Raw genomic sequence first — 57671 nt, 5'->3', positions numbered from 1 at the left:
GCTGCTATCACGCAATGGTTTAATCTACAATTTAGTGTGCCGTGGACGAGCTTGGCTATTGGCGGCGCGGCATTAATCGTATTGCTGTTTGCCATTGCTATTATTTATGTGAGATTGGTGATTGGGCGCGGGATTATGGCGCGGGTAAGGGCGATGATTTGAGCGTATTCAATTTTAGCTTTATAGAAGAAAACCCCTTAATTGGGTTTTTTTTAGTTCTATATTATCTTTCATTCTGAGCTAAGTGATGAATACACCTTGGTGCGTCTCTTGACATGTAGCTACTCCAAAACCTAGCGGTCGAAAATTACTCAGCCCGTCAGTATTAATTCTGCTATCAGAACTAAAAAGCTCCTTCCGGAGCGATTTTGTTGTAAGATATTGATTTTAAAAATCAATCCAAAATATAAGAAAAGGTTCTATTATGAGCAATGAAAAAATAATACTTGAAGGCTGCATTAAAGCTTTTAAAGAGAGTAATGAGATTGATTTGTCTGATAGTGAATTATTCGAGATTTTTTCATTAACTCAAATCCATAAAGATAGTAGCGTGACATACGAAAATGTATTATCTTCAATTGTCGATGGTAGCAATGATGGTGGTATCGACTCCATTATGATTTTTATTAACGATGAATACATAGATAATATAGATAGTTTAGATAACTTCAATTTTACTAACAAAACCAATGCTAAATTCATTATTTCACAATGTAAGAAAGCAAGCTCCTTCAAAGAAGGTATAATCGACAAGCTTATTACCACAGTTCCCGTTTTATTCAACCTAGAAAATGAGGAAGAGCTACTACTATCTCGTTTCAATTCAGATTTAGTTAATCAAGCATTGTTATTAACTGAAGTTTGGAAAAAAACTGCTACTAGTGGAGGAAAGATATCTTTAGATTATCTCTGTATATCAAATGCTCCTAGTAGAAATTTTAATACAGTTTTTTCTCAAAAGACAGAACAGTTAGTCGAAATATCTCAGAAAATATTTAGTACTTCAGATATAAATTTTTCTGTCTATAGCTCTAAAGAGCTACTCGAATTATACCAACAGCAGAAGTCCAATCGTAATACTATAGAATTTAAAGATAGACCATTATCAACAGAGTTCGATAATTATGGTATTGGGTATATTGGGACTGTTAAGTTAGGAAACTATAAGGAGTTTTTAACAGCAGAAAACGGAGGTATTCGTGATGATCTTTTTGAAAGTAATATTAGACACTTTCAGGGATCAGTAGATGTAAATAAGCGTATACGGGAATCAATAGAAAACCCTTCGAATGAGGATTTCTGGTGGTTAAATAATGGTATTACCATTATTGCAGAAGAGCCAAAAGAAGTAGGAAAGAAATTATCTATTGAAAACATACAGATAGTGAACGGCTTACAAACTTCTTACTCTATATATAACTATCATAACCTAGATATGAATGATAATAGATCAGTTCTAGTTAAAGTCATAATAAATACAAATAAAGAAACGACTGATCATATTATCGCTTCCACCAACAGTCAAAATCCTGTCTCTGCTACTTTATTACGTGCAACAGAACCCGTACAAAGACATTTGGAATTATTCTTCTTAAATGAAGGCTATTACTATGATAGACGGAAAAATTACTATAAAAATCAAGGAAAACCAGCTACAAAAATATTTAGTATTCAACTGACAGCTCAAGCGGTTCAATCTATTGCTTATAATGATCCACATACAGCAAGATCGCGTCCAACCTCTTTGTTAAAAACGGAAGCTAATTATAATAAAATATTTGATCCTAAAAAGGATTTTAAACCTATGTTCAACTGCTGTCTTATCTATAAGAAAGGGCATAGTTATTGGCTAAAGCATTCTGATAGTAAAGAGAAGAGTAAAACATCGAATTTTAAATTACACTTAGGCATGATAATTTCTAAAATTTATTTCAAGAAAATAAACGTTTCTTTTGAAGATATATCTGTTATTGATCTATCTCTGATTACTCAAAATATTTTTGAAGAAGCAATAAGTTTTCTAGCTAATAGTATTGATAATTACTTACTAGCCAACTCAGGGAAAAATCTAATCAACATTGCAAAAAGTAAAGAGTTTACTGATTATCTGCTAGATCAGCTAAATAAAAAATTCAGTTAAATACGTTAGAAATTGTACATCTCAATTCATTTAGATTTTAAAAGACTTTGTAGTAATAAGGCTTCTTAGCACTGATTAAATTGGTATCTTGGCTACAAAACCCTCAACTCCTGAAACTCAAACTTAAGATGCCTTCTATTCAATTAGAAGGCGTTTTTTGCTTCGTCAAATGTCTCAGAATATAAACCAATATCAGCCACGCAGTTTGCTTATTTATTGGGGGGATTACCTAGCCCTCATTTGCTATACTAGCCCAACTTTATCGGTTAAATACCAACTTATAACACCCTCCAAAACAGCATGGTAGCCTTATGAAATTCTCAAAGTTCGGTCAAAAATTTACCCAGCCCACTGGCATCTCACAATTGATGGACGATTTGGGCGATGCGCTAAAAAGCGATCAGCCAGTCAACATGCTGGGCGGTGGTAACCCTGCCAAAATTGATGCCGTCAATGAGTTGTTTTTGGAGACGTATAAAGCGCTTGGTAATGACAATGATACAGGTGAAGCAAATAGTAGCGCGATTATCAGCATGGCGAATTACTCTAATCCGCAAGGTGACTCGGCCTTTATTGATGCCTTGGTTGGCTTCTTTAACCGTCATTACGATTGGAATCTAACGTCAAAAAATATTGCTTTGACCAATGGCTCACAGAATGCTTTTTTCTATCTGTTTAATCTGTTTGGCGGCGCTTTCGCTGATGAGAATAGCGAGTCTATCGACAAATCCATTCTACTGCCATTGACCCCTGAGTATATCGGCTATAGCGATGTGCATGTCGAAGGTCAGCATTTCGCAGCAGTATTGCCGCATATCGATGAAGTGACTCATGATGGTGAGGAAGGCTTCTTTAAATATCGTGTCGATTTTGAAGCATTAGAGAACTTGCCAGCACTAAAAGAAGGTCGTATCGGCGCGATTTGCTGCTCACGCCCGACCAACCCGACTGGCAACGTGCTGACCGATGAAGAAATGGCGCATTTGGCCGAGATTGCCAAACGTTATGACATACCGCTTATCATCGATAATGCCTACGGCATGCCCTTCCCGAATATCATATACTCTGACGCGCATCTGACGTGGGATAACAATACGATTCTGTGCTTTAGCCTGTCTAAAATTGGCCTGCCCGGTATGCGTACGGGGATTATCGTGGCCGATGCCAAAGTGATCGAAGCAGTCAGTGCGATGAATGCCGTGGTGAATCTAGCACCGACACGCTTTGGTGCAGCGATTGCCACGCCACTAGTAGAAAATGACCGTATCAAGCAATTATCAGACAATGAGATTAAGCCGTTTTATCAAAAGCAGGCGACCCTCGCCGTGAAGCTGTTAAAAGAAGCGTTGGGCGATTACCCATTGATGATTCATAAGCCTGAAGGCGCGATATTCTTATGGCTATGGTTTAAAGATTTGCCGATTAGCACCCTTGAGCTATACGAGCGCCTCAAAGAAAAAGGCACGCTCATTGTGCCAAGCGAATACTTCTTCCCTGGTGTCGATGTTAGCGATTACCAGCATGCACACGAGTGTATTCGTATGAGTATCGCGGCTGACGAGCAGACGCTAACTGATGGTATTAGAGTGATTGGTGAAGTGGTACGTGAGCTTTATGATGAAGCCAAAAAACAAGATTAGATGCTAGAATCATAAATTCAAATAGCAAAATAGAAAAACGGACTCTAATAGTCCGTTTTTTTATGCTATGACCGTATGAGAACAGTTTAGCTAAGCTCTTTTAACAAAGCCTTAGCACTGACCTTACCAAATTCATTAGCGGCTAATGGCCCATCACCTGAAATCAGCTTTCTATCTTGATGCGTCTGTCCTGAGGCGAGCTTATTGCTAATCGTGACACCCAAATCTTCTAACTTTTCACCGAAGTACCAAGGCATAGTTCCCGGCAGGTAACCGAGCTTTGGCATTTGCTTATCCATTCCCGTAGGAAACGCCACCATCTTATAGCCTTTAAAGATAAAGTCGCTTTCAGACTTATCCGACCCATTAGGACTGTCGAGATTAGCGGCTAATAAAGCCGCAGGGCCATGGCAAATAGCTAAAGTAAATAAATCTCTATTATGACCCCAACGTAGCAATTCACCGAGGTTTTGGTCTTCGGGCAGACCTAACATTGCGCCATGACCACCCGGAATAAAGATTGCTGCATAATCTTCACTATCAGCCATATCGTTTTTAACAAAGTTAGCGATACTTTTTGGGTTATTCAGCGTTGATTCATATTCAGCATAGATTTTTTTGACGTCGTCATCATTGTCTGGCATTGCCCACTGTTCAACTTTCACAGACTCGCCTGTAAGGGTGAAAATGTCTACCTTAAAACCTGCTTGCTTAAAATGCAGTAAAGGTACCATCATTTCAACGGGATGATTGCCGGTATCGAATTTTTTACCATTTTCCATGGTCATGTATTGCTGCTCGGTGCAGACCATTAGAATTTTTTTATCACCAGTGTACGGCGCGTCATACTCCGTATGGTCATAGTTAGTTTTACTTGGTGCGGCAAGTTTCAGTGATGATTTAGAAGGAATAAAAATCCCCGCTTCGGTTTCTTGTGCCTCTAAACCTAAAGTATCTTTGGCCTTGCCTAATAAATCTTGGATATTCATAGTTTTTCCTAGTTATTATTAATTATGGAGGATGGATATAGTCGATTCAATTTAAAAGTAGTACAAGGCAAACGAGTGTAGATGTATATGTGATACTTCAAGCGAGGTTAACGCTGTAATACTTTTATAGTGGAATGACTATACCTAATCAGGCGATATTTAAAGACAATATGCTTAGGATATACGCCAATACCACCACCCTTTTATCTTAAGATAACAAACTGAGAAAGGGTTAAATAGATAAGACTTTTTATATTTCGTAAGCTTTGTAAAGAGAGCGTGTTTAATCTGTCAAATTACAACCGCTGCAATAGCTATAGTCAATCCGCTATAAATTGGATACGGTGTCAAGCTTGCTTAGTCTACGACTTGTAGTACTTTCACTCGCCTTCCTTGTATCCAAATTATGCTGAACCGACTATACCTACTTAAGCAGAAGCTATTTTAGAAGTCATTTGTGTGGATATTCTTATAGGAGTATTGTTCTTGACGAACAAACGCAAAAGCATGGTATCCAAGTGATTTGGTGAAGTGGTACGCGAGTTGTATGATGAAGCCAGAAAATAAGCAATCATAAACTCAAATAGCAAAACAATAAAACGGACTCTAATAGTCCGTTTTTTGATGTCGTTTAATCATAGGTTTAACTTTACTGACTGACTGAAAATTCTTTGTCCATACGGTAAAACCATATAGTACGTAAGACAGCAGACACGTATTGATCAAATCATGAATGCTGGCTTTAAGCTCTGCGCTGCCTATCGCTGAGAGGCCAAGCTCGGTAATCGTCTGGCGATTATCCAAATACTCGCCCAATAAGGCGATAGCTGTCACCATAATTAAAGCAATAAATGCCCTAACGCTGTACTTCTTAAAAATTGGACGCATCAGGATTAAACTTAATAGATAAACGCTGATACCTACATAAATATGTAAAGCATCTTTTTCCAATCCTGTGGCATTCACGACACTATTTTTGAAGATATAAAAATCCACGATTTTATTCCGTGTATAAGAGATAGAGAATAGCTGAGTATAAATAAAAACCGATTAAGTATAAATTTAAAATAAAAAAGAGTTTGCGACAATGCAAACTCTCTTGCGTGAGGGCAAAGCAATGCTTTACTCCTTCCTCGCTCAGGTTACGCCACTGCGAACCTACTTGACTGCTAAATCAAATATTTGACGCATATTTTGCTAAATATCCCACTCTACAAAGTTCTTTAACAGCTGCAAGCCAGCGGTATGGCTTTTTTCTGGGTGAAATTGGGTCGCAAATAGATTGTCTTGGATGACGCTGGCACAAAACGGCTGACCATAATCACAGACAGCAGCAACTTGTGAGCTATCGGCAGGCTCGCAGTAGTAGCTATGCACAAAGTAAAAGTGCGCATTGTCCTCGATACCCGTCCACAATGGATGCTCAAAGTCCATACCACTAATGGTGTTCCAGCCCATGTGCGGTACTTTAATTGTAGCACCTTGTTTGTCTTTCCACGTAGGGTTAAAGGCTTCTACCGTGCCGTTCAAGATACTAAGACAGTCTGTACCGCCATTTTCAGATGACTGCTCAAACAACGCCTGCATGCCCACACAGATGGCCATAACGGGCTTGTTAAACACTGCATGGCGTATGACGTCATCAATCCCAGCCTCGTGCATGCCAGCGATACAGTCACGCATAGCACCGACACCGGGGAAGACAATCTTATCTGCTGCCGCCACCACTTTGGGATCGTTGGTGATAGAGACTTCCGCCCCTACCACTGACAATGCTTTACTGGCGGAATGCAAATTACCCATACCATAATCCAATAATGCAATTTTGGTCAGCTTACTCATCTAAAACGCCTCTTTGGTCGATGGTAGCGTATTTAACGCACGCTCATCATATTCACAAGCCATACGTAGCGCACGAGCAAAGGCTTTGAAGGTTGATTCGATTTGGTGATGGCTGTTTTTGCCTTTTAGATTGTCTAAATGCACGGTCATCCAAGAATGGTTAACAAAGCCGTAGAAAAACTCACTAAACAAATCAACATCGAAACGACCCACGTGCGAGCGGGTAAATGGAATGTCCATATGCAAACCCGGACGACCTGATAGATCGACAACCGCACGCGTCAACGCTTCATCTAGCGGTGCATAAAAGTGCCCGTAACGACGGATGCCTTTTTTGTCGCCCAATGCTTTATTAAAAGCTTGCCCAAGCGTAATACCCGTGTCTTCCACGCTATGATGGTCATCGATAAAGGTATCACCGTTGCATTTGATATCTAAGTCAAATAAGCCGTGACGTTTGATTTGATCAATCATATGATCCAAAAACGGCACACCAGTGTCTACAGTACCTTGACCCGTACCATCAAGATTGACGGTACAAGTGATTTGCGTTTCGGCAGTGATGCGTTCAACGGTCGCGATACGTTCAGGGCGACCATGTAGATTTAGGTTTTTTGGTGCAGTTTGCTCAGGTGTGTCAGCGGTCGTCGTTGTATTGGCTGTCATGGCTACTCTCTATCAGTTTTTTATCAGTGAAAAGCGGTCAATAAATAGGGCAAAAAAGCGCCTATTACATTGTCGCTAGTACTTGAATCAGTACTAGCGAAAAATGTATTAGAAAATGATATATACAAAAGATATCAAGGCATTAGGGTTTATACGTACTAAATATTATATAGCCTCATCATAGCAAACCCTAACATTTACCGCCACGGTCAAGCGGTAAACCACGCACAAAATTACCTCATTCTGCTAAAATAGTGTGTTCAGTATTATCAATCATGACTCGCACTGACTGTGAGACATCATATTCTGTAGCTTACTCTCTATGGCATAGTGCTGTGTCATACTGCTACTTTATACTATAGAAACCCTTTGTTTATAGGAACTGCCATGCCTTTAGAAGCGATCGCCATTAATAGCTTGGATGCACCACTTATCAAAAAACCTGCTCGCGACAATGAGCTAGCAGAGCGCTTGCAGACATTGTACGATAGCGATGACGCGCAGCCTGATGGTCTCGAGGTATTAAATATCGTTGAGCAGGGCTTTAAGCGTGGGCAATACCTATATGTCGGTATGTTTAATGACAAGCCTATCGCTGCCGTTGCTTGCTTCGATGACGGGCAGACCAATGCCAAGCGCTTACAGTATCTTACTGTTCATACCCAAAATCGTGGTCGTGCTATCGATGCCAAGTTTATTAAACTGGTTTATGATGCCGAAGTGAAAAAAGGCGTGCGTGAGTTTGTCCCTGCTGATGCGGATATTCACCGTATCATGAGCGAGTATGAGCTTCTGCGTGTCAAAGATTAGTTTTAGCGTTAAAAAGCGATATTTTGATAAATAAGTCATTTTTTTAATCTTTTATCGCTTATGATGCAAAAACTACTTGACAGTAACGCCTATATTTAGTTTAATAGCGCCTCAACGAAGACGGCTCGATAGCTCAGTCGGTAGAGCAACGGATTGAAAATCCGTGTGTCGGCAGTTCGAACCTGCCTCGAGCCACCATTCGTTTAAGAATTCTAAAAAGCCCCAGACATCTAATGTTTGGGGCTTTTTTTATGCTTAATTTTTATCGTATTCTTTAGTATTGATTTTATTCATGCGTTTCTCTTATTCGTATAGCCGACCACGTAATAATAAATTACAACGCTCGCGTGAATCCAAGTCATAAATGGTCGCACGGTAATCAATACCGTGACGGCCTTCAAAAAACACCACCCGATCGCCCACTGCCAAAAAACAAGACGTACGCGCATCATAAATAAAACCATCAATGACGAATGCCAAATCACGATCTATCTCACGTACCGTATAGGTCTTACCTTGCGGAATCAAACGCTCAAACCATGCGCTATGGGCGGCATTGGTGCTTAGCACACTTATGAGCAGCAGCGCTGATATCATAAAGATACTTTTTAACGACATCGCAAAAGTCGCACCGGCTAAGCTGATTTTATTTAGGATATTTTTATTAACTGTCATGACCTTAACCTACTCAGACCTGCTCAATAATTGATTCTGTTCGCTACGCTTCTTATGCTAAACGCTTACTGTCACGGTTGCATAACATTTCTGTGCTGTTTTTTAGACGGCAGTGCTCAGTATACTCGATAGCAATGTTAATGATAAATAAGACAGATAAGTGCTAATAGGGATAAGTGATGAGAGAGTTTGATTATGATTTGGATTATAAAAACCTAGACTTGCGGGCGCAGCCTGAGCTGTATCGCGTCGGTCGCGGTGAGCAAGGCGTATTATTGGTAGAGCCTTATAAGTCTGAGATACTGCCGCACTGGCGCTTTGCCACGCCTGATATTGCGACTGAAAGTAGCGAGGCAATTTATCAAATGTTTTTAGATTATCTGGCAGCTGATGACTTTGTCGGTGCGGATATGGCGCGTAAATTCATTCAAATGGGCTATACGCGTGCGCGTCGCTATGCCAATCACAAAGGCGGCAAGAAGTACAAAGGGCCAGTGCCCGATGATAAAAAAGGCCAAAGCGGCGCACATGGTCGCGCAGAGTTACCACGGCAAGAGGAAGACCCAATCAAAGCAGAGTCAGCCCGTATTTTTAAACAAAAATGGGATGAGTGCCGCGAGAACAAAGATTATCTAAAAATGAAAAAAGAGCATCGTGAACGTTACAAAGATATCGAGTGAGTGCTAATGTTTATGATATTAAGAACAGTAGAACACTAAATTGACTGGTCTCAAAACACTACTGTGCTAAGGTATGGAACGATATACCAAACCTAATAAATATAACGACTTCCAATAGTGAGGAACAATGGATAAGCAACTTTTGATTTTTGATTTTGATGGCACACTGATCGATAGCGTGCCAGATTTGGCTGATGCGACCAATGCGATGCTGACCACGCTTGGCAAAGAGACCTACCCTATTGACAGTATACGTAATTGGGTCGGCAATGGCTCCAGAATGCTGGTCGAGCGCGCGTTGGTGGGTAAGGTAGAGGTGTTAGAAGGTGAGCTGACGGCCGAGGAAGCTGATCATGCCGAGCAGGTATTTTTTGATGCTTACAACAATATCAGCGGTAGCAAAACCGTCGCCTACCCAGATGTCGATAGCGGACTAAAGAAGCTGAAAGATGCAGGTTATATACTGGCATTAGTGACCAATAAACCCATTCGCTTTGTCCCTAAAATATTACAGGCATTTGGCTGGCAGGACTTGTTTGCCGAAGTGCTGGGCGGTGATAGCTTGCCTGTTAAGAAACCAGACCCTGCGCCGCTATTGCATGTCTGCAATGCGTTGAATATTGACCCAGAACAAGCCGTTATGATTGGTGATTCTAGAAACGATATATTGGCAGGACAAAATGCCAATATGGATACCCTTGGTCTGTCTTATGGCTACAACTACGGGCAAGACATTCGTGAACTGAACCCGACCGAGGCCTTTGATAACTTTGCGGATTTGGTTGATCATCTTTTACAAGGGTAAATGATAAATAATTGAACATCACGCCAGCTACTTACTTCGATAGCTCAATGCCTCTGACACATGAGCGCTTGTAATATCGATACTGTCGGCAAGGTCTGCGATGGTACGAGCAACGCGCAAGACTCGATGATAGCCGCGTGCCGATAAATTTAGACGTTGTTGAGCGAGCTGTAATAGCTGTTGCTCGCCCTCTCCTAGCTGAATATATTTATCAATCTCACTAGGGCTAAGCTCATTATTGACCTTTTTTTGCCGCTTGAGTTGATGCTTGTGCGCGGCAGCCACCCGAATCCGCACTTGTTCGGAGGTTTCACCAGCTTGGGCATTTTGCAAGTCGGCAATCGGTAACGCGGGCACGGTAATATGCAAATCAATGCGATCAAGCAGTGGGCCCGACAGCTTATCTTGATAGCGCTTAATCTGCTCGGGACGACAACGACATCTTGCCGAGCCGTCACCATCATAGCCACACGGACACGGGTTCATGGCTGCCACCAGTTGAAAGTTGGCTGGGAAGGTCATCTGTGAATTGGCGCGGCTAATGGTAATTTGCTTCGCCTCTAATGGTTGGCGCAGTACCTCTAACACGGTACGATCAAACTCTGGTAATTCATCAAGGAATAACACGCCTTTATTGGCAAGGGTAATCTCGCCCGGTTTGGGACGTGAGCCACCACCGACCAAAGCCACCGCTGATATGGTGTGATGAACTTGCCGAAATGGCCTTGTCCCATAATCATAATCACTGTCTGCCACCGAATAAGTACTGGCAACTTCTAACGCATCCTCAGCACTCAAATCTGGCAAGATAGTCGGTAGCCGCGAGGCCATCAATGTCTTGCCCGAACCGGGAGGCCCTGTGAACAATAGCGAATGACCACCAGCGGCGGCAATCTCTAGCGCACGCCTAGCATGATGTTGGCCTTTGACATCAGCCAAGTCCACTTTATAACCCGTATGTTTTTCTATCACAGCGGGCGGTACAATCTCTAAGCGCTCATAAGTAGCATTTGGATTGGTCAATGATTGCAAATGATCGCAAACGGCTTTTAGACTATCTGCCGCCAATATCTCTACACCCTCGACACGGCTAGCCTCGGCACCGTTATCGATCGGGACGATTAACTGCGGCGTTTGTGGCTCTTGATCCTGCTCTGTCAATTCTGGTTCATCATTATCTGCTGTCTGTAAGACTTTGGACGCTAACACTTCCGCCTTTATCGCTCGTGCTACTGCCAAGCTGCCAGTGACTTGCCGTAAATTCCCATTGAGCGCTAACTCACCGATAAACTCAAACCCTGATAGTACTTCTGGATCCAACTGATCGCTGGCTGCCAAGATGCCAATGGCAATAGGCAAATCCAGCCTTGCACCATCTTTTGGCAGGTCTGCTGGCGCTAAATTAATCGTCAGGCGACGATTGGGGAACTGAAAGCCAGAATTCAGAATGGCTGAGCGCACTCTATCTTTACTCTCGCGCACAGCAGCTTCTGGTAGACCGACGATGGTCAATGCTGGCAAGCCTTGCGATAAATGCACCTCAATAATGACCTTGGGTGCGTGCAAACCGACGACTGAACGGGTATAGACTTGAGCAAACGACATCAGCGTTTCCTAATAAAGGGAGCTTTTGATCATAAAGTATTATGTATCAGTGCGCAAATGTCGTGTATTTTATAATAAAAATGGTTTGGCTACTGTTAACCCTCACTTTCTTAACGTTTTAACGAACCATTATCTATGGGTTTTTTGAATGCCGAGTTATGATTTCAAAGAATAAAAAGCGCTCCTAATTTTTATGATTATGAGAAAAATAATTTTATTAAATTACTGGTAAAGTTATTTCTTTTAGGTATATGATTGGTGAGTATTTGTACACTGAAAGCAACAATAGCAATTTATTGACTATTTAGAGCACGACAGATAAAAGGATTATCAGTGCTTTAAATTGTAAAAATTAACCATGGATGGTAAATACAATGAATATATTGATTAAAAATCGGCGAGTGCCCACGCTCACCCTCACCCTACTCACAATAGCTGTTTCTTTAGCATTATTCGGCTGTTCTGATAGTGATAATAGCTTTAACGATGACGATACTGATACCCCTGCATCGACGTATGAAGCTGACATTCAACGTACCGAGTTTGGTATACCTCATATTACTGCAAAGGATTATAAAGGGCTGGGCTATGGTGTCGGCTATGCTTTTGCAGAAGATAACTTCTGCTCACTAGCCAAAGAAGTTGTGGTCGCTAGCGGTCAGAGCATGCTGTATCTAGGCGATGAAGGTAATGTTGATAGCGATGTATTTTATACTTGGTACAACTCTCCAGAGAGAAAAGCTGAATTCTTAGCGGCTCAAGATCCTGAAACTATCGATGCGGTCACAGGCTATGCAGCAGGCTTTAGCCGTTATCTGCGAGATAAAGGTGTGGCGAATATTGATCCTGCTTGTGCTAACGCTGAGTGGGTTCGAGAGATTACTATTGATGACCTACTGACAGTTTATGGTAAAGCCAATCTACGCGGTGGGCTCTCTAACTTTGTCAGCCGTATCGTAGCGGCAGCTCCTCCTACAACTACTGGCATTCAAGGTAGCTCTAGAATGAGTAGCGTCGAGCCTACAGTAGAGTCAGATGAAGAGTTTGACATGACGACTATCAATGTACTGAATGGCGGTAGTAACGCTTATGCCTTTGGTAGTGAGGTGACAGGGACAGATAGTGGTGTCCTATATGGCAACCCACATGAGCCATGGAACGGTGTCCAGCGTTTTTATGAGTTTCATACAACCATACCAGGCGAGCTTGACGTGATGGGCGCCGCCCAACAAGGTCAACCTTTTATCAATATTGGCTTTAATAAAGACGTGGCTTGGAGTCATACCGTATCAACTGCCAAACGCTTTACGCTTTACCAGCTTAATCTAGTAGATGGCAACCCTTTGAAATACAAATACACAAATAGCGCGGGTGTGGTTGAGGAACGTGATATCGAAAAAGTCGATGTGACGGTTCAATTGCCAGACAATCAAACGTTGGTTCAACCTATCTATTTGTCTCAATATGGGCCTATGCTCGCGGCTAACTTGCTCGATGGTCGTTTGCCAACGTGGGGTGCAAACAATCTGGCTTATACGATTCGTGATGCTGCCTCTGAAAATCCAAGAGCACTTAATCAGTGGCGTAGTATGAACATGGCCACTAGCGTTGAGGATCTCGTCGATAGAATGCAGACTATTTTAGGTCTAGGCTTTGTTAATACCATCGCCACCGATCGTAATGGCAAGGCGCTCTATGCTGATATCTCGACCGTGCCTAATGTCACTAGAGAAAAGCTGGAAAGTTGTGGTACTAATGCGGGGATTTTCCTGAATGCTCTGATTGCATCTGACTTGCCCGCACTAGATGGCAGTAAAGCTGCCTGTGAATGGGGCAATGATGCTGATTCACCACAAGCAGGTATTTTTGGCGGTTCAAACTTACCATTCTTAATTCGTGATGATTATGCGCTTAATTCTAATGACTCTTATTGGTTTAGTAATGCAGAACAGCCGTTGACAGGATTCTCACCATTATTGAGACGTGGGTTGTTACCGCTTTCTGAAGATGCCGCGCCATTATCTCCACGTACTCGTATGGCCTTTACTCAAATATTTGATCGATTAAGTAATAAAGATGGTTTAGGCGGAAATACCTTTAACCTTGATAATATGCAACAAGTCGTCTACGGAAATCGCAGTTATGGTGCTGAATTAGTGCTTGATGATGTTTTGGCAGATTGCCAAGCTAATCCGACATTACCTTTGACTGACGGTGGGACTATCGATGCCACTCAAGCTTGTACTGTCTTGAGTAACTGGGATCGTCGTAACAATCTTGATAGTAAAGGTGCTCATGTCTTTAGAAAATTCTGGACCAATTTTGGGTTTAGTAGTTATGCAGGATTTAGTGTTCCCTTCGATAAGGCTGACCCTGTTAACACGCCTCGTGAATTAATCATCAATGATAAAACACGTAAAGCTTTGGGCGACTCTATTAGCTATTACAATAGTAAAAATATTGCGCTTGACGCACCGTTAGGTAGCTTACAATTCGTTATTGATGCGGACAAAAACGGTGAAAAAATCCCTATGCATGGTGGCTTCGGTGGTGAGGGCATCTTCAACGTTGCAAGCTCAAGTCAAAACAGCGATGGCACTTATGGTCCAATTACCAATGGTCCAACTTATATGCAATCGGTAACGTTTGATAGCAAAGGTCCGGTCGTGGAAGCGCTGTTAGCTTTCTCGCAAGCTGGTGATACCACACGTCCTTTCCATCGTGATCAAACCCGTCGTTATGCAGACAAAGACTGGATACGTCTGCCTTTTAGTGCTGGTGAAGTATCTAAACAAGCAGTTGGTGCGAAAATTGAGTTAAGAGAATAAAATTCTTCGTTATTTTAATAAAAGCAAAAGCCCTCAGATAGTCTCTGGGGGTTTTTCTATTTTTAAAACAAAGTAAATCCATAGGCTAAGAGAACTTACCAATCACCCTATTAGAAGCAAGGATTTGCTATACTATCCTTTACAAACCAAGTCACTACTATCGCTAAAAGACGCTGATACGTTATCGATTATCACTAGTGGATAAGGTTGCTTTAATAGGCGCAAACAGCATCAAAAAGGAATGCCACATGACAGAACACTCTGAAACAAACACCCAGCAGCCTTATAATCGTGCAGGAGAGCAACCCACCACGGTACGCCCTGTCATGCAGCCGGACAACCCTTACGCCAGTACGCGCGGCAGTATTATGACCAAGCAGCTACCTACATTTGATGAATCGATTATCAATAAATACAATCGTTCAGGGCCACGCTATACCTCTTATCCAACAGCATTAGAGTTCTTACCAATCGCTGATGGCATTGAAACAACCATTCTCCAAAATCGCGAAGCCCGTGCGCCATTATCGCTCTATTTCCATATCCCATTCTGTCGTCATCTCTGCTATTACTGTGCCTGCAATAAAATCATCACCAAAAAAAATAGCGACTCAGGCGATTATTTGCAGTACTTAATCACTGAAATTAGCCACAAGCGCCGTTTATTATCTGCACCAGAGGGCAGCAGTAAACCACTCGTTAAGCAGCTCCATTTAGGTGGAGGCACGCCGACGTTTTTAAGTGATGAAGAGATGGGTCAACTGTGGGATTTTTTGCAGACCCAGTTTGAATTTTTACCCGAAGGTGAGGGCGACTACTCTATTGAGATTGATCCCCGTGAGCTGGGTGACGAGACATTAAAAACGCTACGCAATCTTGGTTTTAATCGCGTTAGCTTAGGTGTGCAAGACTTGGACGAAACAGTACAAATCGCTGTCAATCGTGTGCATTCAGCAAAAATGATCGAGAACGTACTCACTGAGGCACGCGAGCTTGGTTTCCGTTCTATCAATATTGACCTGATTTATGGTCTGCCGCATCAAACACCTGCAACCTTGGATAAAACCGTACGCCGCATCATTGAGATGTCACCAGATCGTCTGTCGGTATTTAACTACGCTCATTTGCCAGAACGCTTTAAAGCCCAGCGTCAAATAAAAGAAGCAGACCTGCCAGAACCAGCGGCTAAGCTTGCCATGCTCGGCAATACCATCAACACACTGACCGAAGCGGGCTATCAATACATTGGTATTGATCACTTTTCCAAGCCTGATGACGAGCTCGCGGTGGCGCAGCGCGAGGGCAAACTGCATCGTAATTTCCAAGGTTACACCATTATGGGTGACTGCGACTTGCTAGGCTTTGGTGTCTCCTCTATCAGTCAAATTGCCAATGCCAATACCCGTTATATTTTGCAGAATGATACTGATTTACAAGCGTATCAGGCCAAGATCGCTGCGTCGAAAAACAACCCTACTATCATGCCAGCGGTAAAAGTAATTAAAACGTCGATTAAAGATCGCTTGCGTGAATATGTGATTATGAAGCTACTCTGTCACGACTATATCGACTTTAAAGATGTGAATCAGAAATTCGGTGTCGACGCCATTACTTACTTCATTGATGAGATTCAGCAATTGGGCGAGATGCAAGATGACAAGCTCATCGATATGGATGCCGCTGGGATTCGAGTCTTACCAAAAGGTCGCCTACTCGGTCGCAACGTCGCCATGGTATTTGACGAGTACTTGGCAAAGAAGCATCAAAATCGCTTTTCTAAAGTTATCTAAACAGAGTGTTTTTGAGTTAATTATTAGCAATAAAAAAGACCTCAAGCGAGGTCTTTTTTATGATAAATGCGGCGGCGTACCATCCCTCACCTATATCTATTCAGTAGGCATGGCGATGTATAGCCTATTGGCATCTATGATGGTTTTTTCTTTATCGAGATATTTATGTTCAACGGTGCTTTTTGGTTTTTTATTATCCCACCCTACTATCTCAGTATCTGTCATCGCTGAATCTGTGATAGAAAAATCATCATCGTTTAGCAACCCAAGTGAGCCATCTTGGCGGAGCCACAGACCTTCAAGCTTGTCATGCGGATAATCTAGAGTAGCAAGTACATCGACGACTAAGGTTTTCTTAACGGGCATAATATTGATGTTTTCAAGTACCTGCCAGTTATCTTCATCAGCTGCAATAAGCTGCTCGAGCGTTTTTCCTTCGACGGTTAGACCAACATGCTCATCTTGTTTAATCGCCTTTAGCTGGTTAGCAGTACTAATGGTTTCTATGTCTGTTGCCTGTGAGAGGTTAATTTTATAAATATATTTTTTTTCCGACTCATCTTGTAGGGGTAATTTACGATCATGTTCAATGAGATAAAATTCATGATCGCTGAGCGCGACTAACCCTGACACCACATGCTCCGCTACATCAAGACGATATAAGTATTGAGCGATTTGGCCAGATTTTAGGTTAATGGTAATAACCCGTGTCACGCTAGAACCGCGCCCTGATTTATCAGGATTGTCCATTGACGATTCTATGATGCCTACCAGCGTGGTTTGATTTGGCGTAATCGTTAACGCTTCCATGCCACGATTGGTGCGGCGCTTGGTAAACTCCATCGGTAATAAAACTGGCTTGCCATCAATCATCACATTGTTACGCTCATCACTAGCAAATGGGTTAATGCGCTCAATCTCTAACCCATCCGCATCATAGTGGACGAGATGTGGACCATACTCATCACTAATCCAAAAACTTCCGTCTGTAAGTGCAGCGAGTCCTTCGGGGTCTAAACCATTGATATCAGTCTTGATAGGATTACTCACTGCATCAAAAGGCAGGTTAGGGTTTACGGTCATCGGCTGACCATCGATATCATAGGGCACTTCATTGGTCCCGCCCAATGCTTTTGGATTTGGTAGCCCAGAGATAGGATTGCCATTGCTGTCTCTTAGCACTATCTCTTTTATCTTGATAATTTTGCCAGCGTCATGTAACTCAAATAGCCCGATTGACGGTGTATAATTCGGCACTAAAAACTGCTTACCTTTACCCGCAATCCCATCAAAATCAGCATTGGGACCTCGATCAGTAAGTACATAAAACTGATTGGCATTAATTGGATGTGCCGCTGCGTCTGAGCGGTAGCCACCACCACGAATCTCTAATTTTTGCTCAGGATAGGCGGCATTAATATGTGTCGCATCAAGCACGGTATAAGGTAATGGGCTGCCTTGAGGGAAATTCTCTATTGAGATTATTTCAATATTTGGATTTTGCTTGGTCATTGTTTTTTCCTTGTATCAGTATTTTTATTATTTGAGAAAAGGTGTTTTATGTTTCATTTTTCGCGCTTGAAAAACCAGCAAAAATAGTATGATCAAATTTAAGTCAAAAAAATAGCCAGTGCTTCGCATACTCACTGGCTATTTTTATAAGTTGTAGCTATGTGATCAAAGTACATGTGATCAAAGCACCATTGCTTAAACCTTCAGTTTATCACCCACCATACCTTTCACTGTACTGAGGATATCAGCAGGTAATACCACCATTTTTGCGTTATCAGACTCAGCCAGCTCACGAATCGCCTTGATATACTGCTCACCCAGTAAGTAAACAATCGGCATCTCTTCAGTACCCATGGCATTGGTAATCAAACGAATAGACTCTTCTGACCCTTTGGCAAGCACCACCTGTGCCTCTGCATCGCGACGTGAGGCTTCCAAACGCCCATCTGCCTCTAAGATAGCGGCTTGCTTTTGACCATCAGCACGCGTCACTGTCGCACGGCGTTGACGTTCAGCAGCTGCCTGCTCTTCCATCGCTGTCTGCATGGTCGCTGACGGGTTGATATCTTGAATTTCTACTGTTTTTAGCGTGATACCCCAATCAGAAATATCTTCTGAGATGGCATGCTTGAGTTTGGCCTTGATCTCGTCGCGGCTAGATAATGCGCTATCCAGATCCATCTCACCGATGATTGAACGTAGCGATGTTTGTACCAGATTACGAATACCGTATTCATAATCTTCGATACCATATACCGCCTTATCAGGACGAACGATATTAATATAAGCGACGGCGTTCGCTATAATAACCACGTTATCTCTCGTGATGACTTCTTGAGAAGGAATATCGAGCACGATGTCTTTGGTCGTCACTTTATAAGACACATCGTCAACATAAGGAATAATGAGGTTTAGCCCTGGTTCTAGTGTTTGGCTATATTTACCAAGACGCTGCACGACCCACTTATACCCCTGCGGTACGATCCGAACACCTTTAAATACGGTAAACACCACCAGCGCGATTAAGACCACCATTACGATATTGAAACTTCCCATATTTCACCCCTATTATATTTGCACACTTTTATTTATCGCTGCCTGCGATTTCATACTACTGACGACCAATTCATTACCAACGATATCGGTCACGATCACCCGATCACCGACCGCCACTTGTTCCCCTTTCGTGCGGCACATCCATTCAGCCGCTCCCACGATAGGCACACTAAACCGTACCATGCCCGCTCTTTCAGGCTGCGGCGGTACGATAATCATACCAGTCTCACCGATAATGACGCTGCCGCCTAGCCCTGCCTTGGTACGATCCACTGACAGAGGCTTAATAAACTTAAACCATGCCAATAGAAACACCGCAGAAAGTACCAGCCAAATAACAATTTGGATGGCGAGCGAGATAGGTAATAGCCACGACAGTGCCGCGACGATAATAGCAGCAGCACCAAACCAAAGGCTGGCAAACGTCGGAACAAACATCTCGACAATCAGTAGCACAAAGCCTAATACCAGCCAATGCCACGGTTCAATCATCCAGAGCATCTCAATCATTGATATATTCCCTGTCTTTGTCATTCTAGCTTTCAATGTAGCACATTTTTAGGTTAATAATGTCTTAAAAATCATTAATATACTGCTGACTTTGCCGAGTGGAGGAAAAAGCCTAATGAGTATTTGTAAATGCCTCAACCAAAAAAAACGACCACATCCGTGATCGTTTTTTTATTAATCTCTTTGCAGTCAGGCTAACTTAGAATTTTACATGAGCACCTAAAGTAACGCCACTTACCTCGAGATCATCCACTTCAGGATAGATGTTATACATAGCTTCTACAGAAGCCATAGGAGTGAGGTTATAGCCCAATCCTAAGCTACCAGCGACACCTGTATCAGAAACGCTAAAGCTCTCACTGTTGCTAGCAATAACTTTATCTGTATAATCTACATCAATTTCATTTTTCGCAACACCTAGGCGGCCTTTGGCGTATAAACCAGTATTTGGAAAATTGTAATCATAAGTCGCATAGAGACCATATACATCAGCACTATATTCTGACTTTTCAAAGGTGTCATCAAACGCATCTGCATCGTTAGTCGTCAAATATTCAGCTTCCACACCAAATTCTGGAGTGAATTTATAGCCACCATAGACACCGTATGATACTGCATCATCTTCTACATCATCTGGACTGTACTGACCCACTTTTACACCAGCGTACGGCTGACCAGCGTAGTTAACTGCTGCTTGCGCACTAATACTCATTAGAGAACCAACTGATAATGCGATCAAAGCTTTTTGTAAAGTATTCATCTGTCTTCCTATTAAATAAAACTAAAATGTAGCCTGAGTGGACATAGCAGAGCACATAAGTTAGCTGAACTATTGTTGAATTTGAGATTCTAGCAGAAGATTATTTTTAATGCATTCTTTTTTAATGACTTTAACCGTAGCTTTTTTCGTACAAAAAAACGACCGCCGAAGCGATCGTTTCTTATTCTATAATTAACTAGCAATCATTTAGAATTTTAGCTGTGCACCAACCGTCATAAGATCAGCATCGCTACCTAGCTTGTCGTATTCAGCTTCCACGCTGAAGTTAGGATTCACTGAATAACCAAGGCCTACACCACCAGCAAGACTCGTATCACTTTCTGAATAAGTCTCAGTTCTGACTTCAGTGTTGCCGATATTGCGGGTGAAGTCACCTTCTATCTCAGTTTTAGCGACCCCTAGTTTACCTTTGGCGTATAAGCCAGTATTAGGGAACTGGTAACGGTAAGTACCGTATGCGCCGTAGCTCTTAGCATCGATATCACCGCCGCGATAATCTGCGTCGTCTGAGCCGACATATTCTGCTTCGACACCGAAGTTAGGATCAAAATTATAGCCACCGTATACACCATAAGCGGTTGGATCATCAGCGCCGTCTACGTCTAGGTCAAACTCACCGACTTTAGCACCGATATACGGCTGTCCAGTATAACCGTTGCCATAAGAAACAGCGGCTTGTGCACCCATGCTTACTAAAGAACCAGCGGCTAGTGCAAGTAATGTTTTTTGTAGAATTTTCATTGTATTCTCCTAATATCGTCTTTTTTTAATTGCTTTTATATGAATTATTGGGGTAAGAAACGACCAGTAGACTGACCATTTCTTGCTTTTATCATGAAACTATCTGAGATTTAGAACTTAAGATGTGCGCCAACGGTTAACAACTTAGCATCGACATCACTGTCCATCATTGAGTATTCAGCCTCAACACCGAAGTCAGGGTTTACTGAATATCCAAGACCGACACCACCAGCGATACCTGTGTCACTAGTAGAGTTTGACACTCTAACTGGACCAACAGTATAGTCACCTTCTACTTCAGTTTTGGCGACACCAAGTTTGCCTTTAGCGTATAGTCCCGTGTTTGGGAAAGCATAACGGTAAGTACCGTAAGCGCCATAAGTCTTGGCATCGAGATCACCGTTTCTGTAATCAGCATCATCTGAACCGACATATTCTGCTTCAACACCGAAGTTAGGATCGAAGTTATAGCCACCGTATACACCATAGGCCGTTGGATCATCAGCATTATCGACGTCTAGATCGAATTGACCGACTTTAACACCAACGTATGGCTGACCGGTATAACCGTTACCATAAGAGACGGCTGCCTGTGCACTGACCGTTAGTAAAGAACCAGCTGCTAGTGCAAATAGAGTTTTTTGTAGAGTTTTCATTATTAGCTCCTTTAACTTATATGGGCAAGCAAGTTATTCTTAATGGCTTTCTAAGCCTCATCGCCCTGCTTGCTAACGATGAATATATAGTAACAAAGTATTTCATACAGTCTGTCTGTGTTTGATGGCATCAGAGTTAAGATTTGCAAGCGTTTGTCAGCCTATGGGTTACAAAGGTCGAGATATGAAATTTTTTGTTACAAGTAGCCGATTTGTGCAATACTTCCTACTTATCAGGCAGTCAATGAATGCTAAAAAGTCAAAAATAAGATAAAGGAAGACATCAATATGACAAGTTCTATCGTTGTGCAACTGCAAGAATCATTGACGCATATGAAGTCTCAGCAGCAATACCGCAGTTTACCAAGCTTAGAACATCAAGGACGTTATGTGGTGAGCCAAGGTAAAACACTGCTGAATATCGCCAGTAATGACTATTTAGGTTTGGGTAGCGATACAGAGTTACAAAGCGAGTTTCTCAAGCAAATAGATTGGTTACCAGTGGCACAACGACCAAAAATGAGTGCCACTTCCTCGCGGTTACTCACCGGCAACGATACCCAGCTACAAGCACTAGAGTCTGAGTTGCAAGCGTGGTATCAAGCTGCCATAGGTGAACAAGGCCTATCTACCCCAAAATCTGTGCTGGTATTCAATAGTGGCTATCATGCCAATATTGGTATCCTGCCAGCTCTGACGGCGCTACCAGTCAAAACACTCATTTTGGCTGACAAACTGGTGCATGCCAGTATTATTGATGGGATGCGGCTAAGCCAAAGCAAACTTGTCACCTATCGTCGTTACCGTCACAACGATTATGAGCATTTGGCCAAGTTTATTGAACAAGCAGACGAGACGGTTGAACGCATCATTATTGTCACCGAGAGTATATTTAGTATGGATGGTGACCGTGCTGACTTACTTCAGTTAATACAACTCAAATCCAGAGATGCTCGTATTGAGCTGTATGTCGATGAAGCACATGCCATTGGAGTGCTTGGCGATACAGGTCTAGGATTGGCGGAAGAAACACACACGTTGGCGGATATTGATTATTTGGTCGGTACCTTTGGTAAAGCATTTGCTTCAATGGGTGCTTATATCATATGTGATGAGGTCGTCAAACAATGGCTGATCAACGCCATGCGTCCGCTGATTTTTAGTACTGCATTGCCACCGATCAATCACGCTTGGACTCGCTTTATTTTAGCAAAAATGCCAAACTTGACCCACCAACGCACACATCTGGCACAGATCTCTATCAAGCTTAGTCGAGCCATCGACCAACAACACCGCGCATCGCCAACTGCTCAAAATATAAGCTATGATTCACCTATTATCCCCTATATATTAGGCGACAATGCGTGTGCGCTTGCTAAAGCAAAACAGTTACAAGCCGCAGGATTTTACGCATTGCCCATCAGACCACCTACCGTTCCTGCGAACACCGCTCGTATTCGCTTGGTCATGAATGCCAAACTAACCAACGAAGACTGCGAGCAGTTGATAGAACAATTATAAGTCTGTCATCTAACCGAGATGTCAGTCCTACTATCGACTGATAATGGACTTACTTGGATGTAATACACCCTATGGAAATACTCGTTACACCTGATAGTTTTAGCGCTAGAAAACAAACCATCGCTCGCCATTTTGCCAGTGCCAGCGACTATGACCAGCATGCCAGTATTCAGCAGACAGTCTGTCAGTATTTACTAGAAAATATTGCTCATACCAAACAAAGCAGTGTATTAGAAGTCGGTGCGGGGACCGGTCAAATGACACGACTACTGGCTGAGCATATACAAAGCCAGCATTGGCTGATCAATGAATTGTGCGCTGAACAAGCAGCTACCTTGCAATCAATTTTACCAACGGCTGACATCGTGATTGGCGATGCTGAAACCATGGACTTGGAAGTAATACACAGCCTGATAGTCAGTGCCAATGCAGTGCAGTGGTTTGATAATCCGTTGAATTTTGTCACGCAATCAGCACACCGTCTACAGACTGGAGGTCAACTACTCTTCAGCACCTTTACGTCCAATAACTTTTTACAAATTAAAGCGCTAACGGGTCAAGGCCTTGATTACCCAGATATCACTGAGTGGCAGTCAGCATTAGTTGATGCTGATTTTGAGCATATCGAGCTTTCAATTGAGCGTTTCGACTTACCATTTATCAGCCCTTATGCTGTGTTGAAGCATATGAAATTGACAGGTGTCTCAACCAGTCAAACGCAAGTATCGTCAAGGAACACGCCACCTTTCAGATGGACGAAAACGCGTTTACAACAATTTGAGTCAGATTATTGGCAGCATTTTTCTGCACAAAACGAAGATGGTCAGTCTTGCGTCAATTTGACGTATGAAGTACTGACCGTGAGTGCGTTCAAACCCTAAATCAGCCATATAGTCAAAATATCCTAAAAACGCGACGGTATTGCGGATATATCGATATTACTTTTCACTGACTATGCCTAATATTACTAACAGAAATTATAGCCATAAAAAAACGCACCCCGAAGGATGCGTTTTTTAATTTAACTGCTTATCGATTTGTATCGATTCTACCATTTTCAAAAACTTGAGTAGCAAGGAAAACAAGCGTAAGTACTACATTGAGTAGACTAAGCGAGTTTGACGCAGCTAATCGCGTTTTTGGATTTGGTGCTACTTTTTATCTTCGTCTACTTCAGTAAACTCAGCATCAACCACGTCGTCATCAGCTTGGTTGCCACCAGCAGCATCCGCGCCTTCTTGGAATTGGCTTGGATCCATACCTTCAGCGCCAGCACCTGCATCAGCGTAGATTTTTTGGCTGATTGGTAAGAAAGCATTGTCTAATGCTTCAAGCTTGGCTTTGATGTCATCATGGTCATCTTCTTTAGCCGCTGTTTCAAGCTCAGTGATAGCCGTTTCTACTGTTGATTTTTCTTCGTCAGTCACTTTATCTGCGGCTTCTTTCAGCGCTTTTTGTACGGCATGGATGCGACCATCTGCTTCGTTGCGTACTTGCGCTAGGTTAGCGAATTTCTCATCTTCAGCAGCATTGGCTTCTGCATCACGAACCATTTGTTCAACTTCTTCGTCCGACAAGCCAGAATCCGCTTTGATCTGGATACTTTGTGCTTTACCAGTGCCTTTGTCCGTTGCTGAGATGTTCATGATACCGTCAGCGTTGATGTCAAAAGACACTTCAATTTGTGGTAGACCACGTGGTGCTGGTGGAATGTCCGTCAAATCAAAACGACCAAGCTGTTTGTTTTGGTTAGCGATTTTGCGCTCACCTTGATATACCTGAATGGTTACAGCTGGCTGGTTGTCTTCAGCGGTTGAGAATACCTGTGATTTCTTAGTAGGAATCATGGTGTTTTTCTCGATAACTGGCGTCATGACACCGCCCATCGTTTCGATACCAAGGGTCAATGGCGTCACATCAAGTAGCAATACGTCCGTTTTTTCACCAGATAATACGGCACCTTGAATGGCTGCACCAGCTGCTACTGCTTCGTCAGGGTTCACGTCTTTACGTGGCTCTTGACCGAAGAATTCTTGTACTTTTTGCTGTACCAGTGGCATACGAGTCTGACCACCAACCAAGATAACATCATCGATGTCGCCAATTTTTATGCCAGCATCTTCAAGGGCAATTTTACAAGGGCCCATGGTACGTTGTACTAGCGCTTCCGTTAAGCTCTCTAGTTTTGAGCGGCTGATAGTAACAACCAAATGCTTAGGACCACTGCTATCAGCAGTAATATAAGGCAGGTTCACTTCAGTGCTTTGAGCGCTTGATAGCTCGATTTTCGCTTTTTCTGCTGCTTCTTTTAGACGTTGCATCGCAAGAGAGTCACCTTTTAGGTTAACGTCTTGGTCTTTTTTGAACTCGTCTACTAAGAAGTCAATCAACGCTGAGTCAAAGTCTTCACCACCAAGGAAAGTATCGCCATTGGTTGCTAGTACTTCAAACTGCTGCTCGCCATCAACGTCAGCGATTTCGATGATTGATACGTCAAAAGTACCACCACCCAAGTCATATACAGCAACAGTGCTATCGCCTTGCTTTTTGTCCATGCCATAAGCAAGTGCAGCAGCGGTTGGCTCGTTGATGATACGTTTTACATCAAGACCGGCGATTTTACCCGCATCTTTAGTGGCTTGACGCTGTGAGTCATTGAAGTAAGCAGGTACAGTTACGACTGCTTCAGTCACGCTTTCACCAAGATAATCTTCTGCTGTTTTTTTCATTTTTTTCAAGATTTCAGCAGAAACCTGTGGTGGTGCTAGTTTTTTACCGTTGACTTCTACCCATGCATCGCCATTGTCTGCTTTAGCGATTTTGTAAGGCACCATGCCGATGTCTTTTTGCACGACTTTGTCATCAAAACGACGACCGATCAGACGCTTAATCGCAAACAAGGTGTTGTTTGGGTTCGTTACCGCTTGACGCTTGGCTGACTGACCAACCAAAATTTCGTCGTCTTTATAGGCAACGATCGATGGTGTGGTACGCGTACCTTCAGCATTTTCGATGACTTTAACTTTGTCACCTTCCATTACTGCAACACATGAGTTCGTTGTACCTAAATCAATACCAATTACTTTACCCATAATCAAATGCTCCTAATTTATTTTCAATATAAATACTTATATGTTCAGACCATAGTCGGTCACTTGTTGCTATATATCGGTTTGCTTATTAATTTTTTCAAGTCAAAAGCCACGCAAAAACTGCCTTTTGTGTGACTTTTTGTGAAAACCCTTACTAATAATGAGGTTTAGCACAGTTAAAAACTGATTGTCCACCACTTATATAATAAACCGATGACTTAAAGCGTTACTGCTGCTGACGATATCAGCTCAAATATTATTGACCGACACGAACCATCGCTGGGCGCAACAGACGACCATTCAAGCTATAGCCTTTTTGTAGTACCGTACCGACGGTATCTGCTTCGGCGTCTGGATCAATGCCTACCGCTTCATGAAAGTCAGCGTTGAATTTCTCACCTTGAGGTTCAACGACTTCTACGCCATTTTTGGTTAGTAGTGCTAATAGCGCTTTGTGTGTTAATTGAACGCCTTCAGCGACTGGGTCATTGGCATCAGCGTTTTCCATGGCACGCTCTAAATTATCAACGATGTCCAATAGCTCTTTGGCAAATTTCTGTAGGGCGAATTTTTTGCTTTTATCCGCTTCTTGTTCCATACGTTTTTGCGCGTTATAAGCTTCAGCATTGGCACGGGCGGTACCTTCTTTAGCTTGCTTCACTTCGCCTTCTAGCTCAGCGATACGGGCTTTAAAAGTATCAAGATTGATATCATTTTCGATAGTCATCTCTTCACCTGAGTTATTCTGTGGATCAAACTCTTTCAAGGTTTCTTCTAAAATGCTCTCATCGTGGTCAATATTGTCATGTGACACATTTTGCTCAAGAGATTCTTGGTTCGTATTCTGCTCGCTCATGGTAGCTCCTTAGGATTATTAATATAATGGTTGGTTTTAAGGCACAACAAACCGACCAAGGGCTGATCATTGTGCTTTTATTAATGGCCTAACTGTTTTTGTTCATTCTTTTTTAAATGCGCTTCAATAGCTGCTTGATAAAGGTGATGACCATAAATTTCAAGCCTAATATGAGGAATTTTTCGCTTTAGCCAGATAAATCATTGCAGAGCATAAGGATTATTGTCAATAACGCAATAAATGCTGCGATAAATAACGGGTAGACATGATTATATTTTTGGCATCGAGCCATGCTTAACTTTACCGAGTCAGGCTTTTAAGATAGATCTGAATGTAATATAAACTTTGCGATTAGCTGCTATATTAATCGTTCACTTATAAAGCCGACTAATTTTGTTTAAACATCGATTACAAGAGAGGGTTTATGCCTATTTTACCAGTGCCATCGCTCAATGCTTTATTGACAAAAACGCTTAAGACCGTAAAAAAGACAGCCGCTAAAAATGTGCACCAGCATCATGTTTTGCACCATACGCTAAAAGGGTTGGATAATCTGCCAACGCCACTACTCGAACGTGTTAATCACCAATTAAAAGCGTCTACAGCGGAGCAATATCCCCTTGCTGACGCCCATCTGCGCCTGATACTTGCTGTCAGTAATAAGCTCAAGCGCCCATTGGCACTGGATAAGCTACCCAAACTACGGCAGAAATTTGGTACAGATGCGGTGTCGTTGCAAGCGCCTAGCGTCTGGCAACAAAATGCGGATGCTTCAGGAAATTCAGAGAACACTGTCAGCTGGCAAGATAAGACCATTGCCAATGCTGATGGTGGTGACATGACCGTGCGCTGCTACCAGCAGTCGAAGCAGAATAACGAGGGAAAAAGTACGGATGAAGTCGTCATGTTGTTTTTTCATGGGGGCGGGTTTTGTATCGGTGATATCGATACGCACCATGAGTTTTGTCATACGGTCTGTGCCCAAACTGGCTGGGCAGTCGTGAGTGTCGACTATCGCATGGCTCCTGAGTATCCAGCGCCAACGGCTCTTAAAGATTGTCTAGCAGCGTATGCTTGGCTGACTGAACATTCTCAGTCACTTGGTGCATTGCCATCGCGCATCGTATTGTCTGGTGATAGTGCAGGTGGTTGCTTAGCAGCACTGGTGGCGCAGCAGGTTATCAAGCCTATCGATGCATTATGGCAAGATAATAATCAAGCTACTGAGACTGATAAAAAAGCCAATGACACCTTTAAAAAATTACTGGCTGACTTGCCGCGACCTTTAGCGCAATTGCCGCTATACCCTGTCACTGATTATGAGGCTGAATATCCAAGTTGGGAGCTTTATGGTGAAGGCTTGCTGCTCGATCACAACGATGCAAATGTCTTTAATACTGCCTACACTCAGCACAGTGGTCTAATGCAGTCCCATCCTCTTATCTCAGTCATGCATGGTGACAACACACACCTGTGTCCCAGCTATGTCGTCGTTGCGGAATTAGATATCTTGCGAGATGAAGGACTTGCTTATGTCGAGCTTTTGCAAAAAGAAGGCGTTAAGGTAGAAACCTATACAGTGCTAGGCGCACCGCACGGTTTTATTAACTTGATGAGTGTCCATCAAGGTCTTGGCAATCAGACAAGCTATATTATCAAGTCGTTTGCTTGTTTTGTGCAAAACCTACTGACCAGTGAGGGTGATGAGCCAAATCTCTGAGCGCGAGCCTAGTCGAAACGGAATGCCCCAAAAGCCGTAACCAGATGACACCACAAAGTGACTGTCATTGATGACCTCATAGCCATAGCCCAAGCGGTTGATGGCACTGACAATGAAGTTGGCGGGGAATATCTGACCGTTATGGGTATGCCCAGAGAGCTGCAAATCAATCGGCATTTGGCTGTGCTCGGCAATATCACTTGGTCTGTGGTCTAATAATATCAGTGGCTCAGCGCTATTAACCTGTGCCAATAGATCAGTCGTCGGGACGCGCTGACGCTTATGATTGTCGAAGCGTCCCATCAACCAAAGTGCTTGCCCTTGGTGCGTGAGGCGTATGACTTCGTCATTTAACAACTGCACGCCAGCACCACGCAACGCTTGGACAATCGGCTGCTCGTGCCCGTATAAATCATGATTGCCTAAAGTTGCATAGACCCCATACGGTAGGCTTTTGCATAACTCAGCCAAGTTTTCTGCCATTTTATATTTGGTAAATGCCTGTGTATTGTCATCCATGATATCGCCCGGCATCAGCAATATGTCTGCTTTATGCTGCACAATCAGACGATGCAGTCTATCTATTGCACCAATGCCAAACAATCTCCCGATATGCAAATCGCTAGCGACCGCAATACGTAGCGGCTTAGCCAAAGGCTTATCAATATCAATAGATAACTCACGTACCACAGGCGCATAAGCGCTATATAGGGCATAAACAAACAATCCGATAAATACTGCCAATGCTAATATGCGCAACCCAAAATCGACGGTAGCCGGTGTAGCGAGTACGTCACCAGTTAGCGATGTGATTAACCAATATCCACCATAAGATAGGCTGGTAACTAAAGCCGTCAATAGCATAAAGTGCATGGCCAACATCCAACCACTGATCCAGCGATAGCTATTGGCAAATGCTCTATTGACACTGAGTAGCAGCAAACCGTTGGTAATAATGAATATGATAACCCATACCGAAGTTTGCAAACCTGCTGTCTGCCAAGGCTGTAACCACCATTGCACGCTTAGAGCTGCGCCGACACTAAACAGCTGCAATAGCACAAAAATGGTAATGAAAAATGCGTAGCGCATAAAGAATCCCTGAGTATGATGGCGTCAATGCAGTATGTTTTTAGCTAACCAGACAAGCAAAGTAGCTATTAGCCAGCCTAACAGCAAATAAAAGCCTCTACCATTTAGATATGGTAGAGGCTTTATCATTAGGGTAACACTGTTTATTTAAATGGCTCATACACCAGACTGCAACGTAATTATCCAAATCTCAGAACGCGTACCCAGTCTAAAAGGTACTGGGCCGATGCCATAACCAGAGGTCACCAAAAACTGCGTATCGGCTATTTTTTTGCTGCCATAGTTTAGCGGTGTCAACCAATCCATCAATATTGTTAACGGGAATATCTGCCCGCCATGGGTATGCCCAGACAGATGCAAATCGACTGGCAGGGCGCTGACCTCGTCCATCGCGCTAGGACGATGTTCTAAAAATATCACCAGTTTGTCTGTCTGTACTTGCGTCAATAACTCCTCGGCTGACAGTCTAGTACGATCAATATCATCTGAGCGCCCCACCAGCCATACCGAGTCATTTAATAACACACTCTCATTATCAAGCGCTTTGATGCCAGCCTTTTCCACCGCCTGTGTGATCTGCTGGTCATAACCGAAATAATCGTGATTGCCTAAAGTTGCATAGACGCCAAGCGGTGCCTTTAGCTTTGATAGCTGCTCATGCATATTCGTATTATCGTAAGCAACGGTGTTGTCATTCATAATGTCACCAGCGATAACCACGACATCAGGATGTTGCGCATCGATAAGGTTTACCATTTTCTTTATCTGTCGATTGCCAAACCATCTACCCAGATGCGTATCAGAGACAAGCGCGATATCCATTGGCTTATCCAGTGGCTTATCTATAGTGACTGTTAGACGGTGTACAACGGGCGAGTAAGCATTAAATACCGCTAAGCTAACAATGGCTATATAAGTCGTAATGGCAAAGGCGCGCAAGAGTATTGGACGAGATTTTCGCTTGATGACCTGATAAACGAGTAGCGCTACCGCAGCCGTCATCACACCAGCATAAAGCATAAAACCTTGTAAAATACTAACGACCAGATAGACATGAAAGCGCTCACCCCAAAACTCAGTCAAACCATAAATGAGAGCCACATTATTAATAATAAAGACAGCAGCTATCAGCGCAGCTTTTGCAGCATTAGTTTTTGGCTTTACAAACCAGCAGAGAAGAACGCTGGTCATAACAGCTAGCAACTGAGTGAAAATGATAAAGAACCACATAGTAAGATCTAATCAGATGAAGAGGATGCTATCTTACGTTAAAAGCTGAATGCTCTGAACATAGCCTCCTTTTTTCCACGAAAACTTCATATGCTTTACGTCTAGAGTGCTGTTGCTACAAAACCAAATGGTTGCCAGTAAAAATACTTTAACGTTTGTCTGGTGCTATTTTACAGATCTCATTTTCACAAGCTTGCATCAGCGCTTTGCCATAGACCAACTTGGTCACCCAGTTCGGAATTCTATAGCGATTGCGCGCGACATAGGGATAAGCTAAGTCACCCAGTTGTTTGACCACTGGCAAAAACAACAACGGTGACCATTTAACGCCGCCCGTCCTGTAGAGCAGTCGCACGGCATCCATATGCGTATACCAATTGCCGTAGCTGTCTTTCATACACATATACGTCATCGCGTCCTCACGGCTGAATCCTGCGACGGCCAACTCATTAAGCCCTTCTTCCACAGGAACTAAGCGTATCTTCTCGGGCTGACGTTTTTTCATATTATGCGCCTCGGTGCTGCATATCACGCACGCATCATCGTAGTACATGGTAATGGACAAATTTGCTTGCTCTCTATAACTGTTGATATGGTTTTGGATAATCATGTTATGACTCCTTTCTGAGTGATACCTCAGCATCGAGGCTATTCGTTTTATTAATCACGCTAGGTTTTTGGTATTTATTGACTGGTGCTAAAAAAGGAATGACTGGTTGCTGCGTCCACTGTGGAGCGGTAGCATCTAAACGCTTAGCCAGTGCCGGTAAATGATTGGTCGGCACCGCTGGAAACAGATGATGCTCGATGTGATAAAGCAAGTTAAAGGTCAGTAAATTAATCAGCGGATTGCGCTCACTGCGGGCATATACCACCTCATCACAGCCATGATGCACGCTCCATACGGCAAAGAACCCCACCATCGTATTGGCTAATATCATCACCAACACGTGATACATCAATACGGGATGCATCGTGATAAAAGCGGTGGCAATCACTGCGAAAATAAGCAGCATATCGAAGCCAACGAGTATGCGATTGCGGCGGCTACCATGCGTCAAACCAAACCACTGAATCATAATCGAAAAAATACCACCGCCTAATATCGCCTGATACCACGGCAGGCGTGCCCAATTACCCTCGACATCACTGTCTCCAAGCGGATCTCTATGATGATTGAGATGAGTATGCCGAATGGCATGCGTACTACAGAGCATCGTGATACTCAGCATAAATAGCATGAGCTCTGTGGCGACTTTACTCACACCTAAAGTGCGGTGATAGCAATCATGGGCTTGTCTAAGTGCGGCAGTAAAAAAGAAAAACGTCGCAGCCAGCGCAAGTAGCCAAAACCCCTGCCACGCGCTCCACCATGACAATAATAAAAATGGTAACGATAAAAAGATATTGTAAACGGTCTCAGTAGGCTTGAGCTGACGCAAATCTTGCCATTCAATATTGGCTAATGAAGGATGACGCATGATGTTCTCCTTACTTAGTGATAAGCAGTAGCTGTCTTGCTGGCGCGACCACTTGATTTAACTACATAGTTTTATTTATTTTATTTCTGTCAAAAGTGAAATATGTGGATAAATTTTATTTGTGGTTAGGTAATATGAACCATCCTGTGATGATAGCGCTGACACCGCCATTACAGCAAAATAAAATATCACTTGTTATAGAAGAGTTTACAGAGCCATCCCCTATCATGAACCACACTACGAATAAAAACGTGCTCATAAAACCTATTATAAATAAGGGAAGCACCTTCGCTACTGAATCAAAATATATTTCGAATTTAGAAACGATATAACCTGTTAATAACGCTGGTAGTAAACCTCCGAAAAAACCTACTAGGATAAATGCTGGAGCCATTTTGACGAAGAGTAGTGAATCTCGGAGCGGAATGCCAATATCTATCGACATTCCTATCGCTATATATAGAAAGAGGATTAAACCTCCTACCACCCCACCTGATAATGGATATTGTACTATCACCTTCCATTTAGGGTAGCTAAATACAGTAATTGTAGCGTTGCTATCAACTTTACTCATAAGAACCTCTCTTTAGGTTTCACATGAAACAAAGCACCCTACAATGAAGAATCACGTTTCACATGAAACAACCTTCATGATTATTTACGACTTCTGCTCTTCTAAAGCTTGTTTAAGTGTCGGATGCTGGAACTCATAACCTGCGCTTTGTAATGCTTGCGGCAAGACCTTTTGTCCATCTATGAGTAGCGTCGACATTTCACCAAACATCAGCTTAAGTAAGAAATTTGGCAAAGTAAAAAATGTCGGACGGTGTAACCATGACCCCAGTGTTTTGGTGAAAGTATGATTATTTACAGGATTGGGTGCCGTTAGGTTATACACGACCGCTGTCGTATCATTTGTAGTCTGTAGGGTATTTTCATGCGTGGTTTGACGGCTCGCATGACTGTCAAGGTGCTGCTCAATGATAAATATCGCTGCCCCTATCCAGTCCTCACGGCTGACCCAACTCATGATTTGCTGACCATCACCCAATTGTCCACCGACGCCCATCTTAAACGGGGTTAATAGTTTACCGAGCATACCGCCATCAGGATGGATAACCACCCCAGTACGCACGATAGCCACGGGCACGCTATATTCGGTTGCTGTCAATGCTAGCTGCTCCCATTCATCACATAATAGATGAGCAAAATCGGTTTCAAAACCACTGCTTTCGGTAAGAGGCTTGTCACCTTGTGTGCCATACCAACCAATCGCTGAACCGCTGACCATTAGCTTGGGCTTAATACTGGTGCGCTTAATAAATGCCAATAGAGATTCGGTAGGTTTAATACGGCTGGCGAGCAATTGCTCTTTGCGCGCATCACTCCAACGTGAGTCAGCAATACCTGCCCCTGCTAGGTTTAAAATAACCTCAAAGCTTTTATCCGAACTCGCCAACTCATCATAAGTCATCATATTGATATCATTCGGATGTGCTTGGCTGCTATCACGCGTCAGCCAAGTAATATGCAGCGCTTTATCTTGGGCACGGTAACGCGCCATAATCTCATCGCTAAAGGCACTGCCTAAAAATCCAGAGCCACCACTGATTAAAATATTCATGTCCTGTTCCTTATATTTTTCGCTTATCGTTTAGTAAAACTTAATCCGTTATAGTCATCGTCTTCTTTTTTAACCTTTATATCAAAACGACTTTTACATGCTTTTGGTAAAGCAATGCAGCCAGCGATGGCTGAATTGATAGCGCCAAATAGTCCTATACCAATCATAAAGGCCAGTAGCACGCCAACCTCTATCAATGAGTTTATGCCTAAATATAGGATGATTGCACCCATATAACCTGCTGATGTTACGAACCCAACTAAAAATGTCGTTCGTAGACTCTTATGATCACCGCGCCATATCTGTTGAGTAGCGACAATAATGCCTGTTAATAAAGCAGGAATAAAACCAAGCAGACCGACATATAGCAATGGCTGATAGCTAATCTGCGCAAAATCCGCATTCCTAAAAATAAACAATAAACCCAGTTCTGCAATCAACCCACCAACTATGCTGCCAAGCCCTGCAAACAAAATAATCACTGATAGGTAAGGGTAAGCACCTACATTATTATTCGTTTTCATGATATTTATCCTATTAACATTCGTCGTTAATTGAGTATAAATACGGCGTTGGCAAAGCCAATGAAACTACTGTGGATAATTGGTGGATAAGTATCTTGATTTTATTTAGCCTACTTATTAGGCAAAACGCTTACGAATAGGACACTCACTATCATTATTATTATTTTGAGATTTATTCTTTAATTTGTTCCAACGATGATTAATAAAATCTATGACGTTAGCCACACTCGGTAACACATGTGCTTTGGTCAGGTGTGGCGCAGCCGTATCCAAACGCTTGGCAAGTTCAGGTAAATGGTTTGATGGGACGGCAGGAAACAGATGATGCTCTACGTGATATAACAGGTTAAAAGTTAGGAAATTGACCACTGAATTACGCTCAGTGCGAGCGATCGTCTCATCACAATCGTGGTGCACGCCCCACACAGCAATGATGCCAACGCTGGCATTGGCCAACATCATGGTCAGTATGTGGTACATCAATACTTGCGCTAACATGGTCAGAGCAGGAACAGCGACAGTAAATACGGTCAGTACGAGGGCAACCAAGACGACTAAAGCAATCAAGCCAAATTCTAGCCAAGCCAAGCTTTGATTGCGACGGCTGCTTAGACGCAGTCCTTGACGATAAATATCGAGCCGATAAGTTATCCCGCTGAGCAGTGCTTGCCACCATGACACTTTTGCTAGACTGCCTTCAATGTCACTGTCGCCCAGCGGATCACGATGATGCGCCATGTGAGTGGCGCGAATGCTGTGTAAGCTGGTCATCAGTAGCACGCTAAGCAATAGTAATATCGCGGTGGTCGTACGCTTACCTGTCCCTAAACTATGATGATAGCCATCGTGTGCTTGGCGAAATGCAGCAGCAAAAAATAAGTAAGAAGCCCCGCATGCCAAGACATACCAAGATTGGCTGGCAAACCACCAAGACAACAACAAAAATGGATAAGGCAAAATAACGTTATAAGCGATTTGACCGCGCGTTAACTGGCGCAAGTCTTGCCACTCGACTGCAGCGATAGCCTTTTTAATGGCTTGCTCTTTATTAGCGTGTGTTTGATTGACTGTCATTTTACACATCCATTTGTCGTTGCTGTTTCTTATTGCTGCTACTTTTACTGAAGCTCGTGTCACTTAAACTTAGCTGGCCTTTATGTCCATTACATATATTTCTGTCAAAACAGAAATCATATCTCAAATTTTTTATTTTAGATCGTACAGCTTACAGCTTACTATTAACGCAAAACCTTTTTAATACTGGCGCCAAGTTTGAGGACTTTTTTGAGGATGCTTGTGGGCAGCTTAAGCATCTCAGATGACCAAGTGGTTAGGGTACTAACGAATTCTTGGGTATCACGGATGCGTGACTTTACCTCATTATTTTCATGTTCAAATTCAGGGCTGTCCATAAGTTCTTGTAAAAACTGTACTGTTGGCTCAAGCTCACGCTTCTGACGCTCAACGACAATAATACGTGCCAACTCCCAAACATCGGTATTGGTCGTAAAGTGGTCACGACGGTCACCCAATATCGAAATCTTTTGTACCAAGCCCCAATGCTGCAACTCTTTAATACTGTTTGAAACGTTAGAGCGCGCGACGCCAAGTGTGTCAGTGATTTCTTCAGCATTTAGTGGCTTGCCAATGATAAATAATAACGCATGTATCTGTGACATGGTGCGATTAACGCCCCACTGCGAGCCCATCTCACCCCAATGTAAGATAAATTTTTCGGTCACAGGATTTAGTTTCATAAGAGCCATTCACTTAGTTTTTTATACGATTAGATTAACTTATCTTGCGCTATTCTTTTATTTCTGTCAATAGTGAAATAGATATAAATATCAACCTTTAAATAACTGTAATTTGTCTAGCGAACAATTAATCCTGTCGTTGCATCACGAATTTGACTAGGCAATGTATAACCTAGAGTGTCAGCCTGCAAGTAGCTGATTTGCTCGCCAAAATACCCATATGCATCAGTGAAAGTCATAGCAGGCAGTTGCCCTGATGGATTACAACTTGTAGAAACCAATAGCCCAAAGGGGTTTTGAACGTCGACCAATTGTTGGCACAATTGACGAACCATAGGATGGGCAATAACTCTAACTGCCACTGTTTGATGCTGCCCGGTTATCCAAGAAGGTATCACCGTCGTTAAAGCCTGCGGAATAGGTAACAACCAAGTATGCGCTTGCTTGCATTGCAGCTCTATATTGTCACTATCTGCCTGCCAACTCTTGATAATTTGTTGGCGCTGACCGTCTTCTAAAGGCTCTAGTAAAGGCATTAAACGCTCGGCACTGTCAGTAACGACAATCATGCCTTTGGCTTGTGGACGCTGTTTGATATTTAAAATGCGCTGAACGGCTATCTCGTCGTAAGCATCACAACCGATACCCCAAACGCTTTCGGTGGGATACGCAAGTAGCTGCCCTTCTTTTAGCCACGTAGCAGCTTGAGCGACAGAATCAGTAGTAAAGGATGCGGATTTTTTCATGGCTTGAAGGCTTCGAAAAGGTGGAAGTTTAAGCATTAATAATAACATAGGAGAGAAGCTGATTAAGTGAGCCAAATTCAAATATAGTCAAGATATCCTAAAAACGCGACGGTATTGCTGATATCAATTTTTGTCACCTCTGTCTGCGTAGGCACAGCAAGCAAGAAAAACTGATATCAGCAGTGCGTGATGGTTCGATATTACTTTTCACTGACTATATTTATAAAATTGTACCGTATTCAATCACTTAAAATTAATAAGTAGAAAAACGTAAAAGTAGAGAAAGTACGACTTTAAACGCGTAAATAACGCCCACCTTGCACGCTGATAACACCCAGTAACTCAAGCTCCATTAACTGCCCAATCAGCTGCGGTGGCGTAAGCTTGGTACTGACCAACAGCGCGTCTAAATCTTGTCCATGCCAGTCAAGCTGCTCATAGACCAGCGTTAAATGCTCTGGGACGACGATAGCGCTTTTAGGGGATTTGATGTTAGACGGTGTCAATTGGCTCGTCGCTGGCACAGAAGCTGTCTCTGGGGCATGAGAAGGTTGATGACTATCCGATAGCTTATGATTGGCACTGGCCGTCTGTTGTGCTGGTCGATAGCTATTATTGTCATAATCCAGCTGACCATTTACGTCCTCGATTACTTGCTGCGGATGATAAATCAACGTCGCGCCTTCACGTATCAAATGGTGACAACCTTCAGCATTGCTATTGTCAATATGACTGGGAATCGCAAAAACTTGCTTGCCTTGCTCCGAGGTTAGGCGCGCGGTAATCAGTGAGCCGCTTTGAATCGTGGCTTCCGTCACTATGGTCGCCAAGCTTAAACCCGCCACCAAACGATTCCGGCGTGGAAAAGTATGTTTATGCGGCTGCGTGTGTGGTAACAGCTCGCTGATAATACAGCCACCTTGATCGATGATTTGAGTAAATAACTTATCATGATGATTGGGATAATTGACATCAATCCCTGTACCCATGACTCCAATCGTTCGACCTTGATATTCAGTATCTGTCTGAGCCAGCGCACCTAAATGCGCACGCTTATCTACCCCCATGGCAAGACCACTGGTGATGATATAACCAGCTTGCGCCAAATACTGTGCCATATCGAAAGTGATTTTTTGGGCATGGGCGGTGGGTTTTCGACTGCCGACGACAGCGATTTGTGCTTGATGCAGGCGTGCATGATTACCACGATAAAACAATAATGGCGGTGGGTCATAGATTTGTAAGAGTTGGGCAGGATAATCAGGCTGATCAGAAAATAGCAGACCGTAGCGTCCCTCGTTGAGCGCTTGCTGAATTTTATCGATACTGGCTTGCGTGTGCTCTGGCTGTTCATGGCGGGCAAGATGCGTATGGTGAATACCCAACTGACGCCATGCTTCTGCTTTGGCTTGCCAAGCAAGCTCCGCCGTACCAAAAGAGGTAATAAGTTTATGATAAGCCGATAATGACGCATTCACCTCGGTCCACAGCGCCAATATTGCACGCTGCTCGTCGGGTAATACTGGAGAAACTGCCGTCATAATGGTCTGACTCGCATTTACGGATTCAACTGACTTAAGAAGTCTGGTTTATAGATAAGGGGGAGGTAATAATTGATCACCCACATTGAGCGGTAGCTCAGAATCAAGCACATAAGCGTAGCTGATATGGTCAAAAGTATTGAACACCATCACCATACCGCTCTGCTCACTTGGCAAGCGTACAGAGGCATCATTATCTTTGGTATCTCGTACCAACGCCCCTTTTTGATAGACAGTCAACACATCGCCGGGTTTGGCACCCTCTGCGCTGCCCAAATTAATCGCGACCACACTGCCCTTCGCCGCTGAACTGATTGAGTCCATGACACGGACAATCATACCGCCGCGGCTAACCGTTGCAGGCGTTGGGTAAAATACGGGCGGGATAGAGTTGTTTAACTCAACAAAAACCCGATCACCTTCACGGACTTCTTTGCCGTAGCTGTCGGTAAGTTGCAAACTGGTAACGCCATTGGTTTCTGTAGACGTAACCAATCCAGTCGCGACTTGTGTGACTTCAAGTCCGATGACTTGCTGAGTCTTTGGCTCGACATACATCTCACCTTCACGGTAGATACCATAACGCTGACCAACGATAAGCGGCACGCCTTTGGCATAGACTTTATCACCACTTGCCGTGATTAAGTTGCCTTTTTTAGATGCTAATATATAAGGTGTGGTATTAAAATCTGCTGGATTAACGATGATGGTTTTATCTAGCCAATGCTGGATAGCAGACCATGGAATAGGTGGAATGCTATTCGCCGTCGACGTGACTGTGACCGAGGTGGCAACTGCCGTACCGGTCAATTGTTTTTCAATCCCAGCACAGCCCTCACCCGTATCGACACCAATCAAAGTCTTACCTTGAATCACACATAAGATAAGAATGTCGTTAGGATAAATAAGATTGGGGTTTTTGATTTGCTTATTGGTCGCCCAAATTTCTTTCCAGCGCCATGGACTGTCTAGATAGCGTCCTGAGATGTCCCACAATGTATCGCCTTTTTTGACCGTATAGCGATTGGGCGCATCCGCTTTAATAGTTGGTGCTGGATTGTTAGCGTGGGCAGCATTCATTAGCATCGTACTACTAAATGTCGTGATCAACAGGGCTTTTGCTATCGTTTTTAAGCTCATCTTCATTGTTATATCCACAATATGTACCGCTGTTGTCGCCACAATTAATACTATTTAGACCCTTGATTTAATCTTAATCCTTGAGCATTACTAAAATCAATGACAAGCAATTAAGAGCATAAAAGAGCTTAACAGTACAGTTATCATAACGCCTATAGGGCAGCTGTTCAGTGTAATTGGCTGGTGTGATTGCTAAAAAAGCGTCTAGCAAAATGATGAGTCGCCGACGCTGTTTCCAATATTACAATTATATCTACCATAACACAATCATAAACACTTTATTACAATGGCGTAACTTTTATGTGGACGCTTGTTTAATGGTTAAACAAAGCTAATAACAAGTCCAGCTTTGATTTAGGCTGGATTTGGCCTGACATGCTGACGAATTTGCTCAGCGACTTGCTCAGCGTCATTATCTAGCACGACCACATGCTGCGACAAACTCTCCAAGCCTTCAGTATGCGCTGGGCGAGCAATGTCTATCTGACCAATGGCCTCAACGATAGTATCTGCAAACTTAACAGGTAGCGCCGTCTCTGCACAAACAATGATTTCGCCCTTTTTCTGCAACTCTTTGGCGACCTTGATACCATCAGCGGTATGCGGATCAACCAATTCACCATGCTGCTCATAAAGCGCTTTAATGGTTTGCAGGCGGTCGTTATGGGTAGACTTGCCAGCCGCAAAACCGTAACGGCTGTTGACCGCATCCATCAAATCAGATAAATCAAAACCTTGACCAGATTTCACCCCTTCAAACAACTCATGAACGCGCGCGCTGTCTTTCTCTAATAGCAGATAAACAAAACGCTCAAAGTTGGACGCTTTGGAGATATCCATGGATGGGCTTGAGGTGATATAGGTTTTTTCAGTCGGACGCGGCTGATAAGCGCCTTGGTTAAAGAAGTCATTTAGCACATCGTTTTCATTGGTAGCGACAATCAAACGATCAATTGGCAGTCCCATTTCACGAGCGATGTGACCGGCACAGATATTACCGAAGTTACCTGACGGTACGCTAAAGCTGACTTTTTCGTCGTTATTGGCAGTCACGGCAAAATAGGCTTTAAAGTAATAAACGATTTGCGCAAGGATACGACCCCAGTTGATAGAGTTTACCGTGCCTAGGTTATAAGCCGCTTTGAACTCAGCATCTTGCTGCAATGCCTTGACGATATCTTGGCAATCATCAAACATACCCTCGATAGCGATATTATGGATATTATCGTCAGTCAAGCTATACATTTGCGCGCGCTGGAATTCGCTCATTTTGCCATGCGGTGACAGCATAAAGACTTCAATATTTTCTTTACCACGTAGCGCATATTCTGCCGCACTACCCGTGTCACCACTGGTTGCGCCGATGATAGTAATACGCGCATCTTTTTTCTTAAGCACGTATTCAAAGGCATTGCCCAAAAACTGCATGGCCACATCTTTAAATGCCAATGTCGGACCGTTTGATAATCCTAGAATATATAAGTTATCTTCAAGCTTACGGACAGGAACAATCTCTTCACTACCAAATACTTCCGCGGTATAAGTACGCTCAATGAGGTCTTGCAAATCAGCCACAGGAATATCTGTCGCAAAACGCTGCATAATCGCCATCGCAAGCTGTGGGTAGCTAAGCGTGCGCCATTCATCAAGTACAGCGCTATCGATGTTTGGATAATGCTCAGGCAACATCAAACCACCATCTGGGGCAAGACCCATCAAAAGCACATCACTAAAATCCATTGGTGCTGTCTGACCACGGGTACTGATATATTTCATTAGATTGTCCTGTCTATAATGAGGTTATTCAATATTTAAAACGGTTTATTCAGCAGTTTTATGAAGCAAGGCGTAATAAAACCCATCACCGCTTGCGCTATCAATCGGCAAGCATTGACGACCAATCGCTTGTTCGATACCCCAGCTGCAATCTTCGGTAAACTCAATCGCTACTGCATCATTATGATGCGTGATAAAGTCCTGCATTTGCTCGACGTTCTCTTGCTTTAAGATAGAACATGTCACATACAGCAGATAACCACCAGCTTTGAGTTGTGGCCATAGATTGTGCAAAATATCTGCTTGCAACAGTGCCGTTTGCTCGATGTCTTCTTCGGTACGCAAAATACTGATATCAGGATGACGGCGAATTACGCCAGTCGCGGTACAAGGAGAATCCAATAATATCGCATCAAAGACGGGTTCATTTGTCGCCGCTTTTTTATTTTTTCCATGCTGCCATCTGGTTGCATCTGCACAGACAATGTTCAATGCGATGCTGTTATCTGCTTGCTGCAAATCATGCTGACTTAAATTTAAGCGTTGTAAATTCTCGCGAATACGCTCGATACGTGGTGCTTCATTATCGATAGCCGTTACCTTGATATTAGCTGTCTCAGGTGACGTTTCAGCATTATCTTGTTTCACGTGAAACAATGATGATTCGTTCTTAGAACTTATAAGTTCTAACCAGTGAGCCAGCTTGCCACCAGGTGCCGCGCAAGCATCTAGAATGTGTAGCTCATTATTGTTACTTTCATCACTGTCGCTGTCAGTATCGTTAGCACTGTTATTTTCAGCGCTAAGCTTAGCCATCAATGCTTTATTAATAATCGGTGCAGCAAGTTGCGCATGCATGTCTTGTACGCTAGCAACCCCTAAAGCAAACTCAGGCAAAGCGTTAACGGCAGTGCTTTGATGTAGCCGGAGACCTTTGGTTGATAGCGTTGTAGGAGTGGCAGACTCTGACGAATTCGCTACCTTAAAACCAGTCGTTAGCTCAACGATGTCTGCATCAATTTCTGCCCCATCGAGTGCTTGCTGATAGTCCTCTACCGAAGTAACCGCCGAATTTACTCGTAAAAACATCGGTGCTGGTTGGCGCAAGCCTTGGGTCAGCTCATCATACTGCTCGCTCCAATCTTGCTTAAGCTGATAAGCGAGCCAATTCGGTAGACTATGCTTTTTATCACACTTCTTACGGAATTTGCTTGGATTCTTGGCGACTTTGCGCAAAATAGCATTCACCAAACCAGTTGAATGAGCGAACTCAATCTCTTTGGCAGCTTCAACGGTTTCATGAATCGCGGCATGGTCAGCCACCTCTAAATACAGCAACTGCACTAAGCCTACTTGAATGGTGGTGCGCACCTCAACTTCATCAATAGGGTTGTCTGCTAAAGTATCAAGCAAACGCGCCAGCGCATGCCATTGACGCAATGTCGTGAGCAATAGCGCATGGGCGAAGCCTTTGTCACCATCATGCAAACTATTCAATAATGGATCAAGGACGCTTGAGAGCGACTGACCGTTTTGAATAGCGAGCAAAGTACGAATCACGCGCACGCGCACACTGCCATTCATGATAAGGTTGCTTGACGGTTTGAGCTTATTGTTTCTTGGCGCAGTGCTGGTTTGTCTCATTAAATTTTATTTCCTTGACGTATGGTCGATAGCGTCTTGTGCAAGTAGGTTGAATATAAGTAAAAGCTATTTTGATTCTGTCATAAATTGATCGCCATCATTTAGCTGATTGCCGTGGCAAATTTGCTCAGCGGTCATCGGCTTACCACCGGCAAACTGTAAGTGAGTTATGGCTAAAGTAGTGGCTGATGATTCAGCTTCGCTCTCTTTGCCACAAGCGACTAAAATCGCTTTGCGTCCGATACTGATAACAGTACCAACAGGCTCATTGGTTTGCTGAGATGCATTCACAGGCAAGCTGGCCAATACTTTGACGCGTTGCCCTGCCAAGAAAGTATAAGCACCCGGCCATGGGGTCAGTCCACGAATTTTTCGTTCAATCTCAGTAGCGGATTGCGTCCAGTCGATTTCGCCTTCAGTTTTGACCAGCTTTTCAGCATAGTTGGCTTGGCTGTCATCCTGAGATACAGCCTGTTTTTGGTAATGTACCAAGTCTTGTAACACAGTACTAATGGCCGTCGAACCAAGCTCAGCCATCTTATCATGCAAACTGGCGGCCGTATCAGTAGGCTCAATACTAGCGCTGACTTTATAAAGCATGTCACCTGTATCAAGTCCTTTGTCCATCTGCATAATAGTAATGCCTGTCTCATCATCTCCGGCCAATAGTGCACGGTGGATAGGAGCAGCACCGCGCCAGCGTGGTAATAATGAAGCGTGAATATTTAGGCAACCATAAGTAGGCGTGTCCAATACACCAATAGGCAATATCAAGCCATAAGCGGCGACAATCATCACGTCTGGCTGATAAGTACGCAAGGTCTGCCGCGCCGCCATGCCTTCAGTACTAGATTTTTTAAAGGTGAGCGGTTGCTCTACAGCGATATCATTGGCTAATGCCACTTGCTTGACAGCAGAAGCTGAGAGTTTTTGTCCGCGACCTGCTTTGCGATCAGGCTGGGTGTACACCGCGACAATCTCTATATTCAGGGATTCTTGTTGGCGAATCAAAGCCTCTAGGCTAATCGCTGCAAACTCAGGCGTCCCCGCAAATACTATCCTTAAAGGGCTAGTACCCTGCTGAGCACCAAGAATGGGATTTTGCTGAGGTTTAGTAGAATCCATAGACAGATCAGAGGCGGAAGCAATTGTGTTCATAGTCATGCATTATAATATATGATTGATGTGCCCATTATAGGTGAGTTTACGACGTTGTGCCATGATTGTAATAGTGTCAATCCAGCGTTACTAATAAGGCCATTTATCTTTATAATAGCAATAAAGCCCATCACGATCTCTTTTTAACACCCTTTTATGAATAGGTTTATATATAGGAAGTCTTTGTATTTGTACTACGGGAACTTATTATTGACACGTAGTGAATTTTCTATTCAATGATCTCTCGTTTGTCACTAGTAACACTAGGGCGTGTCATCATTTATAGTGAGTCAAGCGACTTATTAATTGAGCTAAGCGACTTATCAACATAGAACAGACCCATAACAAGTGTCGCGCATTTATCAGATTGGTGACAGACGCATCATAATTGTATTTTATCGTTCCGATATAGGGTCAGGCTTTCATGCAACAGTTTCAGTCTTTACAGCGTTTGCTGCTCTTTTATACATTGACACTGCTGGCCATGTTGTCACTGTATTACTTCGCGCAGTTTGATGACTTAAACACGCATAATCATCAGCAGAGTATAGACACGTTTGAATCATTGCAGCATGCCGTTACTAAACACGCAGAACCTCTAAACTCTGACTTTCAAGAAATATTGACCGAGCCTTCTTTTGCAGGTGTTAGTTATCAGATTATTTCTATGATGCCATCTGGGCAGACTCATATTCATCGCTATGTCCGTCCTAATGAGCGTGCATTTGCCACCGTCACCTTCCCTAATGTCCTGACTTCACTGCCTTCTGATAGCAATAATTATAGTGCCTATAAGCTCAACTCTAGTAATTTAACAGGGACCATAGAGCTTGAGAGTGGTCACAAACTCTATATCATATTACGCCACAAACCACTTGAGATAGACTGGATATCCTATCGCTATTGGCTACCGCTAATGACGGCGATTATGTTCTTCATCATGGCGTTACTCTATACATTAAATCGCCAAAGTAACTGGCAACAGCTGATAGCTTATACCGATAATTTAAGTAGCAAGGCAAAAGACGCTTATCTGCCGCCACCCTTTATTAACAAAAATTCTACGGCTGAGTTTTTGCGCCTAGGTCATGCGCTCAGTCGTATCAGTTACCAACTCCATAGTAACCACCGACGTATACAAACGCTGCAACATCGTCTTGAGCGTTTGGTTGAGCAAGCACCGCTGCCGATGGTCATGATCATGCGTCACGGTCAGATCAGCTTTTTTAATCAACGTTTTGAGCAGGTATTTGCCACCCCATTTCAAAGCGATACCAACTATCAGTTGACGGATTTTGTCTCGGCTGACGATGAGCCCACCCAGCTACTATTACAAAAACTCTCTAACTTGTATGTCACCCGTACTCTAAACGTTCACGGTCTAGAGAATCAACAAGCCTATCAATTGCACATTACCCCTTGGTTTGGTGAGCACGGACAAGTGCATGGCTTTACGGTGCTGCTTAATAATGTCAATGAAATCATCCATCAGAACGCGCATCTACAACAACAAAACCAACAGCTGCAAGGAAAAATCGACGAATTTAATGGGCTCAAACCCGCTATATATCATGAGTTGCATAGACCACTAGAGACTATAATCGACACTCTTGAAGCCATGAATCCCGAGACTTTTTCTGTACAGCAGAATGCGGTGTTACAGACGCTAATGAGGTCGAGCGACTCTATGTTAACGAAGCTCAATGACATGCTGGGTGTAGGAGAGTTCGACGTCAAGAAAACCCGTCTTAGGATTGAGTCTGTCGACATCTACAAACTGGGACAACATGTCAATGACTTAGTCACAGATGATACTCGGCGACAAGGGCTCGAGCTGCATTACTTTTTTGCCCCTAGCTGCCCGCGTTATATTAATACGGATCACAAACGCTTGTGCCAAATTTTACTAAATTTATTAGACAGTACCATCACATCCACTCTTGCAGGCTCTGTTTCTCTGACGATTGAAGCAATTACCGACAACCCTTTACCATCAGCCACCAAGAGTGAGCCACTGGCTATCCGCGAAGACAGCACAACAAAAAATCCGCATAACTGGGTGAAGTTTGGCCTACAAAGTACTGGGACAATTAACCCATCGCAGCAGCAAACGCAGCATTTTACTTATATCAATCAAGCAAACAACCCAGCCAACTATCCTGTACAGCAGCCTTCTATTGAAGCAATTTTAGAACTCAATACGGCGAACAGTTTTGCACAATTATTGGGCGGCTTTATTGAGTCAAATAGCACCGCCGATGAAGGTATCAGCATTGATCTATACCTGCCTTGTCATCGTCCAAACTATCAGCCAGTCTATCGTTTTCATGAACAATTGACTCATATTCATCTGGTTGCAGTGATGAATCAAACGCTGGGTGCGGAACATTTGCAACGTTTGTGCGACTATCTATCCATACCAGCCACTATTCATACCTCGATCAATAGTGCGACCATTAGGCAGTTAACGAAACAGCTCTCCGAGAATGCGCAAACACTGGCACCCATTCTGCTACTAGATTATGAATATTATGAGAGCAACACTATCGTATTTCCTAAGCCAGCAGAAGGTGACGATAAAACAATCAGTCATAACCGGCGTAAGGCCTTAAGCCAGTTACTGGCCACTATCTCTATGCCTAAAATACTGCTGAGCATGAAGCCTGAGCGCCGTATCTCCTCTGTACTGTTAGATCAATGTGATGGTTTTTTGGCCAAACCTTTAGACAGTGCTTTATTGTTATCTGAGCTGCTGCGCTTAACCCTTCCAGTCAGACAGACATTCGCACCAATCCAAAAAGTGAATAAAGAAAATGGCGCACTGGTAACAGAGACAGATAACGTGATCACAGATAACGTGATCACAGATACTATCAACGATGCGATCGCAGCGCCGCTTATTTTAGTGGTAGAAGACAGTCCGACCAATCAAAAAATAGCTTGTAAGATATTAACCAAGCTTGGCTATCGTACGGTGGTCGCAGAAGATGGTAAGCAGGCGTTGAGTCAATTGCAAGCGCAGCATAAAGAGATTGCGCTTATTTTGATGGACTGCCGAATGCCGGTTATGGACGGCTTACAAGCGACTCAGGCCATTCGCGCGCAAGGAAATGACATTCCTATTGTGGCGTTGACGGCAAACAATTCGACAGAGGATCGTGACGCTTGCTTTGCCGTAGGGATGGATGAATTTTTGACCAAGCCTATCAATAAAAATAAGCTGCAAACAGTGTTACAGAGCCTTATTAAAAATTAAGGCGTGCCCTCATTTTTATCATTATCAAAATGAGGGCACGCCTTAGTCAATATAAAGGATATGCTGAAAAACCCTACTTACTATTTTTACTTATTATCTCATAAAGCCATTATCAGCCAAGAAAGTCTCAGTGATATTACTTGGTGTACTTTGCGCTGTCTTACTGTCAGTTTGTGACTTGTTTAACAGCCGCTCCAAATAGCGCGCGACGATATCCACTTCAACATTAACCTTATCACCTACCAGCCAATGCTGAGCAATATTGGTAACTTGTGCGGTGTGCGGAATGATATTTAACGAGACGATATTATCGCGTACCAAGTTCGTGGTGAGGCTAATGCCATCAAGGGTAATAGAACCTTTGGTCGCTGTATAATGCGCTAGCTCTTGCGGTATCTCGATCTCAATATAGATAGAACGCGCGTCTTTTTGCAACTTATGCACGACACCAACACCATCCACATGACCTGCTACAATGTGGCCGCCAAAACGTGTGGTTGGCAACATCGCCTTCTCTAAATTGACGATATGACCCGGCTTTAAATCTTCCAACGCTGTATGAGCAATTGTTTCACGTGAGACATCAACCGAGTAATGATTGCTGCCAAAATCCACAACCGTCAAACAAATACCATTAGAAGCAATAGAGTCACCCAGTTTCACATCACTGAAGTCTAAACCATCAGACTCTATCGTCAAGCGTATATCACCACCCGTAGGCTGCATGGATTTAACCTTTCCGACACTTTCTATAATTCCGGTAAACATATCAACCTCATCTCATTATTATATTGTCGTCATAGACAACGTATTAGCATTTATCAATATTGATGGCAACGTTTGCTTGCCTTAACTTTTAAGTGAAACGCACAGCTTTTAAGTGAAACACACCTATTTTAAGCGTAATAGGGGATAAGTTGTGGATAAGTCATAGTAAATCAACCCTTATGTTATTAAAAACCTGTATTTCCACCAAGTTATCCACAGAAAATCAGAGTCGGCATAAAAACCTAAAAACTTTCATAATAAACCATAAATCATTGATTTTTATACGTATATATTAATATTATTCACAAAAACGGACTCTTCCGTTTCATGTGAAACAAAGTTATACACAGTTCCATGTGAAACCATTAATAGATTTACTGATTTATCCACATTCCGCACACATCTAACGCACATTGTGAACAAGCCAGTGAGAGACAACCGAGTTATAAAGGCAGTAAGGTCAGTTTTAGATCAGCGCCAATTTGTTCATAACTATCGATATCAAAACGCAGCTGCTGCGCCAACGATAGTGGATTAAAGTCAACCATTGGGCGAGCCTGTGCTCCTAATAAACAAGGCGCTTGATAAACAATAAGCTCGTCGACCAGCTGCTGGGCTAGAAAGCTACCTGCCACGCTCGCACCAGCTTCAACCAATACTTCATAACACTGATGCTCGCTGACTAAATTCCTTAGTAATGCCACTAAGTTATCTTCATGCCAATATAGTGTTTCAGGATGGCGGCATAACTGATAATCAGACTGTAAGCTGTGCTCTAAGCGCTGACGCCTATCGAGTACGACAACTTTGGGAGCGGGAACTTGCTCAGATAGTACGCCCAATTGAGTTGAGCGTACATTTAATTGAGGGTTATCAGCGATAACAGTTTCGCTACCCGTGATAATCGCCCCACTACGGGCACGTAGCTTTTGTACATCCTCGCGGGCAGCGGCACCTGTAATCCACTTCGACTCCCCTGTCGCCATCGCGGTACGACCATCAAGGCTGGTGGCAATCTTAAGGCGAACATAAGGCATCTGAGTGCGCATTGCTTTCAAAAATCCACGATTTAAGGCCTCTGCTTGCTGCGTTAATACACCAATAGTGACGTCAATCCCCGCCTCTTCTAGTAAACGTACACCGCGTCCAGCGACTTGTGGATTGGGATCTAGACCTGCAATCACCACTCGCTCAACGTCCGCAGCGATCAGTGCAAGCGCACAAGGTGGCGTACGTCCTGTATGACTACACGGCTCTAAGGTTACATAAGCAGTTGCCCCTACTGCTCGCGTACCTGCTTCTTTCAGGGCAAACACCTCGGCATGAGGCTCACCTGCTTTTGGATGAAAGCCTTGACCGACAATAGACTCTGCTTGAACAATGACGCATCCTACCGCTGGATTGGGCCTCGTAGTATAGAGACCTCGCTTACCCTGCTCGATAGCAAGCATCATAAAATACTGGTCTTGAGCATTTTGTTCATGGTTTGAAAGTTGATGGTTTGAGAGCGTCATAAAGAGGTCACACTTAATAAGAAAGTAGCTAATAAAGACTACTTAACGTTATCGTCAGTTTTTTCGGTGGGGCGGATGTTAGCGATTTCTTGATGAAAAGCATCAATGTCTTGAAAGTCACGGTAAACACTAGCAAAGCGTACATAAGCGACATCATCAAGCGTTTTAAGCTCGCTCATGATAATCTCGCCCAAGACCTTGCTGCTAATCTCACGCTCACCCATTTGCCGTACGCGCTTCTCTATCCGGCTAATCATTGCCTCTTGCTCATCAATCGTGATGGGACGCTTTTGTAGCGGCAATAGTATAGAGCGGCGCAGCTTTTCGTTATCATAAGGCTCAATTTTACCGCTTGATTTGATAATTCTTGGCATCACTACTTCTACCATCTCAAACGTGGTAAAACGCTCTTGGCAACTATTACAGGAACGGCGGCGACGGACTTGCGCACCTTCTGCCGCCAGCCGTGAATCAATTACCTTGGTCTCTGACGCATTACAATACGGGCAATGCATACTACTTTCCTTGTCTTAATATTAAAGGCGGCAACATCGACGATTTAATCGCGCAGCTTAAAAAAGCTACTTGCCAATACAAAAGCTGCCAAAAATTTTACCCAGTAGATCATCGGCACTGAACTCACCAGTAATCTCAGCCAAGCTTTGCTGAGCTTGACGTAAGCTTTCAGCCACCAGCTCACCTGCCTGAAAGACGGTTAATTGTTCGTGTGCTTCTGCCAAATAGTCTGCTGTGCGTCTGAGTGCATCTAAATGCCGCGTACGGGCAATGAGACTGTTTTCGGGCGGATGGAAACCCACTTTAGCACACAACGCTTCGACCAATGTATCGATACCAGCGCCTGTTTCACATGAAACATTGACTTGCTCATAACCACGATTCTTTATTTCAATCTGTGAAGCGGACATGGCACCCTCGTCACTCAAACCGTTTAGTAAGTCGCTTTTATTGGCAATAATCAATAATCGCTTAGCCTCTGGTAGCTTGCCAAATAACTGCTCAGCCAGCTGTAATGGCGTACTTTCTTCTTCAAGGTCGCGGGTCACATCATAGACCATCATCAGCATATCAGCTTGCGTAATAGCGGTACGCGCGCGCTCAATGCCAATACGCTCTACGGTGTCTTCCGTCTCACGTAGGCCAGCTGTATCGGTTAGGTGCAGCGTCAAGCCATTCAGTACCACGGTCTCTTGTAGCGTATCGCGTGTCGTACCTGCGACATCAGTGACGATAGCGCGCTCTTGTCCTGCTAGACGGTTCAGCAAGCTCGATTTACCAGCATTTGGTCTGCCTGCCAATACCACGTGAATACCATCACGCAATAGCTGACCTTGTTTTGCGGTCGACAGTACCTGCTGTATCTTATGTTGCGTCTGCTCAAGATTGGCTTGTATAACCCCATCAGATAAAAAATCAACATCTTCTTCATCGGGGAAATCAATGGCGGCTTCAACATGTAAACGCAGATGAATAAGCTGCTCAAGCAATTCATTAATTTTTTGTGAAAACTCACCACTTAGCGAGCGTATAGCACTACTGGCAGCGGCAGCACTGGTCGCATCAATCGCATCAGCGATAGCCTCTGCCTGTACCAAATCCAGCTTATCGTTGTCAAAAGCGCGGTAAGAAAACTCCCCTGCACTGGCTTGTTTTGCGCCCAATTCAAACACCCGTGCTAGCAGCTGATTTTGCAAAATCATGCCACCATGCCCTTGCAGCTCAATCACATCTTCGCCAGTAAATGAGTGCGGCCCCTTAAAGTACAACACTAAGCCTTCATCAATGGTCGTGCCATCCTCTTGATAAAAACGGCAAAAGCTGGCCATACGCGGGACAAAAACAGACTTACCAGTGAGCTGACAGGCAATGTCATAAGCACGCGCACCTGACAGACGAATAACCCCAACGCCACCGCGCCCAAGCGGTGTGGCGATTGCGGCAATGGTGGCCAATCCAGATGACTTATGATTTTTAGAGGAATCAGGCTTTTCAGATGAACCAAGTGCTAACGTCACTTCGACAGAATTCACGCTTACTCTCAATAGATAAAAACCCCATTATAGACGGCTAAAAGCATGCTGACAAAGCAATCTTTACATAGCGGTATTTTGCGCTTTTTAGTGCGTACCAATATAAGCAAATACTAGGTTTGACGTATAAAAAAACCACCGCTTATGCGATGGTTTTTTTATTATAGAGCTAACTACTTGTCGATTAGTCGAGCACTTTAACCGTACGGCGCTTTTGCTCTTCGTCAACTTTCTTATTAACGATATATTGCTGAGTCATACTAAACAAGTTGTTCACTGTCCAGTATAAAACCAGACCCGCTGGGAAGAACAGCATGAATGCAGTAAAGATAATCGGTAAGAATTTCATTACCTTTGCTTGCATTGGGTCAGCGGGCTGCGGATTTAGCTGTTGCTGTACAAACATCGATGCGCCCATTAGCAATGGCAAAATAAACCATGGATCCATCGCTGATAAATCTTGAATCCATAGGATCCACGGGGCATGACGCAACTCAACACTTTCAACCAGTACCCAATATAGTGCTAAGAAAATCGGCATTTGCATCAAGATAGGTAGACAACCCGCCATCGGATTGACTTTCTCTTCTTTATAGATCGCCATCATTTCTTGCGACATCTTCATGCGATCATCGCCATGCTCTTCTTTGAGCACTTTAAGTCGCGGTGCAATGGCACGCATCTTCGCCATTGAGTAGTAGCTCTTGTTTGAGAACCACATGAGAGCAATTTTAACTAAGATAGTCAGTACAATAATTGACCAACCCCAGTTGCCGATTACCTTATGAATGCCGTCCAAGATAGCAAACAAGATCTTCGATATTGGCCATAACAGACCATAATCGACCGTTTTGTTCAAGCCAACTGCCACGTCTTTAAGCTCAGACTGTACTTTCGGCCCAGCATATAACGTTGCATTTAGTGTGACTTGCTTGTTCGGTGCAACATTAACTGGCTGACTGTTAAAGCCGATAAAGTATTCATCAGCGGTTTCACGACTGAAGAACTTACCGGTGAAATTTTCAGGCGTCCATGCAGAGACAAAATAATGCTGCACGATGCCGACCCAGCCTTTATCACTGGTTGTCGTTAACTCACCATCACTAAAGTTACCGAACTTCAGCTTATTATAAGGATCATCAGGTGTGCCCCAAGCGCCGCCCAAATACGTCGCCATGCTTAGCGCGCCTTTATCAGACATCCCAGGATCTTTACTATCATCACGTTTTAACTGCGCAAACATCTGTCCTTGCCACGCTGCGGCAGAGGCATTTTGAATTTGATAACTGATATCAATAGGATATTTGTCTTGCGTAAAGGTAAAGGTCTTGGTAATCGTCACGCCATCTTTTTTATAAGTAAGCGGTACAGACAACGTTTGTTGCCCTTTTTCCATTACATAGTTATTAGCAGTATGGCTATAATTGGCACGACCTTCTGCAGTATCAATACCGTCTTGACCAATCAGACCAGACTGAGCCACATAAACGCGATTGCTATTATTTTCTAATAGTACAAAAGGCGTCTCGCTATCGAGCGTCGCGTCATACTGCTTGAGAGCAGCATAAACGATATCACCGCCTTCTGGATTGATTTTTATATCATAGCGATCGGTAGTGACTGTAATCAAACCAGCATCTTTCGCCGGAGTAGCCGTCACAGTGCCGTTAACAGCAGTCGCGTTATCCACAGGTAGTGTCTGTACCGGAATATCACCTGCTGCGCCAGTCGTAGATGGAATGTCAGCACCTACTGACGTTGCAGCTTCTGGTACCGTGTCTACAGCTGGTGCATCGGCATAATCATCTCGCCATGCCAAAATCAGCAGATAAGCGGTGATTAGCATCGCAATGATGATCATCACCCGAAATATCTTTTGCATAAACCTTTCCTAGATTAAAAAATTAGGGAATGAAAAATTAGGGCATGTGTCATGAACACAAAGCACCGTTATCTATTATCGCCATGACAACAGTATTGGCAGTCATTTACATAAAATGTGCATCATTTTACTAAAAATCCACCTCGAATGATACCAAGAGTGTGGATAACTTGTGGGTAACTCTGAAGACCTAACAAAACAGCCAGTCGAGCACCTATTTTAGGTGGTCTTCAGCAAATAGTTTAAGCGGCTCACATAACTCTTATCGTCTCGACACACCCCAAAACCAGAGTTTTTGGCGTTGCCCAACTTAGTAGAGGGCAAATACTGGTAATTATAAGCCGCTAAGGGCAGAGGCACAAAATCAATACCATGGCCACCTAATGGGTGACAGCGCCCAATGCGTTTTAACAATAGCCAACTGCCTCTTCGCACTCCATGCCACGCTAAAGCTTGTTTGCCATAATTAGAACAGGTTGGATAATAGCGACAACGGGCAGGGATGATTGGACTTATGATTTTCTGATAAATGACAATAGTGTAATAAAAAAAACAATATAACAAAAATTTTATTTTTTTATGAATTAAATTCATTTTATTTTTTTTCTATTTTTTTAAAAATATTAATTATTTCATTTTTTAATTCTTTGTTATCTAATCCTTTAATTGATTTTTTGACAATAAAAACAATGTCTTTATTTTCTAACATTGAGGACTTTACACGAAACTGCTCACGTATTTGACGTTTTATTAAATTTCGAGCGACCGCAGTAGGTACTTTACGCTTGGTAATCGCCATACCGACTCGCGGCTGCTCATGCGTATTGGTGCGTACAAAAGCCATGAGATGGCTTTGGTGTAGCTTACGCTCAGGGGCGTCAAATACTTCACGGAAAGCCGCAGGCGTTAGCAGGCGTTGCGCTTTGGTGAAGCGGGCAGTCGATGTAGCTGGGACAGTAGTGGACATAGTACAACCTAGTATAAGAGCTGGTGACAATATCAGAAATAACCATAAAATATAGAGACAAAAAAAGCGCCTATTTGGGCGCTTTTGATATACGGCTACGTGTCAGTTGTGATGATTGACTATCGCAATCTATAAACAATAGAAACACAACAAGCACTATTAGCCATGCTTATCGTTATCTAGTAATTATACAGTAAGACGATGACGTCCTTTAGCGCGGCGACGAGCTAAGACCTGACGGCCTTTTTTAGTTGCCATACGAGCACGGAAACCGTGAGTACGTTTACGCTTGATCACGCTTGGTTGGAATGTACGTTTCATAACTCACCTATCAAAATAATGGACTAAATTCGTAATAACGGAGGATTATACCATTGCATTGTATTTTGGTCAATAAACTAATTTTTTGTTATCAACGTGATGATTAAATTCTTTCAACTGACTGCAGAATTCCATTAATTTATTAGTTACTGACTGGCTGATCTCAGTTTTAATTTCATAAAGTTATCCACAGAAATCGTCGTGCTCTATAATAATTAATGATTAATATATATAAGTATTGTTGTTATTGGGAGCATGATTATCTGGGGTTAAGTCTTATTTATCCTTTATTATCAAGATACTAGGCTATGGGTAAACCTGTGGATAACCTGTGGGTGAAATATGGATAACTTGGGTTATTGACTTATCCACAAAACTATCCACAGTCTTATCCACAAAAAACAGGATGTTATCCACAGGGTATTTGTGTTAGATTAGCCCCCTGCTTGATATATGATTTTGGCGTATTCTCTAATGGTTTCTTTGAGATAGTACTCAGCGACAATATCGGATGCTGGTCGACCAATTATGCCGTTTAGGCACCTTTATTATTTCGGATTATGGGGTTATTGTTTTTCATGATAGATACAGCAACTATTTGGGATAAATGTCTAAACGACCTACGTTATAACGTCAAAGATAATGTATTTACTATGTGGTTAAGACCTTTATCAGCTCATCAAGAAGCACAAACGCTGATCATTCTTGCGCCTAACGATTATTTTGTGACGTATATCAAAAAAAACCATCTGCAAGATATCCAGCAACTGGTGGCTAAGCACAGTCAAGGTGTTATCGAAGAAGTGATCGTGCGGGTCGACAATGCGGGTCGAGAGTCAGACGAAAATAATCAGTCACAATCAGGTTCGCTATTTGAAGAGGACAAACCCTCCCCTACCCCTGCCGAACACAAATTTGAATCTATACATCAGAATAATGCGCGTGCAGATATCGATGCCAACATGCGTCACGCTGCCTTAGTAGACTCTGCTGATGCCAAATCTTTGAGCTATCTAAACCCTGACTTTACCTTTGAGACTTTTGTTACTGGTAAGTCTAATAATCTGGCGTATAAAGCTTGTTATGAGCTTAGTAAACGCCAGTCAAAAAACCGTCATAATCCTTTATTTATATATGGCCCTTCAGGATTGGGAAAAACGCATTTAATGCATTCAGTAGCACATCGCTATTTAAAAAATAATCAAAGTTTTTATTATTTCACTTCTGAAAAATTTATTAATCAATTGGTTTATTCATTAAGAAATAATAAAATAGAAGATTTTAAAAAGAAAATAAAAAAAGTAGATTTATTGATTGTAGATGATATTCATGTCTTAGCAGGAAAGACTAAAAGTAGTAATGAGTTTTTAACGTTATTTGCAGATTTTACCAGTGGTGACAAGCAACTGATTTTGGCATCAGATCGTCATCCCTCACAAATGACGGAGTTTGATGAACGTTTTAGATCGCGTTTTTCTTGGGGTTTGACGGTGGCTGTTGATCCGCCTGAGATTGATACACGAGTACAAATATTGCAGAAAAAAGCGGCATCACATGGCATGACACTGCCTAAGGAATGCGCATTATTCATCGCTCAAAATGTGGTTTCAAATGTTCGCCGTTTAGAAGGTGCTCTAAATCAAGTATTTGCCAATGCTAATTTGACAGGCGCACAGATTACTCTCGAAATGGTGCAATATGCGTTGAAAGATATCGTCGCAATGCGTGTCCAAGCCGTGAATATGGATAATATTCGTAAAGTGGTCGCTGAGTACTATGATGTGACTATCAAAGATATGATGGGGCGTAAGCGCACGCGTAGTATTGCTAGACCACGCCAAATAGCCATGGCATTATCACGTGAATTGACCAGCGATAGCTTTCCAGAGATTGGACAGTCTTTTGGCGGCCGGGATCATACGACGGTGATGCATGCTTGTGATAAAGTTAATGAGCTGCGCGCCGCCGATCCTGCGTTCGATAAGGATTACAAGACACTCGCGCTGATGTTACAAGCAGGTTAAAGGCGTATGCAGTCGTTAAATTTAGGGTGTGGCTGCACTATTTTTAGGCTGTGGTTACACTATATTTTAGTCGGCTGATATGGTTTATAATATTGCGAGTGTCAACAGACAGATACCTTATGGATTATCGTCAGTAGACAAGGTATTATTGAGTCATTATTTTACATTTATATAAAAAGAATCATTCAAATAAGAGTAACCAAGCATGCAATTATCGATTAATCGAGAGTCGTTACTAAAAGCTATTAACCTGATCGCCAAAG

General features: G+C 43.1%; 51 protein-coding genes and 1 tRNA gene (2 of these 52 cut by a window edge). 15 read left to right on the top strand and 37 right to left on the bottom strand.

The genetic code is table 11. The annotated features are described in order from the left end of the window. From J5X94_RS09115 to J5X94_RS09105, 3 genes are all read left to right on the top strand, one after another. On the top strand, positions 1–162 hold the final stretch of the coding sequence (locus J5X94_RS09115) for an ABC transporter permease (protein WP_228293215.1). The gene continues 2466 nt to the left of window position 1, outside the view; only the last 162 of its 2628 coding nucleotides appear in the window; its start codon lies beyond the left edge, outside the window; it ends in the stop codon at positions 160–162. A 262-nt stretch (positions 163–424) separates the two neighbouring features. Further along, on the top strand, positions 425–2140 hold the full coding sequence (locus J5X94_RS09110) for an AIPR family protein (protein WP_210541033.1): 1716 nt from the start codon (positions 425–427) through the stop codon (positions 2138–2140). A gap of 311 nt (positions 2141–2451) precedes the next feature. Then, positions 2452–3780: a valine--pyruvate transaminase gene (locus J5X94_RS09105; RefSeq protein ID WP_210541032.1), complete on the top strand. Its 1329-nt coding sequence runs from the start codon at positions 2452–2454 to the stop codon at positions 3778–3780. 86 nt (positions 3781–3866) lie between these two features. Here J5X94_RS09105 and J5X94_RS09100 read toward each other — a convergent pair whose 3' ends face one another. The 4 genes from J5X94_RS09100 to hisB form a co-directional block, all read right to left on the bottom strand. Continuing rightward, the gene (locus tag J5X94_RS09100; RefSeq protein ID WP_210541031.1) at positions 3867–4769 is read right to left on the bottom strand and encodes a DJ-1/PfpI family protein; all 903 of its coding nucleotides are present in this window, start codon (positions 4767–4769) and stop codon (positions 3867–3869) included. 606 nt (positions 4770–5375) lie between these two features. Further along, entirely contained in the window at positions 5376–5765 is a 390-nt protein-coding gene (locus tag J5X94_RS09095) for a hypothetical protein (protein WP_201592789.1), read from the bottom strand. A gap of 201 nt (positions 5766–5966) precedes the next feature. Next, positions 5967–6611, bottom strand: coding sequence for an imidazole glycerol phosphate synthase subunit HisH (gene hisH / locus J5X94_RS09090; protein ID WP_210541030.1), 645 nt, complete (start codon positions 6609–6611; stop codon positions 5967–5969). Further along, positions 6612–7277: an imidazoleglycerol-phosphate dehydratase HisB gene (gene hisB, locus J5X94_RS09085; protein ID WP_010197269.1), complete on the bottom strand. Its 666-nt coding sequence runs from the start codon at positions 7275–7277 to the stop codon at positions 6612–6614. A gap of 387 nt (positions 7278–7664) precedes the next feature. Here hisB and J5X94_RS09080 point away from each other — a divergent pair, with 387 nt between their 5' ends. Together J5X94_RS09080 and J5X94_RS09075 are read left to right on the top strand one after the other, a co-directional pair. Then, positions 7665–8087 carry a hypothetical protein gene (locus J5X94_RS09080; RefSeq protein ID WP_210541029.1) on the top strand — a complete coding sequence of 141 codons (423 nt, stop codon included), beginning with the start codon at positions 7665–7667 and terminating at the stop codon, positions 8085–8087. Between the two features lie 122 nt (positions 8088–8209). Further along, positions 8210–8285 (top strand) — tRNA-Phe (locus J5X94_RS09075). Between the two features lie 105 nt (positions 8286–8390). Here J5X94_RS09075 and J5X94_RS09070 read toward each other — a convergent pair. After that, entirely contained in the window at positions 8391–8762 is a 372-nt protein-coding gene (locus J5X94_RS09070; protein WP_210541028.1) for a hypothetical protein, read from the bottom strand. A 179-nt stretch (positions 8763–8941) separates the two neighbouring features. On the opposite strand from J5X94_RS09070, the gene J5X94_RS09065 reads away from it, so the two are divergent. Continuing rightward, positions 8942–9442: a DUF4385 domain-containing protein gene (locus J5X94_RS09065; RefSeq protein ID WP_010197261.1), complete on the top strand. Its 501-nt coding sequence runs from the start codon at positions 8942–8944 to the stop codon at positions 9440–9442. Between the two features lie 127 nt (positions 9443–9569). Then, positions 9570–10247: a phosphoglycolate phosphatase gene (locus J5X94_RS09060; protein ID WP_210541027.1), complete on the top strand. Its 678-nt coding sequence runs from the start codon at positions 9570–9572 to the stop codon at positions 10245–10247. Positions 10248–10274: 27 nt separating this feature from the next. On the opposite strand, the gene J5X94_RS09055 is transcribed toward J5X94_RS09060, so the two are convergent. Next, on the bottom strand, positions 10275–11852 hold the full coding sequence (locus tag J5X94_RS09055) for a YifB family Mg chelatase-like AAA ATPase (protein ID WP_210541026.1): 1578 nt from the start codon (positions 11850–11852) through the stop codon (positions 10275–10277). 374 nt (positions 11853–12226) lie between these two features. Here J5X94_RS09055 and J5X94_RS09050 point away from each other — a divergent pair, with 374 nt between their 5' ends. Continuing rightward, complete coding sequence (locus J5X94_RS09050; protein ID WP_210541025.1) at positions 12227–14680, top strand: penicillin acylase family protein; 2454 nt, start codon at positions 12227–12229, stop codon at positions 14678–14680. Between the two features lie 248 nt (positions 14681–14928). After that, complete coding sequence (gene hemN, locus J5X94_RS09045) at positions 14929–16470, top strand: oxygen-independent coproporphyrinogen III oxidase (RefSeq protein WP_210541024.1); 1542 nt, start codon at positions 14929–14931, stop codon at positions 16468–16470. A gap of 96 nt (positions 16471–16566) precedes the next feature. Here hemN and J5X94_RS09040 read toward each other — a convergent pair whose 3' ends face one another. From J5X94_RS09040 to J5X94_RS09015, 6 genes are all read right to left on the bottom strand, one after another. Beyond that, positions 16567–17982 carry an esterase-like activity of phytase family protein gene (locus tag J5X94_RS09040; protein WP_210541023.1) on the bottom strand — a complete coding sequence of 472 codons (1416 nt, stop codon included), beginning with the start codon at positions 17980–17982 and terminating at the stop codon, positions 16567–16569. Between the two features lie 195 nt (positions 17983–18177). Continuing rightward, a complete protein-coding gene (locus J5X94_RS09035) occupies positions 18178–19038 on the bottom strand; it encodes an SPFH domain-containing protein (protein ID WP_189583983.1) in 861 nt (286 codons plus the stop codon). A 12-nt stretch (positions 19039–19050) separates the two neighbouring features. Then, positions 19051–19548, bottom strand: coding sequence for an NfeD family protein (locus tag J5X94_RS09030; protein WP_201592801.1), 498 nt, complete (start codon positions 19546–19548; stop codon positions 19051–19053). 199 nt (positions 19549–19747) lie between these two features. Beyond that, positions 19748–20308 (bottom strand): porin family protein, encoded by a 561-nt coding sequence (locus tag J5X94_RS09025; protein WP_010197230.1) that lies wholly within the window; start codon positions 20306–20308, stop codon positions 19748–19750. A 207-nt stretch (positions 20309–20515) separates the two neighbouring features. After that, positions 20516–21070 carry a porin family protein gene (locus tag J5X94_RS09020; RefSeq protein ID WP_210541022.1) on the bottom strand — a complete coding sequence of 185 codons (555 nt, stop codon included), beginning with the start codon at positions 21068–21070 and terminating at the stop codon, positions 20516–20518. A gap of 110 nt (positions 21071–21180) precedes the next feature. After that, on the bottom strand, positions 21181–21726 hold the full coding sequence (locus tag J5X94_RS09015; RefSeq protein ID WP_010197225.1) for a porin family protein: 546 nt from the start codon (positions 21724–21726) through the stop codon (positions 21181–21183). 288 nt (positions 21727–22014) lie between these two features. Between J5X94_RS09015 and J5X94_RS09010 the strand changes: the two genes are divergently transcribed. Together J5X94_RS09010 and J5X94_RS09005 are read left to right on the top strand one after the other, a co-directional pair. Further along, positions 22015–23247, top strand: a complete 1233-nt coding sequence (locus tag J5X94_RS09010; protein WP_210541021.1) for an 8-amino-7-oxononanoate synthase — start codon at positions 22015–22017, stop codon at positions 23245–23247. 71 nt (positions 23248–23318) lie between these two features. Next, entirely contained in the window at positions 23319–24128 is an 810-nt protein-coding gene (locus J5X94_RS09005; protein WP_210541020.1) for a methyltransferase domain-containing protein, read from the top strand. Between the two features lie 270 nt (positions 24129–24398). Here J5X94_RS09005 and dnaK read toward each other — a convergent pair whose 3' ends face one another. After that, positions 24399–26339 carry a molecular chaperone DnaK gene (gene dnaK / locus J5X94_RS09000; protein ID WP_210541019.1) on the bottom strand — a complete coding sequence of 647 codons (1941 nt, stop codon included), beginning with the start codon at positions 26337–26339 and terminating at the stop codon, positions 24399–24401. Between the two features lie 256 nt (positions 26340–26595). Then, on the bottom strand, positions 26596–27195 hold the full coding sequence (gene grpE / locus J5X94_RS08995) for a nucleotide exchange factor GrpE (protein WP_189583952.1): 600 nt from the start codon (positions 27193–27195) through the stop codon (positions 26596–26598). 424 nt (positions 27196–27619) lie between these two features. Between grpE and J5X94_RS08990 the strand changes: the two genes are divergently transcribed. After that, positions 27620–28915: an alpha/beta hydrolase gene (locus J5X94_RS08990; protein WP_210541018.1), complete on the top strand. Its 1296-nt coding sequence runs from the start codon at positions 27620–27622 to the stop codon at positions 28913–28915. Here J5X94_RS08990 and J5X94_RS08985 read toward each other — a convergent pair. The 15 genes from J5X94_RS08985 to fmt all read right to left on the bottom strand — a co-directional run bounded on the left by J5X94_RS08985 (position 28880) and on the right by fmt (position 44628). Further along, a complete protein-coding gene (locus tag J5X94_RS08985; protein WP_210541017.1) occupies positions 28880–30007 on the bottom strand; it encodes a metallophosphoesterase in 1128 nt (375 codons plus the stop codon). The genes J5X94_RS08990 and J5X94_RS08985 overlap by 36 nt on opposite strands. Before the next feature lie 156 nt (positions 30008–30163). Further along, on the bottom strand, positions 30164–31198 hold the full coding sequence (locus J5X94_RS08980) for a metallophosphoesterase (RefSeq protein WP_228293214.1): 1035 nt from the start codon (positions 31196–31198) through the stop codon (positions 30164–30166). Positions 31199–31385: 187 nt separating this feature from the next. Then, positions 31386–31847, bottom strand: a complete 462-nt coding sequence (locus J5X94_RS08975) for a thiol-disulfide oxidoreductase DCC family protein (protein ID WP_210541015.1) — start codon at positions 31845–31847, stop codon at positions 31386–31388. A gap of 1 nt (position 31848) precedes the next feature. Then, entirely contained in the window at positions 31849–32718 is an 870-nt protein-coding gene (locus J5X94_RS08970; protein ID WP_210541014.1) for a fatty acid desaturase family protein, read from the bottom strand. Between the two features lie 115 nt (positions 32719–32833). Next, entirely contained in the window at positions 32834–33292 is a 459-nt protein-coding gene (locus J5X94_RS08965; protein WP_210541013.1) for a hypothetical protein, read from the bottom strand. A gap of 84 nt (positions 33293–33376) precedes the next feature. After that, on the bottom strand, positions 33377–34342 hold the full coding sequence (locus J5X94_RS08960) for an epimerase (protein WP_210541012.1): 966 nt from the start codon (positions 34340–34342) through the stop codon (positions 33377–33379). Between the two features lie 23 nt (positions 34343–34365). Continuing rightward, positions 34366–34866 (bottom strand): hypothetical protein, encoded by a 501-nt coding sequence (locus tag J5X94_RS08955; protein WP_210541011.1) that lies wholly within the window; start codon positions 34864–34866, stop codon positions 34366–34368. 117 nt (positions 34867–34983) lie between these two features. After that, on the bottom strand, positions 34984–35940 hold the full coding sequence (locus J5X94_RS08950) for a fatty acid desaturase family protein (RefSeq protein ID WP_210541010.1): 957 nt from the start codon (positions 35938–35940) through the stop codon (positions 34984–34986). Positions 35941–36104: 164 nt separating this feature from the next. Next, positions 36105–36623, bottom strand: a complete 519-nt coding sequence (locus J5X94_RS08945) for a GbsR/MarR family transcriptional regulator (protein ID WP_010197184.1) — start codon at positions 36621–36623, stop codon at positions 36105–36107. A 116-nt stretch (positions 36624–36739) separates the two neighbouring features. Beyond that, positions 36740–37369, bottom strand: coding sequence for an L-threonylcarbamoyladenylate synthase (locus J5X94_RS08940; protein WP_210541009.1), 630 nt, complete (start codon positions 37367–37369; stop codon positions 36740–36742). Between the two features lie 293 nt (positions 37370–37662). Further along, positions 37663–38910 (bottom strand): DNA-processing protein DprA, encoded by a 1248-nt coding sequence (gene dprA / locus J5X94_RS08935; protein WP_210541008.1) that lies wholly within the window; start codon positions 38908–38910, stop codon positions 37663–37665. A 48-nt stretch (positions 38911–38958) separates the two neighbouring features. Then, on the bottom strand, positions 38959–40056 hold the full coding sequence (locus J5X94_RS08930; RefSeq protein WP_228293213.1) for a LysM peptidoglycan-binding domain-containing protein: 1098 nt from the start codon (positions 40054–40056) through the stop codon (positions 38959–38961). 348 nt (positions 40057–40404) lie between these two features. Next, positions 40405–41826 (bottom strand): threonine synthase, encoded by a 1422-nt coding sequence (gene thrC, locus J5X94_RS08925; protein WP_189583907.1) that lies wholly within the window; start codon positions 41824–41826, stop codon positions 40405–40407. A 45-nt stretch (positions 41827–41871) separates the two neighbouring features. Beyond that, positions 41872–43470 (bottom strand): transcription antitermination factor NusB, encoded by a 1599-nt coding sequence (locus tag J5X94_RS08920; RefSeq protein ID WP_210541006.1) that lies wholly within the window; start codon positions 43468–43470, stop codon positions 41872–41874. 66 nt (positions 43471–43536) lie between these two features. Next, on the bottom strand, positions 43537–44628 hold the full coding sequence (fmt, locus tag J5X94_RS08915) for a methionyl-tRNA formyltransferase (RefSeq protein WP_210541005.1): 1092 nt from the start codon (positions 44626–44628) through the stop codon (positions 43537–43539). Positions 44629–45052: 424 nt separating this feature from the next. On the opposite strand from fmt, the gene J5X94_RS08910 reads away from it, so the two are divergent. Beyond that, positions 45053–47884 (top strand): response regulator, encoded by a 2832-nt coding sequence (locus tag J5X94_RS08910; protein ID WP_210541004.1) that lies wholly within the window; start codon positions 45053–45055, stop codon positions 47882–47884. Between the two features lie 93 nt (positions 47885–47977). Here J5X94_RS08910 and J5X94_RS08905 read toward each other — a convergent pair whose 3' ends face one another. The 8 genes from J5X94_RS08905 to rpmH all read right to left on the bottom strand — a co-directional run bounded on the left by J5X94_RS08905 (position 47978) and on the right by rpmH (position 55384). After that, positions 47978–48652, bottom strand: coding sequence for a riboflavin synthase (locus tag J5X94_RS08905; protein ID WP_210541003.1), 675 nt, complete (start codon positions 48650–48652; stop codon positions 47978–47980). Between the two features lie 443 nt (positions 48653–49095). Continuing rightward, entirely contained in the window at positions 49096–50166 is a 1071-nt protein-coding gene (ribD, locus tag J5X94_RS08900; RefSeq protein ID WP_210541002.1) for a bifunctional diaminohydroxyphosphoribosylaminopyrimidine deaminase/5-amino-6-(5-phosphoribosylamino)uracil reductase RibD, read from the bottom strand. Between the two features lie 38 nt (positions 50167–50204). Further along, the gene (nrdR, locus tag J5X94_RS08895) at positions 50205–50681 is read right to left on the bottom strand and encodes a transcriptional regulator NrdR (protein ID WP_010197173.1); all 477 of its coding nucleotides are present in this window, start codon (positions 50679–50681) and stop codon (positions 50205–50207) included. A 66-nt stretch (positions 50682–50747) separates the two neighbouring features. Continuing rightward, complete coding sequence (gene mnmE, locus J5X94_RS08890) at positions 50748–52136, bottom strand: tRNA uridine-5-carboxymethylaminomethyl(34) synthesis GTPase MnmE (RefSeq protein ID WP_210541053.1); 1389 nt, start codon at positions 52134–52136, stop codon at positions 50748–50750. A gap of 262 nt (positions 52137–52398) precedes the next feature. After that, positions 52399–54096, bottom strand: coding sequence for a membrane protein insertase YidC (gene yidC, locus J5X94_RS08885; RefSeq protein ID WP_189583885.1), 1698 nt, complete (start codon positions 54094–54096; stop codon positions 52399–52401). Between the two features lie 219 nt (positions 54097–54315). Continuing rightward, the gene (gene yidD / locus J5X94_RS08880) at positions 54316–54690 is read right to left on the bottom strand and encodes a membrane protein insertion efficiency factor YidD (protein ID WP_210541001.1); all 375 of its coding nucleotides are present in this window, start codon (positions 54688–54690) and stop codon (positions 54316–54318) included. Position 54691: 1 nt separating this feature from the next. Next, entirely contained in the window at positions 54692–55063 is a 372-nt protein-coding gene (gene rnpA, locus J5X94_RS08875) for a ribonuclease P protein component (protein ID WP_210541000.1), read from the bottom strand. Positions 55064–55249: 186 nt separating this feature from the next. Beyond that, positions 55250–55384: a 50S ribosomal protein L34 gene (gene rpmH / locus J5X94_RS08870; RefSeq protein ID WP_007394757.1), complete on the bottom strand. Its 135-nt coding sequence runs from the start codon at positions 55382–55384 to the stop codon at positions 55250–55252. A 578-nt stretch (positions 55385–55962) separates the two neighbouring features. Here rpmH and dnaA point away from each other — a divergent pair. Beyond that, positions 55963–57408, top strand: coding sequence for a chromosomal replication initiator protein DnaA (dnaA, locus tag J5X94_RS08865; RefSeq protein WP_210540999.1), 1446 nt, complete (start codon positions 55963–55965; stop codon positions 57406–57408). A gap of 205 nt (positions 57409–57613) precedes the next feature. Further along, positions 57614–57671, top strand: partial view of a DNA polymerase III subunit beta gene (dnaN, locus tag J5X94_RS08860; protein ID WP_210540998.1) — the 5' end (the start) only. 1118 nt of this gene lie beyond the right edge of the window; the window shows 58 of its 1176 coding nt (coding positions 1–58); it begins with the start codon at positions 57614–57616; its stop codon lies off the right edge, out of view.

Source organism: Psychrobacter sp. K31L, from assembly GCF_017942195.1.
Classification (GTDB): Bacteria; Pseudomonadota; Gammaproteobacteria; order Pseudomonadales; family Moraxellaceae; genus Psychrobacter; species Psychrobacter glaciei.
This window is presented reverse-complemented; position numbering and strand designations above follow the sequence as displayed.

Coding starts and splice junctions, on each gene's coding strand:
- J5X94_RS09110 (WP_210541033.1), top strand. CDS start 425: ATGAGCAATGAAAAAATAATACTTGAAGGCTGCATTAAAGCTTTTAAA.
- J5X94_RS09105 (WP_210541032.1), top strand. CDS start 2,452: ATGAAATTCTCAAAGTTCGGTCAAAAATTTACCCAGCCCACTGGCATC.
- J5X94_RS09100 (WP_210541031.1), bottom strand. CDS start 4,769: ATGAATATCCAAGATTTATTAGGCAAGGCCAAAGATACTTTAGGTTTA.
- hisH (WP_210541030.1), bottom strand. CDS start 6,611: ATGAGTAAGCTGACCAAAATTGCATTATTGGATTATGGTATGGGTAAT.
- hisB (WP_010197269.1), bottom strand. CDS start 7,277: ATGACAGCCAATACAACGACGACCGCTGACACACCTGAGCAAACTGCA.
- J5X94_RS09080 (WP_210541029.1), top strand. CDS start 7,665: ATGCCTTTAGAAGCGATCGCCATTAATAGCTTGGATGCACCACTTATC.
- J5X94_RS09070 (WP_210541028.1), bottom strand. CDS start 8,762: ATGACAGTTAATAAAAATATCCTAAATAAAATCAGCTTAGCCGGTGCG.
- J5X94_RS09065 (WP_010197261.1), top strand. CDS start 8,942: ATGAGAGAGTTTGATTATGATTTGGATTATAAAAACCTAGACTTGCGG.
- J5X94_RS09060 (WP_210541027.1), top strand. CDS start 9,570: ATGGATAAGCAACTTTTGATTTTTGATTTTGATGGCACACTGATCGAT.
- J5X94_RS09055 (WP_210541026.1), bottom strand. CDS start 11,852: ATGTCGTTTGCTCAAGTCTATACCCGTTCAGTCGTCGGTTTGCACGCA.
- J5X94_RS09050 (WP_210541025.1), top strand. CDS start 12,227: ATGAATATATTGATTAAAAATCGGCGAGTGCCCACGCTCACCCTCACC.
- hemN (WP_210541024.1), top strand. CDS start 14,929: ATGACAGAACACTCTGAAACAAACACCCAGCAGCCTTATAATCGTGCA.
- J5X94_RS09040 (WP_210541023.1), bottom strand. CDS start 17,982: ATGACCAAGCAAAATCCAAATATTGAAATAATCTCAATAGAGAATTTC.
- J5X94_RS09035 (WP_189583983.1), bottom strand. CDS start 19,038: ATGGGAAGTTTCAATATCGTAATGGTGGTCTTAATCGCGCTGGTGGTG.
- J5X94_RS09030 (WP_201592801.1), bottom strand. CDS start 19,548: ATGATTGAGATGCTCTGGATGATTGAACCGTGGCATTGGCTGGTATTA.
- J5X94_RS09025 (WP_010197230.1), bottom strand. CDS start 20,308: ATGAATACTTTACAAAAAGCTTTGATCGCATTATCAGTTGGTTCTCTA.
- J5X94_RS09020 (WP_210541022.1), bottom strand. CDS start 21,070: ATGAAAATTCTACAAAAAACATTACTTGCACTAGCCGCTGGTTCTTTA.
- J5X94_RS09015 (WP_010197225.1), bottom strand. CDS start 21,726: ATGAAAACTCTACAAAAAACTCTATTTGCACTAGCAGCTGGTTCTTTA.
- J5X94_RS09010 (WP_210541021.1), top strand. CDS start 22,015: ATGACAAGTTCTATCGTTGTGCAACTGCAAGAATCATTGACGCATATG.
- J5X94_RS09005 (WP_210541020.1), top strand. CDS start 23,319: ATGGAAATACTCGTTACACCTGATAGTTTTAGCGCTAGAAAACAAACC.
- dnaK (WP_210541019.1), bottom strand. CDS start 26,339: ATGGGTAAAGTAATTGGTATTGATTTAGGTACAACGAACTCATGTGTT.
- grpE (WP_189583952.1), bottom strand. CDS start 27,195: ATGAGCGAGCAGAATACGAACCAAGAATCTCTTGAGCAAAATGTGTCA.
- J5X94_RS08990 (WP_210541018.1), top strand. CDS start 27,620: ATGCCTATTTTACCAGTGCCATCGCTCAATGCTTTATTGACAAAAACG.
- J5X94_RS08985 (WP_210541017.1), bottom strand. CDS start 30,007: ATGCGCTACGCATTTTTCATTACCATTTTTGTGCTATTGCAGCTGTTT.
- J5X94_RS08980 (WP_228293214.1), bottom strand. CDS start 31,198: ATGACCAGCGTTCTTCTCTGCTGGTTTGTAAAGCCAAAAACTAATGCT.
- J5X94_RS08975 (WP_210541015.1), bottom strand. CDS start 31,847: ATGATTATCCAAAACCATATCAACAGTTATAGAGAGCAAGCAAATTTG.
- J5X94_RS08970 (WP_210541014.1), bottom strand. CDS start 32,718: ATGCGTCATCCTTCATTAGCCAATATTGAATGGCAAGATTTGCGTCAG.
- J5X94_RS08965 (WP_210541013.1), bottom strand. CDS start 33,292: ATGAGTAAAGTTGATAGCAACGCTACAATTACTGTATTTAGCTACCCT.
- J5X94_RS08960 (WP_210541012.1), bottom strand. CDS start 34,342: ATGAATATTTTAATCAGTGGTGGCTCTGGATTTTTAGGCAGTGCCTTT.
- J5X94_RS08955 (WP_210541011.1), bottom strand. CDS start 34,866: ATGAAAACGAATAATAATGTAGGTGCTTACCCTTACCTATCAGTGATT.
- J5X94_RS08950 (WP_210541010.1), bottom strand. CDS start 35,940: ATGACAGTCAATCAAACACACGCTAATAAAGAGCAAGCCATTAAAAAG.
- J5X94_RS08945 (WP_010197184.1), bottom strand. CDS start 36,623: ATGAAACTAAATCCTGTGACCGAAAAATTTATCTTACATTGGGGTGAG.
- J5X94_RS08940 (WP_210541009.1), bottom strand. CDS start 37,369: ATGAAAAAATCCGCATCCTTTACTACTGATTCTGTCGCTCAAGCTGCT.
- dprA (WP_210541008.1), bottom strand. CDS start 38,910: ATGACGGCAGTTTCTCCAGTATTACCCGACGAGCAGCGTGCAATATTG.
- J5X94_RS08930 (WP_228293213.1), bottom strand. CDS start 40,056: ATGAAGATGAGCTTAAAAACGATAGCAAAAGCCCTGTTGATCACGACA.
- thrC (WP_189583907.1), bottom strand. CDS start 41,826: ATGAAATATATCAGTACCCGTGGTCAGACAGCACCAATGGATTTTAGT.
- J5X94_RS08920 (WP_210541006.1), bottom strand. CDS start 43,470: ATGAGACAAACCAGCACTGCGCCAAGAAACAATAAGCTCAAACCGTCA.
- fmt (WP_210541005.1), bottom strand. CDS start 44,628: ATGAACACAATTGCTTCCGCCTCTGATCTGTCTATGGATTCTACTAAA.
- J5X94_RS08910 (WP_210541004.1), top strand. CDS start 45,053: ATGCAACAGTTTCAGTCTTTACAGCGTTTGCTGCTCTTTTATACATTG.
- J5X94_RS08905 (WP_210541003.1), bottom strand. CDS start 48,652: ATGTTTACCGGAATTATAGAAAGTGTCGGAAAGGTTAAATCCATGCAG.
- ribD (WP_210541002.1), bottom strand. CDS start 50,166: ATGACGCTCTCAAACCATCAACTTTCAAACCATGAACAAAATGCTCAA.
- nrdR (WP_010197173.1), bottom strand. CDS start 50,681: ATGCATTGCCCGTATTGTAATGCGTCAGAGACCAAGGTAATTGATTCA.
- yidC (WP_189583885.1), bottom strand. CDS start 54,096: ATGCAAAAGATATTTCGGGTGATGATCATCATTGCGATGCTAATCACC.
- yidD (WP_210541001.1), bottom strand. CDS start 54,690: ATGAATTTAATTCATAAAAAAATAAAATTTTTGTTATATTGTTTTTTT.
- rnpA (WP_210541000.1), bottom strand. CDS start 55,063: ATGTCCACTACTGTCCCAGCTACATCGACTGCCCGCTTCACCAAAGCG.
- rpmH (WP_007394757.1), bottom strand. CDS start 55,384: ATGAAACGTACATTCCAACCAAGCGTGATCAAGCGTAAACGTACTCAC.
- dnaA (WP_210540999.1), top strand. CDS start 55,963: ATGATAGATACAGCAACTATTTGGGATAAATGTCTAAACGACCTACGT.